At 34.8% G+C, this 57,110-nt stretch carries 66 protein-coding genes, 1 pseudogene and 3 other annotated features (1 of these 70 running past the window's edge); of the genes and pseudogenes, 54 read left to right on the top strand and 13 right to left on the bottom strand.

Annotated elements, in window-relative coordinates:
- Both B5P42_RS28435 and B5P42_RS28440 read left to right on the top strand, forming a co-directional pair.
- The coding region (locus B5P42_RS28435) for a 3D domain-containing protein (protein WP_258397557.1) at positions 1-564 on the top strand (564 nt) is incomplete at its 5' end.
- 499 nt (positions 565-1,063) lie between these two features.
- Positions 1,064-1,738, top strand: coding sequence for a hypothetical protein (locus B5P42_RS28440; protein WP_113735822.1), 675 nt, complete (start codon positions 1,064-1,066; stop codon positions 1,736-1,738).
- Between the two features lie 30 nt (positions 1,739-1,768).
- Here the strand turns inward: B5P42_RS28440 and B5P42_RS28445 are convergent, their stop codons facing one another.
- On the bottom strand, positions 1,769-2,272 hold the full coding sequence (locus B5P42_RS28445) for a kinase (protein WP_113735823.1): 504 nt from the start codon (positions 2,270-2,272) through the stop codon (positions 1,769-1,771).
- 220 nt (positions 2,273-2,492) lie between these two features.
- On the opposite strand from B5P42_RS28445, the gene B5P42_RS28450 reads away from it, so the two are divergent.
- Together B5P42_RS28450 and B5P42_RS28455 are read left to right on the top strand one after the other, a co-directional pair.
- Positions 2,493-3,032: a GNAT family N-acetyltransferase gene (locus B5P42_RS28450; RefSeq protein WP_113735824.1), complete on the top strand. Its 540-nt coding sequence runs from the start codon at positions 2,493-2,495 to the stop codon at positions 3,030-3,032.
- A gap of 42 nt (positions 3,033-3,074) precedes the next feature.
- Positions 3,075-3,599: pseudogene (locus tag B5P42_RS28455) on the top strand (cysteine hydrolase family protein).
- Between the two features lie 204 nt (positions 3,600-3,803).
- Here B5P42_RS28455 and B5P42_RS28465 read toward each other — a convergent pair.
- Positions 3,804-4,241, bottom strand: a complete 438-nt coding sequence (locus B5P42_RS28465) for a YndM family protein (RefSeq protein WP_002032800.1) — start codon at positions 4,239-4,241, stop codon at positions 3,804-3,806.
- 150 nt (positions 4,242-4,391) lie between these two features.
- Here B5P42_RS28465 and B5P42_RS28470 point away from each other — a divergent pair, with 150 nt between their 5' ends.
- The 16 genes from B5P42_RS28470 (at position 4,392) to B5P42_RS28550 (ending at position 25,491) form a co-directional block, all read left to right on the top strand.
- Complete coding sequence (locus B5P42_RS28470; protein ID WP_113735825.1) at positions 4,392-7,904, top strand: DUF4020 domain-containing protein; 3,513 nt, start codon at positions 4,392-4,394, stop codon at positions 7,902-7,904.
- A 108-nt stretch (positions 7,905-8,012) separates the two neighbouring features.
- Positions 8,013-8,249: a binding site (T-box leader), on the top strand.
- Between the two features lie 54 nt (positions 8,250-8,303).
- Positions 8,304-8,538, top strand: a binding site (T-box leader).
- 194 nt (positions 8,539-8,732) lie between these two features.
- On the top strand, positions 8,733-9,809 hold the full coding sequence (locus tag B5P42_RS28475; protein WP_113735826.1) for a bifunctional 3-deoxy-7-phosphoheptulonate synthase/chorismate mutase: 1,077 nt from the start codon (positions 8,733-8,735) through the stop codon (positions 9,807-9,809).
- Between the two features lie 9 nt (positions 9,810-9,818).
- Positions 9,819-10,038: a binding site (T-box leader), on the top strand.
- Positions 10,039-10,091: 53 nt separating this feature from the next.
- Positions 10,092-11,264: a chorismate synthase gene (gene aroC / locus B5P42_RS28480; RefSeq protein WP_113735827.1), complete on the top strand. Its 1,173-nt coding sequence runs from the start codon at positions 10,092-10,094 to the stop codon at positions 11,262-11,264.
- Between the two features lie 18 nt (positions 11,265-11,282).
- Entirely contained in the window at positions 11,283-12,383 is a 1,101-nt protein-coding gene (gene hisC / locus B5P42_RS28485) for a histidinol-phosphate transaminase (protein WP_113735828.1), read from the top strand.
- Positions 12,376-13,476 carry a prephenate dehydrogenase gene (tyrA, locus tag B5P42_RS28490; RefSeq protein WP_113735829.1) on the top strand — a complete coding sequence of 367 codons (1,101 nt, stop codon included), beginning with the start codon at positions 12,376-12,378 and terminating at the stop codon, positions 13,474-13,476. The genes hisC and tyrA overlap by 8 nt, the downstream gene beginning before the upstream one ends.
- 16 nt (positions 13,477-13,492) lie before the next feature.
- Complete coding sequence (aroA, locus tag B5P42_RS28495; protein ID WP_113735830.1) at positions 13,493-14,782, top strand: 3-phosphoshikimate 1-carboxyvinyltransferase; 1,290 nt, start codon at positions 13,493-13,495, stop codon at positions 14,780-14,782.
- A 17-nt stretch (positions 14,783-14,799) separates the two neighbouring features.
- Complete coding sequence (locus tag B5P42_RS28500; RefSeq protein ID WP_016101187.1) at positions 14,800-15,306, top strand: SpoIIAA family protein; 507 nt, start codon at positions 14,800-14,802, stop codon at positions 15,304-15,306.
- Between the two features lie 290 nt (positions 15,307-15,596).
- Complete coding sequence (locus tag B5P42_RS28505; protein ID WP_113735831.1) at positions 15,597-16,760, top strand: GNAT family N-acetyltransferase; 1,164 nt, start codon at positions 15,597-15,599, stop codon at positions 16,758-16,760.
- A gap of 110 nt (positions 16,761-16,870) precedes the next feature.
- A complete protein-coding gene (locus B5P42_RS28510; RefSeq protein ID WP_002127860.1) occupies positions 16,871-17,326 on the top strand; it encodes an NUDIX domain-containing protein in 456 nt (151 codons plus the stop codon).
- A gap of 126 nt (positions 17,327-17,452) precedes the next feature.
- Positions 17,453-18,019, top strand: coding sequence for a TetR/AcrR family transcriptional regulator (locus B5P42_RS28515; protein ID WP_002084903.1), 567 nt, complete (start codon positions 17,453-17,455; stop codon positions 18,017-18,019).
- A gap of 250 nt (positions 18,020-18,269) precedes the next feature.
- Entirely contained in the window at positions 18,270-21,386 is a 3,117-nt protein-coding gene (locus B5P42_RS28525) for an MMPL family transporter (RefSeq protein ID WP_113735832.1), read from the top strand.
- Between the two features lie 121 nt (positions 21,387-21,507).
- Positions 21,508-21,717 (top strand): hypothetical protein, encoded by a 210-nt coding sequence (locus B5P42_RS28530; RefSeq protein ID WP_113735833.1) that lies wholly within the window; start codon positions 21,508-21,510, stop codon positions 21,715-21,717.
- 140 nt (positions 21,718-21,857) lie between these two features.
- Entirely contained in the window at positions 21,858-22,727 is an 870-nt protein-coding gene (locus B5P42_RS28535; RefSeq protein ID WP_113735834.1) for a hypothetical protein, read from the top strand.
- Positions 22,728-22,763: 36 nt separating this feature from the next.
- Positions 22,764-23,636, top strand: coding sequence for a hypothetical protein (locus tag B5P42_RS28540; RefSeq protein ID WP_113735835.1), 873 nt, complete (start codon positions 22,764-22,766; stop codon positions 23,634-23,636).
- A gap of 314 nt (positions 23,637-23,950) precedes the next feature.
- Positions 23,951-24,286: a zinc-ribbon domain-containing protein gene (locus B5P42_RS28545; protein WP_113735836.1), complete on the top strand. Its 336-nt coding sequence runs from the start codon at positions 23,951-23,953 to the stop codon at positions 24,284-24,286.
- Positions 24,287-25,209: 923 nt separating this feature from the next.
- Positions 25,210-25,491, top strand: a complete 282-nt coding sequence (locus B5P42_RS28550) for a hypothetical protein (RefSeq protein WP_113735837.1) — start codon at positions 25,210-25,212, stop codon at positions 25,489-25,491.
- 399 nt (positions 25,492-25,890) lie between these two features.
- On the opposite strand, the gene B5P42_RS28555 is transcribed toward B5P42_RS28550, so the two are convergent.
- Complete coding sequence (locus B5P42_RS28555) at positions 25,891-26,385, bottom strand: tyrosine-type recombinase/integrase (protein ID WP_258397558.1); 495 nt, start codon at positions 26,383-26,385, stop codon at positions 25,891-25,893.
- 51 nt (positions 26,386-26,436) lie between these two features.
- Here B5P42_RS28555 and B5P42_RS28560 point away from each other — a divergent pair, with 51 nt between their 5' ends.
- The 10 genes from B5P42_RS28560 (at position 26,437) to ltaS (ending at position 34,221) form a co-directional block, all read left to right on the top strand.
- On the top strand, positions 26,437-26,877 hold the full coding sequence (locus tag B5P42_RS28560) for a hypothetical protein (protein WP_258397559.1): 441 nt from the start codon (positions 26,437-26,439) through the stop codon (positions 26,875-26,877).
- A gap of 23 nt (positions 26,878-26,900) precedes the next feature.
- A complete protein-coding gene (locus B5P42_RS28565; RefSeq protein ID WP_258397561.1) occupies positions 26,901-27,218 on the top strand; it encodes a hypothetical protein in 318 nt (105 codons plus the stop codon).
- Between the two features lie 55 nt (positions 27,219-27,273).
- A complete protein-coding gene (locus B5P42_RS28570; RefSeq protein ID WP_002185618.1) occupies positions 27,274-27,504 on the top strand; it encodes a hypothetical protein in 231 nt (76 codons plus the stop codon).
- Between the two features lie 43 nt (positions 27,505-27,547).
- Entirely contained in the window at positions 27,548-27,841 is a 294-nt protein-coding gene (locus B5P42_RS28575) for a hypothetical protein (protein ID WP_113735840.1), read from the top strand.
- The gene (locus B5P42_RS28580) at positions 27,838-28,260 is read left to right on the top strand and encodes a hypothetical protein (RefSeq protein ID WP_181458844.1); all 423 of its coding nucleotides are present in this window, start codon (positions 27,838-27,840) and stop codon (positions 28,258-28,260) included. Before B5P42_RS28575 ends, B5P42_RS28580 begins: the two co-directional genes overlap by 4 nt.
- Before the next feature lie 32 nt (positions 28,261-28,292).
- The gene (locus tag B5P42_RS28585) at positions 28,293-28,493 is read left to right on the top strand and encodes a hypothetical protein (RefSeq protein ID WP_002129884.1); all 201 of its coding nucleotides are present in this window, start codon (positions 28,293-28,295) and stop codon (positions 28,491-28,493) included.
- A 289-nt stretch (positions 28,494-28,782) separates the two neighbouring features.
- Complete coding sequence (locus B5P42_RS28590; protein ID WP_113735841.1) at positions 28,783-29,325, top strand: CopG family transcriptional regulator; 543 nt, start codon at positions 28,783-28,785, stop codon at positions 29,323-29,325.
- Positions 29,326-29,667: 342 nt separating this feature from the next.
- Complete coding sequence (locus tag B5P42_RS28595; RefSeq protein WP_002032778.1) at positions 29,668-31,293, top strand: ABC-F family ATP-binding cassette domain-containing protein; 1,626 nt, start codon at positions 29,668-29,670, stop codon at positions 31,291-31,293.
- Between the two features lie 160 nt (positions 31,294-31,453).
- Positions 31,454-31,807 (top strand): SRPBCC domain-containing protein, encoded by a 354-nt coding sequence (locus B5P42_RS28600; protein ID WP_258397560.1) that lies wholly within the window; start codon positions 31,454-31,456, stop codon positions 31,805-31,807.
- Positions 31,808-32,247: 440 nt separating this feature from the next.
- Complete coding sequence (gene ltaS / locus B5P42_RS28605; protein ID WP_113735842.1) at positions 32,248-34,221, top strand: lipoteichoic acid synthase; 1,974 nt, start codon at positions 32,248-32,250, stop codon at positions 34,219-34,221.
- A gap of 47 nt (positions 34,222-34,268) precedes the next feature.
- On the opposite strand, the gene B5P42_RS28610 is transcribed toward ltaS, so the two are convergent.
- A complete protein-coding gene (locus tag B5P42_RS28610; RefSeq protein ID WP_113735843.1) occupies positions 34,269-35,717 on the bottom strand; it encodes a DHA2 family efflux MFS transporter permease subunit in 1,449 nt (482 codons plus the stop codon).
- A 173-nt stretch (positions 35,718-35,890) separates the two neighbouring features.
- Here B5P42_RS28610 and B5P42_RS28615 point away from each other — a divergent pair, with 173 nt between their 5' ends.
- Positions 35,891-36,436 carry a TetR/AcrR family transcriptional regulator gene (locus tag B5P42_RS28615; protein ID WP_113735844.1) on the top strand — a complete coding sequence of 182 codons (546 nt, stop codon included), beginning with the start codon at positions 35,891-35,893 and terminating at the stop codon, positions 36,434-36,436.
- A gap of 108 nt (positions 36,437-36,544) precedes the next feature.
- On the top strand, positions 36,545-36,970 hold the full coding sequence (locus B5P42_RS28620; RefSeq protein ID WP_113735845.1) for a WapI family immunity protein: 426 nt from the start codon (positions 36,545-36,547) through the stop codon (positions 36,968-36,970).
- 44 nt (positions 36,971-37,014) lie between these two features.
- On the opposite strand, the gene B5P42_RS28625 is transcribed toward B5P42_RS28620, so the two are convergent.
- The gene (locus B5P42_RS28625; protein WP_113735846.1) at positions 37,015-37,842 is read right to left on the bottom strand and encodes a peptidoglycan-N-acetylglucosamine deacetylase; all 828 of its coding nucleotides are present in this window, start codon (positions 37,840-37,842) and stop codon (positions 37,015-37,017) included.
- Positions 37,843-38,060: 218 nt separating this feature from the next.
- On the opposite strand from B5P42_RS28625, the gene B5P42_RS28630 reads away from it, so the two are divergent.
- From B5P42_RS28630 to B5P42_RS32305, 15 genes are all read left to right on the top strand, one after another.
- A complete protein-coding gene (locus tag B5P42_RS28630; RefSeq protein ID WP_113735847.1) occupies positions 38,061-38,729 on the top strand; it encodes a hypothetical protein in 669 nt (222 codons plus the stop codon).
- 148 nt (positions 38,730-38,877) lie between these two features.
- Complete coding sequence (locus tag B5P42_RS28635; RefSeq protein ID WP_113735848.1) at positions 38,878-39,561, top strand: DNA alkylation repair protein; 684 nt, start codon at positions 38,878-38,880, stop codon at positions 39,559-39,561.
- Between the two features lie 16 nt (positions 39,562-39,577).
- Positions 39,578-40,279: a nucleotidyltransferase domain-containing protein gene (locus B5P42_RS28640; protein ID WP_113735849.1), complete on the top strand. Its 702-nt coding sequence runs from the start codon at positions 39,578-39,580 to the stop codon at positions 40,277-40,279.
- A gap of 15 nt (positions 40,280-40,294) precedes the next feature.
- Positions 40,295-40,840 (top strand): GNAT family N-acetyltransferase, encoded by a 546-nt coding sequence (locus tag B5P42_RS28645; RefSeq protein WP_113735850.1) that lies wholly within the window; start codon positions 40,295-40,297, stop codon positions 40,838-40,840.
- 32 nt (positions 40,841-40,872) lie between these two features.
- Entirely contained in the window at positions 40,873-41,373 is a 501-nt protein-coding gene (locus B5P42_RS28650; RefSeq protein ID WP_113735851.1) for a GNAT family N-acetyltransferase, read from the top strand.
- A gap of 86 nt (positions 41,374-41,459) precedes the next feature.
- Positions 41,460-42,398: a DMT family transporter gene (locus B5P42_RS28655; RefSeq protein ID WP_113735852.1), complete on the top strand. Its 939-nt coding sequence runs from the start codon at positions 41,460-41,462 to the stop codon at positions 42,396-42,398.
- A gap of 61 nt (positions 42,399-42,459) precedes the next feature.
- Positions 42,460-42,885, top strand: a complete 426-nt coding sequence (locus B5P42_RS28660) for a GNAT family N-acetyltransferase (protein ID WP_113735875.1) — start codon at positions 42,460-42,462, stop codon at positions 42,883-42,885.
- Between the two features lie 99 nt (positions 42,886-42,984).
- Positions 42,985-43,593 carry a hypothetical protein gene (locus B5P42_RS28665; RefSeq protein ID WP_113735853.1) on the top strand — a complete coding sequence of 203 codons (609 nt, stop codon included), beginning with the start codon at positions 42,985-42,987 and terminating at the stop codon, positions 43,591-43,593.
- A 20-nt stretch (positions 43,594-43,613) separates the two neighbouring features.
- Entirely contained in the window at positions 43,614-44,861 is a 1,248-nt protein-coding gene (locus B5P42_RS28670; RefSeq protein WP_113735854.1) for a glutathionylspermidine synthase family protein, read from the top strand.
- A 187-nt stretch (positions 44,862-45,048) separates the two neighbouring features.
- A complete protein-coding gene (locus tag B5P42_RS28675; RefSeq protein WP_181458846.1) occupies positions 45,049-45,849 on the top strand; it encodes an AAC(3) family N-acetyltransferase in 801 nt (266 codons plus the stop codon).
- A 12-nt stretch (positions 45,850-45,861) separates the two neighbouring features.
- Entirely contained in the window at positions 45,862-46,557 is a 696-nt protein-coding gene (locus tag B5P42_RS28680) for a phosphopantothenoylcysteine decarboxylase domain-containing protein (protein ID WP_113735856.1), read from the top strand.
- Positions 46,558-46,730: 173 nt separating this feature from the next.
- A complete protein-coding gene (locus B5P42_RS28685) occupies positions 46,731-47,204 on the top strand; it encodes a tetratricopeptide repeat protein (protein WP_113735857.1) in 474 nt (157 codons plus the stop codon).
- 12 nt (positions 47,205-47,216) lie between these two features.
- Positions 47,217-48,266 (top strand): hypothetical protein, encoded by a 1,050-nt coding sequence (locus tag B5P42_RS28690; protein WP_113735858.1) that lies wholly within the window; start codon positions 47,217-47,219, stop codon positions 48,264-48,266.
- Between the two features lie 231 nt (positions 48,267-48,497).
- The gene (locus B5P42_RS28695; RefSeq protein WP_002013419.1) at positions 48,498-49,025 is read left to right on the top strand and encodes a ribonuclease FAU-1 family protein; all 528 of its coding nucleotides are present in this window, start codon (positions 48,498-48,500) and stop codon (positions 49,023-49,025) included.
- A 140-nt stretch (positions 49,026-49,165) separates the two neighbouring features.
- The gene (locus B5P42_RS32305; protein ID WP_001289318.1) at positions 49,166-49,258 is read left to right on the top strand and encodes a putative holin-like toxin; all 93 of its coding nucleotides are present in this window, start codon (positions 49,166-49,168) and stop codon (positions 49,256-49,258) included.
- Between the two features lie 228 nt (positions 49,259-49,486).
- Here the strand turns inward: B5P42_RS32305 and B5P42_RS28700 are convergent, their stop codons facing one another.
- Entirely contained in the window at positions 49,487-50,308 is an 822-nt protein-coding gene (locus B5P42_RS28700) for an HNH endonuclease (RefSeq protein ID WP_000189680.1), read from the bottom strand.
- 149 nt (positions 50,309-50,457) lie between these two features.
- Between B5P42_RS28700 and B5P42_RS28705 the strand changes: the two genes are divergently transcribed.
- A complete protein-coding gene (locus tag B5P42_RS28705; RefSeq protein ID WP_044438278.1) occupies positions 50,458-51,543 on the top strand; it encodes an AI-2E family transporter in 1,086 nt (361 codons plus the stop codon).
- Positions 51,544-51,931: 388 nt separating this feature from the next.
- Here B5P42_RS28705 and B5P42_RS28710 read toward each other — a convergent pair whose 3' ends face one another.
- Genes B5P42_RS28710 through B5P42_RS28740 form a run of 7 tightly spaced genes read right to left on the bottom strand, consistent with a single transcriptional unit; the run spans position 51,932 to position 53,090 of the window.
- Positions 51,932-52,072 carry a YrzI family small protein gene (locus B5P42_RS28710; RefSeq protein ID WP_113735859.1) on the bottom strand — a complete coding sequence of 47 codons (141 nt, stop codon included), beginning with the start codon at positions 52,070-52,072 and terminating at the stop codon, positions 51,932-51,934.
- 27 nt (positions 52,073-52,099) lie between these two features.
- Positions 52,100-52,240 (bottom strand): YrzI family small protein, encoded by a 141-nt coding sequence (locus B5P42_RS28715; protein WP_000672237.1) that lies wholly within the window; start codon positions 52,238-52,240, stop codon positions 52,100-52,102.
- A 26-nt stretch (positions 52,241-52,266) separates the two neighbouring features.
- Entirely contained in the window at positions 52,267-52,410 is a 144-nt protein-coding gene (locus B5P42_RS28720; RefSeq protein WP_002120145.1) for a YrzI family small protein, read from the bottom strand.
- A 26-nt stretch (positions 52,411-52,436) separates the two neighbouring features.
- A complete protein-coding gene (locus B5P42_RS28725; RefSeq protein WP_002120145.1) occupies positions 52,437-52,580 on the bottom strand; it encodes a YrzI family small protein in 144 nt (47 codons plus the stop codon).
- Positions 52,581-52,606: 26 nt separating this feature from the next.
- Positions 52,607-52,750, bottom strand: coding sequence for a YrzI family small protein (locus B5P42_RS28730; protein ID WP_113735860.1), 144 nt, complete (start codon positions 52,748-52,750; stop codon positions 52,607-52,609).
- Positions 52,751-52,778: 28 nt separating this feature from the next.
- Entirely contained in the window at positions 52,779-52,922 is a 144-nt protein-coding gene (locus B5P42_RS28735) for a YrzI family small protein (protein ID WP_113735861.1), read from the bottom strand.
- Positions 52,923-52,949: 27 nt separating this feature from the next.
- Positions 52,950-53,090, bottom strand: a complete 141-nt coding sequence (locus tag B5P42_RS28740; protein WP_000156202.1) for a YrzI family small protein — start codon at positions 53,088-53,090, stop codon at positions 52,950-52,952.
- A gap of 441 nt (positions 53,091-53,531) precedes the next feature.
- On the opposite strand from B5P42_RS28740, the gene B5P42_RS28745 reads away from it, so the two are divergent.
- The 6 genes from B5P42_RS28745 to B5P42_RS28770 form a co-directional block, all read left to right on the top strand.
- Positions 53,532-54,125: a DUF4825 domain-containing protein gene (locus B5P42_RS28745; RefSeq protein ID WP_113735862.1), complete on the top strand. Its 594-nt coding sequence runs from the start codon at positions 53,532-53,534 to the stop codon at positions 54,123-54,125.
- Positions 54,126-54,295: 170 nt separating this feature from the next.
- Positions 54,296-54,676 carry a GntR family transcriptional regulator gene (locus B5P42_RS28750; RefSeq protein ID WP_000805181.1) on the top strand — a complete coding sequence of 127 codons (381 nt, stop codon included), beginning with the start codon at positions 54,296-54,298 and terminating at the stop codon, positions 54,674-54,676.
- Entirely contained in the window at positions 54,673-55,545 is an 873-nt protein-coding gene (locus tag B5P42_RS28755; RefSeq protein WP_113735863.1) for an ABC transporter ATP-binding protein, read from the top strand. Before B5P42_RS28750 ends, B5P42_RS28755 begins: the two co-directional genes overlap by 4 nt.
- Entirely contained in the window at positions 55,542-56,213 is a 672-nt protein-coding gene (locus B5P42_RS28760) for a DUF4052 family protein (protein ID WP_181458845.1), read from the top strand. Before B5P42_RS28755 ends, B5P42_RS28760 begins: the two co-directional genes overlap by 4 nt.
- Before the next feature lie 32 nt (positions 56,214-56,245).
- Positions 56,246-56,719, top strand: a complete 474-nt coding sequence (locus B5P42_RS28765) for a CcdC family protein (protein ID WP_113735865.1) — start codon at positions 56,246-56,248, stop codon at positions 56,717-56,719.
- Between the two features lie 117 nt (positions 56,720-56,836).
- Positions 56,837-57,110, top strand: partial view of a 2'-5' RNA ligase family protein gene (locus B5P42_RS28770; RefSeq protein WP_113735866.1) — the 5' portion only. 227 nt of this gene lie beyond the right edge of the window; the window shows 274 of its 501 coding nt (coding positions 1-274); it begins with the start codon at positions 56,837-56,839; its stop codon lies off the right edge, out of view.

Raw genomic sequence — 57,110 nt, forward strand, 5'->3', positions numbered from 1 at the left:
AGAGTAAAAGTTAAGGAAGAAACGAAAGCAGAAGAAATAGTAAAGACCAAGGAAGAAGCAAAAGTACAAGAAATAGAAAAAGTAAAAGAAGAAGCGAAAGCGCAAGAAATAGCAAGGGCTAAGGAAGAAGCAAGAGCGCAAGAAATAGCAAAGGCTAAGGAAGAAGCGCAAGCACGAGAAATAGAAAAAGCGAAAGAAGAAGCGAAAGCAAAAGAAGCAACAAAGACACAAGAAGTATCTAAAAATAACACACAGTCTGCTAAACGTGAATTAACGGTAGTAGCGACAGCATATACTGCTGATCCAAGTGAAAATGGTACATATGGTGGACGCGTTTTAACTGCGATGGGTCATGATTTAACGGCAAATCCTAATATGAGAATTATCGCAGTGGATCCGAAGGTAATCCCATTAGGATCTAAAGTATGGGTAGAAGGTTATGGAGAAGCCATTGCTGGTGATACTGGTAGTGCTATTAAAGGAAATCGTATTGATGTTTTAATGGGTTCAAAAAGTAAAGCTATGAACTGGGGAAGACAAACTGTTAAAGTAAAAGTTTTATAATAATGGTTATCCAAATAGAAGTCAGTTCTCTTTATTGAGACTGGCTTTTATTTTTTACCTTAATGCGATTCATTGGAAAAATTTGAAGGATATGTAAAAGGATAAAACCTTAATTTTGCTGCTGAGTACCGTGAGCAGTAAAAGTAACCCTATTGAATTATATAATCCTTATTTGTATTTCTGACAACCATATTGTTCTTCTATCACTATTAAAATACAATTAGATAAATAGGAGAAAAATATTCATAAAATAGTAATTGTTTTATTTAGTCTTATACTAGGGTTTATAACGTTCCAAATCCCTATAGTGTCAGAATGGATACAGAACTCAGTCTTCTTGTAAATTGTTATTATTTTATTATCGTATTCATACCAAAAAATAACGGTGATAAGAATGAGAAAAATTATGATTAGCAACAATAAAAAATGTTTTATGTACCGAAAGTTATTAAAAGATTAGTATCGAGGATTACCTTTATAAGCGAGAAGAGGTTAGAATATGACAATGGAATTATATGGCGAACATTGGGATGGAATAAAAGGGTATAGAGTAATGGAAGGGAAAGATTCATATAATCATTATTTCGGTGGTCAAGATTGTGAATTACCATTGTGTAAGTTATGCGGTGAGAAAATGCATCAAATTTTTTGTTTTGATTTGAAAGATGAGAAACTTGCTGAACTTAAAAATGATGAATTGATTGTATTACCATTCATCTCTTGCTTGAATTGTGCGATGGTGTGGGAGCCGCAATATTTTCAATTAAGTAATGGGGGCAAAACGGTACAAATAATAAAACAAGACAATACGGAAGAGTGGATTATGGAAGCTGAGTATAAGCTACCGGTCAATCTTCCAAAAACTAATGTAAAGCTAACGAATATGAAAAATGAAGATATACCTACAGATGAAGATAGTTATTGGGAAGCTTTTGACTTATTCGGATCGGAATATGTATGTAGATTGTTAGGAGCGCCCCTATACGATGATGTTCCAGAAGATTTAGGATGTCCAACTTGTTCGAAAGAGATGAAATATGTTGCTACAATTACACAAGATCTTGAAAAACGGGAACTTATTTCAGTAGTTGATTTTCAGTTCGGGGAAATGAATATATATTATTACTTATGTAAAGAGTGTTCCGTTATGAAAACTGAAATACAAAGTACATAATAAAAATAAGACTGACTCATTCTGTCAGTCTTATTTTTGTTGTGTAACCTCATTAAGAATCGCATGAAATATGTCTTTTTGTGTGAAATCATCTGTAAAAACAGTTTCTCTATCTACTTCAATTGTATCGTGAGGATTATACCATTTACTCAATAAATCCTCTCCAAACTCAAGTCGTTTTTCTCTAGTATTATGCCGTCTAATCGTTTCTTCGAGTGATAAATCGAAGTAATATGTATACGCGTTTCCTTCAAAATAATATATCAATTCTTTTAGCATATCTCCATATCTACGACTGTTTAATATACCTTCTAAAATGACAAATTCACATTTTCCTTTTCCGTACTTCGTAATCTCAAAAATTAAATCATGAGATAGGTTGCCCAATGTGTCGTGAACTTTTAGCATTTCCCTACGAACGACATCTTGAGAGACTAGAAGTGTCCCTTGGCCAAAATGCTCTTGCAGTTCTTTTGCGATTGTTGTTTTGCCACTTGCGGAGTTTCCTCGAAGAATAATTAATGTTGATTTCAAAGTCTCATCTCCAAATTGTTTTAGTTTTTTAGGTCTTGTTACAAAAGAACTTCATTATGGGAAACATTCTTTTAGTTAGTTAAGTAATAGTTTATGATACTCAGTATAAGTTGAACAGAATAATTTCTTATTGTGGGAGTATGCAAGTAAAGCTGTTTTAAAAATTTACTATCTGCATATAGAAAAGTTATTATAAGAGTAACTAATAAGGAGGGGACCTATGTTATTCCAAAATGGACAATTATTAGTTAGATATGTAACAAAAGATGATGCACCTATCATTTCAAAATGGTTAACAGACCCAGAAGTCCTGCAGTATTACGAAGGAAGAGATAATCCGCAATCTGTAGAAAAGGTACTCGATCATTTTATATATCATTCAAACAGTAATGAAAAAAGATGTTTAGTAGAATTTGATGAAATACCGATTGGTTACATACAAATGTACCCTGTTGATTCTGAATGGAAAGCTTTATATGGATATGAAGAATCACAAAATGTATGGGGCATGGACCAATTCATCGGTGAACCGATCTTTTGGGGAAAAGGAATTGGAACAAAACTCGTTCAAGCAGCGATTACATACATTATAGAGAGCTTAGGGGCAGAAGCGATAGCGATGGATCCTAAAGTAAATAATGAACGTGCGATAAGCTGTTATGAAAAATGCGGGTTTAAAAAGGTGAAAGTACTAGAGAAACATGAACTGCATGAAGGGAAATTAGAAGATTGTTGGATGGTAGAATATAAACAATTATAATAAATATGCAGGGGCTTATAAAAATAAAGGGAGCTGTGTGAAATGAAAAAGGCATTACTAGTTATTGATGTGCAAGCGGGTATGTATACAGCAGGAATCCCAGTACATAATGGGGGAAAGTTTTTAGAAACGTTGCAAGAGCTCATTGGGGAATGTCGTTCAAATGGTATTCCGGTTATTTATGTACAACATAACGGGCCATAAGATCATCCGTTAGAAAAAGGTACAGATGGCTGGAAAGTGCATGCGGCGATTGCTCCGCGAGAAGGGGAGCTTGTCGTTGAAAAGACGACTCCAGACTCATTTCATAAGACAAACTTAAACGAAGTGTTACAAGGAAAAGGGATTGAGCATGTTATTATTTCAGGAATGCAAACAGAGTACTGTGTTGATACGACAACGCGAAGAGCGTTTAGTGAAGGGTATAAAGTAACATTAGTAAGTGATGCACATAGCACATTTGACACAGATGTATTACGCGCTGAAGATATTGTAAAACATCATAATGTTGTATTTGGATCATTTGCAGATGTTATTACGTTAAAAGATTTAAAAGTAAAAGCGTAATTACAGAAGTTGCTGTCTCTTAATGGGGCAGCTTTTTTATTTGAAGATAGGCTATCAAACGTTGTCGATAAATCGATATTTCTTGTCGAATCGTTGATATAATTTCATTCACCGTATTGATAGTACAAAAAACAAAAAGGAGCGCCACATCGTCAAAAATTTGACTGATGAGACAGCTACTTTTTTGCACCAGTAATTATGGCTTTATTTCTTCTTATCTTTATCCAACACATTCTGTTCTTCAGCAAACTCCGTGCCATATGCAAACCGGCGATTAATTCGAATGTTATCATTGCTGTGCCTTGTGTGGGAATTAGAAAAGCGATGGACGATTACTTCTGATAATGTAAAGACGATGGCAGAAAGGATACTGCCCCATGCAATTTGCATGTAGTTGTCTAATAAAATATTACCGAAAATCCAAACACTTAAATACGTAAGTAAGAAATCCGTCATAATGGCAGCGGAATTGCCAATTCGATTTAAAATAATTTTATCAACAAACATATAAGAAACGATTGTGACGAAGAGACTAAAAGAAATGATTTGGACGAGCGTTGCTGGGAAAAATAGAGCTAGTCCGATACTAAAAGCGATGATGCATGATATAAATTTGATAAGTATTACAGTAATATCACTCAATATTTACACCTCCCATTTATACATAGTTTTACAATAAATTCAGGAGTTCATACATTGGAACTATTTAATTTATATAAAACTTTATCACGTCGAAATTTTGTCTAAATATTAAAAAAACGATTGAAAAATGTTATAGTGAAATGAGAGCGTATGACATTTTTAGGTAAGGGGGAATCCGGGATGTGGATAACTTCAGAAGTAGAAATTCCAGATGAGTTAATCGATCACCTTGAACAAGGTAAGTTAGTATTATTCGTTGGAGCAGGAGTTTCTATGAAGGGGAAATCAAACTTACCGAATTTCGATGATTTAGTTGATGAAATTTCGAAAGCTTTATATGTCGAAAGGCGTGAGATGACAGAACCCCACGATTATTATCTCGGTAAAATTGCGAAAACGAAAGATGTGCATCAAGTTGCAAGAGACCTCGTTAATATAGAAAAATCAAAACCAAATCCATTACACTATGCGATTCCAAGGCTGTTTCCGTTAGATACGGATGTTCGAATTGTAACGACAAACTTTGATCAACATTTTACGTCTGTAATTACAGAAATGAATAGAGAGCTGAATATTTATTATGCACCTGCTTTACCGACAGGGAGAGCGTTTAAAGGGTTGGCTTACATACATGGGAATGTAGAACAAGAGAAAGAAGCTTTAATTTTAACGGATGGTGATTTTGGAAGGGCTTACTTAACAGAAGGATGGGCGAGACGATTTTTAGTTGATTTATTCTCAAATTACACTGTTTTATTCGTTGGGTATAGTCATAATGATCCTGTAATGAAATATTTAGCAACAGGCTTACCACCGAGTACAAGGCGTTATGCTTTCGTCGCACAAGGTGATAATACATATCATTGGGAGCATTTAGGGATAAGACCGATTGTGTATCCGAATAAAGCAAATAATCATCAGGCGCTTGTGAAAGCGGTGAAGCGGTGGGCGGAATTAATGGGGGATAATTATATTACGAAAAGAATGCGTATTCGTGATATTGTAACCGTTCCTCCATCAGTAGAGCAGGAGCAATTATCCTATATAAAACAGTCAATAAAAAAAATTGAAACCGTTCGGTACTTCGTTGAATTTGCTCGTGATTATGAATGGGTGGAATGGCTTGAAGCAGAAGGGAAACTAAGAAATTTATTTCTGCTTACAGCAAATTATGATGAAGTAGATGAATTGCTTGCGGAATGGTTAGTGGAGCAATTTTTATTTAGTCATCAAAAAGAACTATTTCAATTGATTTTTAAAAATCATTCTAAAATATCCCCGTTATGGTGGCGAATAATTTGTACTTACTTGAACGATACGAAAGAAACGATGGATCCTTTGTTGTTTGCAAAATGGACATTGCTTATATTAGAAACGGCAGAAAAAGATAGTAGCTCTATTGAAATGATTTCATACTTACTGCAAAAATGTTCTTTCCCTGAGCATAAAGAAATTGGCTTGTTGCTATTAACGTTTATTTTAGACGGGAAACTTAAATTGAAGCGTGTAAGAAGATGGGGAAATGATACGCAAGAGTCGATTGAACTCGAGGAATCGAGTCGTATACCGATGCCTATTTTTTCTCATGTGGAGCGAATTTGGAAAGAGAAAATGAGACCACATATTACTTACTACGCAAATCCGATTATGGTTACGGGGTTAGAAAAGATACAACTATTGTCATTAAGACAAAATGCACTGAAAAGAAGAGATAGAGAAATTTCAGAGCAGGAGTTACAGCAAAATGATTTTACATTTTTAATTCAAATTGTAAAAGAGTGTCTTACATATTTATGTGAAAACAATGAGAAAAAAGCAAATCATTATATTACAGAAATGATAGAAACTGATAGTGTACTTCAAAAGCGAATTGCAATTGAAGCAATGATTAATAATGTATTCGTTACAGCGGATGACAAACTGAAGTGGTTGTTACATGTAGATGTTCTGTTAGATTTCACATGTAAACATGAAGTGTTTCAACTTTTAAAGAATTATTACGCAGATGCTTTAGAGGAAACGAAAGAAGAAGTAATTCAACATGTATTAGAGTATCTTGCAGAAGAGAGGGCGTTTGATGCTTGTCTTGTATTAGACTTACTATTCACGTGTGATTCGAATAGTAAGTGTACGGCGGAAGGATACGAGCTAATGAAACAGAAACACCCCCATTTTTCTTCAGATCTATACAGTGTTCCAAAGAAAGAGGCAAATGAACAACGTATTACATGCAATGTAACAGCTGATGGATTACTGCAGCTGAAAGACGATGAAATAATGGAGCAAGTTCGGCAATTTTCAAGAGACGGTGTTTTTGAACAACGCCATTTTTTAGAGATGTTATCAAAAGCGTGTAAATTGAATGTAGAGTGGAGTATTTCGTTTGCTTATCAACTAGTAGGCGTGCACGAAATTAGTAATGAAGTATGGTTTGTATGTATTAGAGAGTGGCGAAATAACCGGAATTTGGCGAATGAACAAATTCAAAAAATCATTCCGTTATTGCAGAAATTTATTAGAAATACTGCTTTTCATTGGTTAATTAGTAGTTTTCTATATGAAATTAGTAATCGATTAGAAGAGTTAGATGAAAATAGTATAAGGATTGTAAAACGCTTTGCTTTTTCTGTACTTCCACAAGTTATGAGAGGAGAATCGGATTTTAAGATTGGAAAACAAGAGTTTTACAATGAATCTATTCAGCATCCTGTTGGGAAGATGACAGCTGTATTACTAAAACTGCTAGCATATGATCATTTATACGATCGCAACGTGTATGAATATTTATTTTTATTTGAGGAGCAGGTAAGAGTTACTTCGGAAAGAACGAACTTCATGTTTGCGCGTTTAACAGCAGATATTACGTTTTTATACCATATTGAGAAGCAATGGTGTCGGAAAAATGTACTACCTTACTTAGATTTAAAGAAAGAAAGTGAGCTTACGAAATATGCGTGGGCGGGATTATGTTATACGCAAATTAATCTACCTTTGTTTACAGAAATAAGACGATATATTAAGTATGCAGTAGAACATTTAGATGCACTACATCCATATACGAGAGAAGCATTTTTAAAATGGCTTAGCTTTGTATTTATTAAATGCGTATTATATTGGGAGCAAAAAACAGATTGGTTATATCCACTTTTGATGCAAGAAAACGAAGAGAATAAAATTAAATTTATGCAGTATTTATGCTACTACGTAAAAACGTTAAGTGGTAAGGAACAACAAAAATTTTGGACAGCGTGGCTTAGTGTGTTTTTAAGAGAACGTCCGAAAATGGGCGTAATAACAACGAGAGAATATATGATGCTTTTACGTATTGTTTTATGCATGGATGAGGTTTTAGAAAAAGGATTAAATATTATTTCTAGTAAATTTCAAGGTGTGGAAGGACAATCTAATCAAGAAGAAATGAAACAGTTGTTTATAGAGATACTTGAAAAGAAAGAGCGTATGAAAGCGTATAAAGAATTGTATGCAAATGTGTTTTTCACTTTACTGCAGACGTGTCAAGAAGCCGATTTACTTGAAAGTGAGATCATACAAGTAAAAGAACTATTAACCAGGTATGAAGTAGAAAGACATGTATTAAATTTAATAGAAAATGAAATAATTCGCATCGGAATCGTAACGGAGAATTTACAAGAGGAATCATAGGGCGGAAGTGGAATTTTAAAAAAATATATAAAAAGTTATTGACAGTGTTTTGAAAAGCGTTCTATAATACGAATCATACTTATTCAATTTCAAAAACATTTGAATAAACAAAGTGCAATGAAGAGATCACAGTAGTGGTTAGTCTTACTGTAACAGAGAGCTGGTGGTTGGTGTGAACCAGTACAGGGATAATCATGAATTACAGTCTTGGAGCATCTTTTTCGTAGTAAAGATACGATTGTCTTTATGAAGAAAGAGCGGTCAATTGATCGTTAACAGTGAAGAGAGGTAGACGGAAAGTTAGTCTACAACTAGGGTGGTACCGCGATAAATATCGTCCCTACTGATTTATTCAGTAGGGACTTTTTGTATTTTAGTGGTCCAACTTGAAAATAAAATAGTCATGCGTTGAAAGGAAAAGCAGTAGTTGTTGTTTCCCTGTAACAGAGAGCTGGTGGTTGGTGTGAACCAGTACAAAAACAAGAGCGAATTACAGTCCTGGAGCATCTTTTTCGTAGTAAAGATATGTATCTTTATGAAGGGAAAGACGGTCACATTGATCGTTAACAATGAAGAGAGGTAGACGAAATAAGTCTACAACTAGGGTGGTACCGCGATAAATATCGTCCCTACTGATTGAATCAGTAGGGCTTTTTTGTACAAAAAAGTGGCTTATTAACTAGTAGTTAGTGTCTTTATGGTAATTATTAGTTTAAAATAAGAAGAGGTATCGATTCCACTTTAAATTTGTATAATTAACCAGTTCAGAAAATAGAGAATTTTTTATTCTCTTACTATACTTTTAAAACATTAGAGGAGGATTTCCAAATGGCAAATCACGAATTAGATCAATTACGTAAACAGGTAGATGAAATTAACTTACAACTATTACACTTATTAAACAAACGCGGTGAAATCGTTCAAAAAATTGGGGAACAAAAGCAAGTACAAGGTACGAAACGTTTTGATCCAGTACGTGAGCGTGAAGTACTTGATATGATCGCAGAGCATAACGAAGGACCATTCGAAACGTCAACGATTCAACATATTTTCAAAACGATTTTCAAAGCAAGCTTAGAATTACAAGAAGATGATAACCGTAAAGCATTACTAGTATCACGTAAAAAGAAAAAAGAAAATACAATTGTTAATGTTAAAGGTGAATTGATTGGAAACGGAACACAAACGTTCATCATGGGACCTTGTGCGGTAGAAAGTTTAGAGCAAGTTCGCCAAGTAGGGCAAGCTATGAAAGACCAAGGCTTAAAATTAATGCGCGGTGGTGCTTTCAAACCGAGAACATCTCCATACGATTTCCAAGGTTTAGGAGTAGAAGGTTTACAAATTTTACGCCAAGTAGCAGATGAGTTCGACTTAGCGATTATTAGTGAAATTTTAAATCCGAACGATGTAGAAATGGCGCTAGACTACGTTGATGTAATTCAAGTTGGAGCACGTAACATGCAAAACTTCGATTTACTACGAGCTGTAGGTAAAGTTAATAAGCCAGTATTACTAAAACGTGGATTAGCAGCAACAATTGATGAGTTCATTAACGCAGCGGAGTACATTATTGCGCAAGGTAACGACCAAATTATTCTTTGTGAGCGCGGTATCCGCACATACGAAAGAGCGACACGTAACACATTAGACATTTCAGCAGTACCGATTTTAAAGAAAGAAACACATTTACCAGTTATCGTTGACGTAACGCATTCAACTGGACGTAGAGATTTATTATTACCAACAGCGAAAGCGGCACTTGCAATTGGAGCAGATGCAGTAATGGCTGAAGTTCATCCAGATCCAGCTGTTGCATTATCAGATTCTGCACAACAAATGGATATTCCAGAATTCCATAGATTCATGGATGAGTTAAAAGGTTTCAAAAATAAATTATCTTAATTCCATATCATATATGCGCTGAAGAGGAAACAGTAGTGCTTACCTCACTGTTAAAGAGAGCTGATGGCCGGTGTGAATCAGTACAAAGGTAAGCATGAATTACAGCCTTGGAGCATCTTTCCCGCCAACTTTTGGAGAGAAAGACGGTCAAACGATCGTTAAAGAAGAAGAGAGGTAGACGAAAGAAGTCTACAACTAGGGTGGTACCGCGATAAACATCGTCCCTACTGAGCGCTCAGTAGGGACTTTTTTGTACAAAAAAATAGTAAAGGGGCAAGAGAAATGAGATACATTACAGCTGGAGAATCACATGGGCCGCAGTTAACAGTTATTTTAGAAGGTGTACCAGCAGGTTTAACATTAACAGCGGAACATATTAATAAAGAATTATTAAGAAGACAAAAAGGGCATGGGCGCGGAAGACGCATGCAAATTGAAACAGATACAGTTGAAATTGCAAGTGGTGTACGTCACGGAATGACACTTGGTTCACCAATTACGTTAATCGTAAAAAATGATGATTTCAAACATTGGACGAAAGTAATGGGTGCTGAACCAATTTCGGAGCAAGAAAGTAAAGAAATGAAACGTACTATAACGAAACCACGTCCAGGACACGCGGATTTAAACGGGGCAATTAAATACGGCCATCGTGATATAAGAAACGTATTAGAGCGCTCTTCTGCAAGAGAAACGACAGTTCGTGTTGCTGCTGGTGCAGTTGCGAAACAAATTTTGAAAGAACTAGGTGTGGAAATTGCAGGGCATGTTCTTGAAATTGGTGGGGTACAAGCGAAGCGTATTTCAAACTTACCAATTGAAGAAATTCAAACGATTACTGAAAATTCACCAGTTCGATGTTTAGATAAAGAAGTAGAAAAAGAGATGATGAATGCGATTGATGATGCGAAAAGTAGCGGAGATTCTATAGGCGGTATTGTCGAAGTCATTGCAGAAGGAATGCCAATTGGAGTTGGTAGCTACGTTCATTACGACCGCAAATTAGATGCAAAACTTGCCGGTGCTATTATGAGCGTGAATGCGTTTAAAGGTGCTGAGATCGGAATTGGTTTTGAAGCGGCAAGACAGCCGGGAAGTAAAGTGCACGATGAAATTTTATGGGATGAAGAAAAAGGATACACGAGAAATACGAATAATGCCGGCGGTTTAGAAGGCGGTATGACAACAGGTATGCCAATTGTCGTAAGAGGCGTAATGAAGCCAATTCCTACATTATATAAACCGTTAGCAAGCGTAGATATTGATACGAAAGAAGCGTTCCAAGCGAGTATTGAGAGATCTGATAGCTGTGCAGTACCAGCAGCAGGTGTTGTAGCTGAAGCTGTCGTTGCATGGGAACTTGCCGGTGCACTAGTCGAGCAATTCGGAAAAGATCGCATGGAATTACTAAAACAAAATATTTCGCAACATAACAAATACGCAAAAGAATTTTAATGAAAAGGTGGATTTAACATGCGAGTAAAAGATCAACTATCATCATTACAACCGTATAAACCAGGTAAATCACCAGAGCAAATGAAAGAAGTATACGGGAATCATTCATTTGTTAAGTTAGCATCAAATGAAAATCCATTTGGCTGTTCACCTCGTGTTTTAGATGAGTTGCAAAAATCGTGGTTGGAACATGCCTTATATCCTGACGGAGGTGCTACAATGCTCCGTCAAACAATTGCAGATAAGTTACATGTACAAATGGAACAAGTACTTTGTGGTAGTGGTTTAGATGAAGTCATTCAAATGATAAGCCGTGCAGTACTCAAAGCAGGAGATAACATCGTAACTGCTGGCGCGACATTCCCTCAGTACCGTCATCATGCAATTATTGAAGGCTGTGAAGTGAAAGAAATTGCTTTAAAGAACGGTGTATATGATCTAGATGAAATTTCTTCAGCAGTTGATGAACATACAAAAATCGTATGGATTTGTAATCCGAACAACCCGACAGGCACATATGTGAATGAGCGAAAATTGACTCAATTCATTGAAAGCATTAGTGAAAATACGTTAATTGTCATTGATGAAGCGTACTATGAATACGTAACAGCAAAAGATTTCCCTGAGACATTACCGCTTCTAGAAAAACATAAAAACATTCTTGTACTTAGAACGTTTTCTAAAGCGTACGGATTAGCTTCTTTCCGAGTTGGTTATGCGATTGGACAGGAAGAGTTAATCGAGAAATTAAATGTCGTACGTTTGCCATTTAACGTATCTTCATTAGCGCAAAATGCAGCGACGATTGCTTTTAACGATGAAGCGTTTATTGAAGAAATAGTTCGTGTTAATACAGATGGATTACAACAATACGAGAGTTTTTGTACGGAAAATGAAATTCCATTTTATCCGTCGCAAACGAACTTTATCTTCTTGCCGGTAGATGATGCTGGGGAAATTTATGAAGCTTGTGCGCATGCAGGGTTTATTATTCGTCCGTTCCCAAATGGTGTCCGTATTACAATCGGAACTAGGGAACAAAATGAAGGAGTGATTTCAGTGTTAAAACAACACTTTGAAAATAAAAAAGGTAAGTCTCGAGATGAGGCAAATGTGTAAAAAGGTAGTATTAATCGGTACTGGATTAATAGGAGGCTCTCTTGCATTAGCGATTAAAAAAGAGCACGATGTAACGATTATCGGTTATGACATATTTAAAGAGCAAGTAGAGCGCGCAAAAGAATTACATGTAGTTGATGAAGTAGCAGTAGATTTACAGCGTACATGTGAGGAGGCAAATTTAATTGTATTTGCCTCTCCAGTTGAAGAAACGAAAAAGTTGTTACACAAACTTGCATCATTTCATTTACGAGAAGATGTCATTGTTACCGATGTAGGAAGTACGAAAGGGACAATCATGAATGAAGCGGAAGCTTTATTAACAAAGAAAGTTTCATTTATCGGCGGTCATCCGATGGCAGGTTCTCACAAAACAGGAGTTGAAAGTGCAAAGGCACACCTTTTTGAAAACGCATTTTACATTTTAACGCCAATGAATCACGTGCAAGCGGATCAAGTAGACGAGCTAAAAGAATGGTTAAAAGGAACAGGCTCTCATTTTCTTGTATTAAATACAAAAGAACATGATTATGTAACAGGAATAGTTAGTCATTTCCCACATTTAATTGCAGCAGGATTAGTAAAACAAGTTGAGAAACATGCTGGTGATAATCCGCTTATTCATCAACTAGCGGCAGGCGGATTTAAAGATATAACACGTATTGCATCAAGTAGTCCGAAAATGTGGAGTGATATCGTAAAGCAAAATCGCGGGCATTTATTGGAACTATTAGAAGAATGGATTTCAGAAATGGAAGAGCTATATAAGACGGTTTCTAAAGGAGATGCAGGAGAAATACAAAGTTATTTTGCAGATGCGAAAGAATATCGTGACTCTTTACCAGTTCGAAAAAGAGGGGCGATTCCTGCCTATCACGACTTATACGTCGACGTTTTAGATAAAGTAGGGGCATTAGCCCATATCACAAGCATTCTAGCAGAAGAAGAAATTAGTATTACGAACTTGCAAATATTAGAAGCGCGAGAAGGATTGCTCGGAGTTTTACGAATTAGTTTCCAAAGAGAAGAGGATCGAACGCAGGCAAAAATTGCGCTCGGAAAAGAAGAATACCAAACGTATGAAACAATTTAATGAGGAGGGTGACAACGTGAAAGAAAAAACAGTACAAACTGTAAATAACGGATTGAATGGCACAATTACAATCCCTGGAGATAAATCAATTTCCCATCGCGCTGTCATGTTTGGCGCAATCGCGGAAGGTAAAACAACAATTAAAGGATTTCTTCCTGGTGCGGATTGTTTAAGTACTATTTCTTGTTTTAAAGAAATGGGAGTAGAGATTACACAAAATAGAGACGAAGTTACGGTAATTGGAACAGGATTAGAAGGTTTACAAGAGCCAAAAGCTGTATTAGATGTTGGTAATTCTGGTACAACGATTCGATTAATGTCAGGAATACTTGCAAACACACCATTCTTTTCTTGCGTGCAAGGTGATGCTTCAATTGCGAAGAGACCGATGCAACGTGTAACAAATCCACTAAAGCAAATGGGTGCAAAAATTGATGGCCGAAAAGAAGGAACGTTTACGCCGCTCACAATACGAGGCGGGAATTTAAAGGCGATTGAATATACTTCACCGGTAGCAAGTGCGCAAGTGAAATCAGCTATTTTACTTGCGGGCCTTCGCGCAGAAGGTGTAACAACTGTTACAGAACCTCATATTTCCCGCGATCATACAGAAAGAATGCTTGAGGCGTTTGGCGTTACAGTAACTCGCGTGGGGAAAACAGTGAAACTAGCAGGAGGACAGAAGTTAACCGCAACAGATGTTCAAGTGCCAGGTGATGTATCATCAGCGGCATTTTTCTTAGAAGCAGGTGCAATTATTCCAAATAGTAAACTACTATTACAAAATGTGGGAATGAATCCGACTCGTACAGGTATTATTGATGTTCTTGAGAAAATGGGCGCTACGTTTACTGTAGAGCAGATTAACGAAGGAGCATCAGAACCTGCTGCAAATATTACAATTGAAACATCGCCGCTGAAAGGAATCGAAATCGGTGGAGATATCATTCCACGACTGATTGATGAAATCCCAATTATCGCTTTAGCGGCAACACAAGCAGATGGAATTACAGTCATTAAAGATGCACACGAGCTAAAAGTGAAAGAAACGAATCGTATCGATACAGTCGTTGCTGAACTAACGAAACTAGGAGCTCGTATTGAAGCGACCGACGACGGAATGATTATTTACGGTAAATGTAAGCTAAAAGGAAATACAGTACATAGTCACGGTGATCACCGCATTGGAATGATGCTTGCGATTGCCGGCTGTATAGCTGAAGGAGAAACAACAATTGAAGATGCAGAAGCAGTAGGTGTATCGTATCCTACATTTTTTGAAGAACTGCAAACGTTAGCTAAATAAAGTGATGAGAAGCAGATATGCAATGTATCTGCTTTTTTATGTTGGCTTTTTTCGTAAATAATGTTGCTTTATTGCGTAAGAATTTTATCCTTATTGATTTTATGAGATTTTTACGCATAATTGTAACTAAGGGAGATGGTTCCAAGTTGAGTAAACAGAATATCAGCACAACAGTTTCAGGGGATTTAATTGTTACCCATCTAATTGGCAAGATTAATACAGCTGATGTTTATGAATGGTTTAATGGCTTCGAGCAGGTTTGTCAGCAATTCATTTCCGAGGGTCGGAAATACAAATTGTTGGTGGATAGAAAAGGATACACGCCAGATCATTTTTCTGTTCAAAAAGCATGGAAAGATAAGTTCTTCAATGAAACCATTTTGAATCACAGTAAGGCAATTGCGTTTCTCCTTGAAGAAGGGGAGATAATGAATTATTTACAACAATCCAATACAAAAGAATCCGTGAAATTTTTCGATGATTATGAACAAGCATTAATTTGGTTGAATGAATATCCAATATAAAACCTTTATTGAACCAGTTTCTCTCAATCAACTGGTTTTTTTTATGCCCGTAATGTTGCCGTTGTCATAAGTTTCATCACTTTCAATGGGACCTCTTAGCTTCGCAAACCCAAGAGAACGCAAGGCTTTTAATATTCTTATGCCCCCAATAGAAAGCAGTTGAAAAGAGCCTTTATGTTAGATTGTTTCTAAATCGATATCTTTTGTTGAAACATCCTCGTAATTTCACTTACCGAACTATAATAGTTTGAATTATGATATAATTCAAACGAGGAATGGAGGAGAAATATATGAACGTTATACAATTAAAAGAAGATAAGTTTAGAGAAGCATTACGTTTATCAGAATATGCTTTTCAATATAAAGCAAATGAAGAATGGATAGAGCAGAAAATTGCAAGAATGAAGGAAAGCCATCAAATATACGGTATTATGGAAGGAGAAGAGTTAGCTGCAAAGTTGCACTTAATTCCTTTTCATATTTACATAGGAAAAGAAAAGTTTAAAATGGGCGGCGTTGCGGGGGTAGCGACGTATCCGGAATATAGAAGAAGTGGATATGTAAAAGAGTTACTTCAGCATTCACTGCAAACTATGAAAAGAGATGGATATAGTGTATCGATGTTACATCCATTTGCCGTTTCATTTTATCGTAAATACGGCTGGGAACTTTGTGCGAATCGAATCGTATGTCAGATGACAAAGAGCGATTTAATAATTAAAAAACAAGTGAATGGTACAGTGAAACGTTTTAGTAAAGATAATCATCCAGACGAAGTAGAGAATCTATATGAAACATTTGCAGAACGATTTTCTGGTATGTTAGTTCGCGGACGTAAATGGTGGCTACAAGCGGTGTATCATGATTTAACATTGGCAGTTTACTATGATGAAAATAAAACGGCGGCTGGTTACATTTTATACAAAATAGAGAATTCTAAAATGAAAGTAGAAGAATTTGTCCCATTACATAATGAAGCAAGAATTGGTCTTTGGAACTTCATCTGCCAACATGATTCTATGATTAAAGATCTAGAAATGATACTAAGTGAGACAGAACCACTTCTTTACACATTACAAGAACCACGAGTAAAAGCAGAAGTAACTCCATATTTCATGGGAAGAATTGTAGATGTAGAACAGTTTTTCAAACAATATGAATGGAACTGGAACAACGAAGAGCAAGAAGTAATTTTACATATTACAGATTCATTTGCACCGTGGAATAACGTAACGGTTCAACTTAAAAATAATGAAATAACAATCGTTAAAGAAGAAACAGCAAAAGAAAATGGAATTCAAATCGATATTAATGCGTTATCTACTATTATGTTTGGTTACAAGCGACCGCTAGAATTAAATGAAATAGACTTAATAATCGGTAGCGAAGAGGAGATATGTGCATTTGAGAATGTAGTGCCGGTGCGTAAGCCGTTTATGTATGATTTCTTTTAATTAATGTCATGTGCTATGTATGAGTAACAAAGTACTATAATGATAAACTTTTTATTATAGTACTTTTCTATTTAATAGAGTGAAATCATTGTTTTAGGAGGAAAAGTAAAATGATTAGGCAAGCCGTAGGTGCGGTCGTATTCCAACACAGTGAATTTTTATTGGTACATAAGGTGAAAATTAGCGACATAGATGGAGAATATGCTATGTCAAAGGGGGAATGGGATTTTCCTAAAGGTGGAGTGAAACATACAGATAATGATTTAGAGAGTGCTATTTTGAGAGAGCTGGAAGAAGAAACTGGATCTACAAAGTTTAAAGTTATAAAACAATTTGAAGATAAAATTTGCTTTGGCTTTCCTGAAGAACTCAAAATGAAAATTGGATATGAAGAGCAAGAAACTACTATGTTTTATGTAGAATATATAGGTGACAGAATAGATTTGCATCCAAAAGATAATGAAATAAGTCAAGTTCAATTTTTTAAGATACAAGATGTATTGAGGGTTTTAAGTCATGATGATACAAAGAAATTTTTTGATGGGATAACGCAAAAAATGTATTAATATCTTAATTGAGTGTGTTATTTGATAAATGTTTCAATAGCGTATTTACACACTTGACTTTTAATTCATGTAATTTATAATTAAAAACGGAATGAATTTTCATTCCTGGAAATTGAGGTGAGAAAAATGGCTAAAAATAAACAAGAAGACATTTTTGAAGCGGCTATACAATTATTCGCAGAGCGTGGTTACGATGGTACGACAATTCCGATGATCGCTGAAAAAGCAAAAGTTGGCGCGGGTACTATTTATCGCTATTTTGAAAATAAAGAGGCACTCGTTAACTCATTATTTACCAAAAGTATGCTACAGCTATCTGAAACAATAAAAACTGATTTTCCTGTTGAAGCAAATATTCGTGAACAGTTTAGTCATACGTATAACCGTTTATTTGAATTTGCGAGAAACAATGTGAATGCTTTTCTTTTTACAAATTCTCACTGTGATAGTTATTTTCTTGATGAACAGAGTAAGAAAATATTTGATGATTTTATAGGCTTCTTTATGAATATTATTGAAGATGGAATCGAAAAAGGTTTTCTTCGTCCATTGCCTATAATTGCTTTAATTATTATTGTATATCAACCACTTGAAAAATTAATAAAAGTAATGGCGACAGGGCAGTTAGAATACTCAAAAGAATTAGTAAAAGAATTGGAAGAAAGCTCTTGGAATGCTATTAGAATCATTTGATTCTATAGCTTTATAAGGACAGGAATGAACATTCATTCCTAAATAAATATAAAAAACGATTACAGGAGTTGATATAACTGCACAATTTAAGGAATGAATATTCATTCCGCGGGTAGTGATTTGATAGAGTTGAAAAAAATTAATAGGATAATAGGAATGAACGTTCATTCCGAAATGATATTTTCAAAAACAGGGAATGAATGTTCATTCTCTATGCACCATGAAACTCTAATAACAGGAGATGATTCAAATGAGCAAGCTAAAAAGTTGGAGAAGTTTATCTTTTCTATTATGGATAGTTATTACTATTGCAATGGTCGTAACGATGCCTAATATGGATCAGTTAGTGAAGGAAAAAGGGCAAATCACGATTCCAAAAACAGAACAAAGCAGTATTGCTGACAAGATGATAAAGGAGATGGATAAAGAAGGGGCTGAAAAGTATGAAATTATAGCTGTCTTTAATAGTGGAAGTAAGAAGGCTTTAACAAATGAGCAAAAAGAGGAAATAACGAAAACGATCAACGTCCTGCAAAATGAAAAAGAGCAATTAGGAATTAAGGAAGTCGTTTCACATTTAGATAATAAAGAACTGCAGAAACAATTAGTTTCTAAAGATAATACGACTATTTTAACGCAAATATCGGTAGATAAAAAACATGGTAAAATATCAAAAATTGCAAATAATCTTCATAAAAAAGTACAAACGAAAGGAGTTACAACGTACTTAACAGGAAGTGATTTAATAGCGGGTGATTTTCTTACATCCTCTCAAGAGGGCGTGAAAAAGACAGAAGTTATTTCGATCATTTTCATTCTTGTAGTATTAATCATTGTATTCCGTTCACCAGTTGTTCCGATTATTTCTCTTCTTACAGTTGGTGTTTCGTATTTAATTTCAATGGGGATTATTGCCCATCTTGTAGATCAATTTCATTTTCCGTTTTCAAACTTTACGCAAGTGTTTGTAGTAGTCGTCCTGTTTGGAGTGGGAACAGACTATAACATTTTATTATATACAAGATTTAAAGAAGAATTAAGTAAACAAGAAAATGCATTTTTGGCTACGAAAGAAACGTTTAAATCGGCAGGTAAAACCGTTTTATATAGCGGGATAGCAGTACTAATTGGCTTTACATCTCTTGCTTTAGCGAGTTTTAAATTATATCAATCTACTTCAGCGGTAGCAATTGGTGTTGCAGTATTACTACTCGTATTAACTACTTTAAATCCATTTTTCATGGTGCTATTAGGAAAAAGGATGTTTTATCCAGTTAAAACATTTAAAGGACATGAGGATAGTCGTTTATGGGGATTCTTTGCGAAAAATTCAGTAGCAAGACCATTTATCGCTTTAATTATCGTATTCGTGATATCGATTCCATTCGTATTAAAATATTCTAACACGCTTAATTACAATGATTTATTTGAAGTGGATAATAAATATGAATCAAAAATGGGGATTAACGTAATAGAAGAGCATTTTCCGCCTGGTTTTTCTTCACCAAGTACGTTAGTCATTCAATCGGATAAAAAGTTAGATGAGGCGACTTCTTTACAAACTTTAGATGAACTTACTGATAAAATCTCGAAAGTTAAAGGAGTCTCAGAAGTATATTCACCGACGCGTCCAACTGGAGATAAGATTAAAGAATTATATATAAATAAACAAGCCGGAGAATTGAATACAGGCTTAGGAGATGCAAATGGTGGCATAAAAGAAATTAATGAAGGATTAACTGATGCGAAAGATAAAATGGGTAGTAATGACTCAAATAGTCTTGCAAATGTTCAAAAGTTAATTGATGGAACAAATGAAGCGAAAAATGGCGTATCAGCATTAGGGACAGCTTTAAATCAATTATCGAATGGAATAAACAATGGAGCACAAGGAGCGAAGCAAATAGAGGATGGGCTAGCATCATTAAACGGAAATATCAATGCCCTGTCAAATGCAACTTCACAGCTTCATGCTGGTTATGCTCAGTTAGAAAAAGGTTTAAGTTCGTACGATCAATATTTCGGAAGTATTTCTCAAGCGATTGATGGTGCGAAAAAAGGATATGAACAAATTGAAACGTTAATGAACAATTTCATTCAAACAAAACCAGAATTAGCAAATGATCCTAATGTGCAGCAAACATTAGGAATTGCAAAAGAAGCTCAGAAGCAATTGAGTGTTCTTTCAAATGAATTAAATCAATTAGCGACGCAGCACAAAGCAGCAATGAGTTCATTTAAAGAAGCAAATCAATCATTATTAAAAGTAGATAATGGTTTAAAGGAAATGAACAATGGAGTAACGCAACTACAAAAAGGAGCTGCTGAACTGAAAAATGGATTGAACGAAGGAGCTACAGGTTCAAAACAAATTTCGAACAAATCGGCGGACTTACAATCTGGATTAACGAAAATAAACGATGGGCAAGGACAGTTATTAACTGGACTGAAAGATTTGCAAGAAAAGATGGGGCAATTACAATCAGGCTTATCTAAAAGTACAGAAGGGCTTGGAAAAGTAAGTAATGGCCTAGGGGATGCTCAAAAATATTTAGGAGAGCTAAATGAGTCGAAAAGCTCTGAGAAATTTTATATTCCGAAAGAAGTTTTAGAAGGAGAAGATTTCCAAAAAGCATTGAATACGTACATGTCACATGATAGAAAGACTGCTAAAATGACAATTATTTTAGACGTAAACCCGTATTCAAAAGAAGCGATGCCTATCATTCAAGAAATTAATAAAACGATAGATGGTACGTTAAAGGGAACAGAACTAAATGATGCGAAAAAAGCAATTGGCGGGACAACAGCTAGAAACGTTGATTTAAAAGAAGTAACCGGGCAAGATTTCCTACGTACTGCTACGATTATGTTATTAGGGATTTCGCTTGTATTAATCGTGATTACACGCTCATTCTTAAACTCAATCTTTATTATTGGGTCGTTAATTTTAGCGTACTTTGCATCACTTGGTATAAGTGAACAAATTAGTGCACATGTATTAAACGTAGAGTCATTAAGCTGGAATGTTCCATTCTTTAGCTTCATTATGATTGTCGCTTTAGGAGTGGATTATAGCATCTTCGTTATGATGCGATACAATGAGCTAGAAGGGGATTCAGTAACGAAAATTGTAAATGCATCTCGTCACATAGGAGGAGTCGTATTATCAGCGGCACTTATTTTAGGAGGGACATTTGCAGCGTTAATTCCTTCAGGAGTATTGACACTTATACAAGTAGCATCCGTTGTTGGCGTTGCTCTTTTACTATTAGCTTTAATTGTAATGCCGATATTGTTACCTGCTTTAATAGGATTGACGAGTAAATTGAAGAGTTATAAAGAGAAAATAATAAATACGAAATAAGAAAAACCTGTAGGGAATGTTTTCTCTACAGGTTTTTTGTATATGAAATATGAAATGAAAAAATGATTCAATGTATTACAGAATGAGAAGCGAATAGGGATATTAGAAAGGAGGATATTGCATGAAGATAAAAATTAAAATAAAAAAGGGGCGGAAACCTTCCGCAATTCTGTTAATAGTTACGTTCGTACTTTTGATAGTTACGAAGATAATAGGGAATGTCATTATAGGAGGGCTGGCGGTAGTGTTTGCAATGGCGGTAGCTGCATCGATTGTTACTGCTAGGGTTGGCGAGTTTATACGCAAGAGGAAAGAAGAAGAGGACGTATAAAGGTTTGATTTAAGAAAAATCGTGGCGGAATAATACATAAAGGGCAATATCGAAGTGCGTTACGTATGTGAAGTTGAGTGCTCTTTATGAAATTAACATAGATTGATTAATAGGCATTAAACAACACTGGGGGAATTACTATGAAGTCATTGAAGAAAGTAGTTTTATTAGGGGTGGCTACAACGTCAATCTTTAGCGCTTGCTCTACGAAAGAACAAGCAAACTACGAGCCGTATAAGAAACACGACTCTGTTGAAACTGAGAAAGGAGAAGAGGAAACGTCCAACCCGACTAAGGTCGAAAAGGTTGACGAAGAACCTGCGAAGGACGCGAAGCCGCAACAAGTGGAGGAATCCACGAAGGAAGATTCGGAGGTTAACGACAGACGTCCGTATTATAAAGATGCGAATAACGATGCACCAACCGTGTCACTAGAACAGTATGACGGCATCAAGGTCGGAATGTCTGCGAACAAAGTCAAAGAGATAGCGGGAACGCCTAGATTCATCGAGAAATATAAGTCGTTCTCTATCTACGGATATCTAGGGTATGGTGGAGAAGGTTCGATGACTATAACGTTTAATCCTGATGGAAGTGTAACGAAGAAAGCGCAAGACGGTCTTAGAAATACTGCGGTTAAAGATGCGAAAGCTAACGAAGACCGTGCAACAGGTAATCCTAAACCTGCTACGAAATCTAGTACTAAAATTCCGAACGATTATTGCGGACACGGACACGGACACGATGAAACGAAGGAACTAGCGCACGACTGCGAAAAGATTATTGATAAAGAGGCTCATAGAAGACATCTGGAGCAACAGGAAAGAGAATATGAAGAACAACAACGTGAGGAGGCGAAGAAATACCAATCTGAAATGACGGAAGAAGATAAGGCGAGAATTCTACGTCAAGAAAAGCGCTGGAATACACCTAGCGGTGGTATTGGCGGCACATGGCAAGATGAAATGAAGGAAATGGAAGAGCAAGAAGCGAAGAAGGGTGCGCATTAAGGTTCGATTCAGTAAAGAAGGCGGAGGGATTGTACTATGAAATTTAGCACGAAGTCATTTAAGAAATTATTTTTATTAGGTACGGTTTCCGTATCGATTTTTGGCGTGGTCGGGTGCGGTAATGATTCTATAAAGAATACTGAAAGAGATACAAAGGACAATACGAAACAAGTAACGAAGAACGATGAATTAAAAGAGAAGGTCAAAGCCGATGCTGATAAGGTGGCGGAGGAGAAGGGAGAGAAAAGCAAAGAAACTAACGACAATACACCGTACTATAAAGAAACGAATGACGACGGGATTCCTGTTTATATGGAAGAGTACGAGAAAATAGGGGTTGGAATGCCTGCGAATAAGGTGAAAGAACTAATCGGAAAACCTAGCGATATTGAAAAATATAAATCGTATTCGCTATATCGTTACGGAGGCTGGGATAGCGAAGGTGCAATGGTTGTTTACTTCGATACAAACGGCACTGTTACGAAAAAGGAGCAAAAGGGGCTTCGTTATCAGCCAGACGATTTTGAACGTAATTATGGCGTTAAGCGTGAAGATGTACAAGCAACAAGTAAGAAGGCTGAGCGCGAAGTCTCCGAAGAAGAGCAACGCAAAGAAATCAAACAAGACGACTATTCACCGTATAACACAGATGTCAATGAGCAATCGCATTTAGTTTCGCTAGATATGTTCGAATCTATAAAGGTTGGAATGACAGCCGACCAAGTAACGGAGATCGTCGGAACATCTCCGCGTACCATAGAAGACTATAAGAAAGAAATTGTATTCGGCTATACAGGTAACGGAAACGGAGCTGAGTCTTATATGTTACTCACGTTCGATTTGAATTATAAGCTTATTAAGAAGGACGCGAAAGGACTCGTATATCCAGCGGTTAAATCGCATGATTGAGATCGTACGCTAATTACATATTAAGGTCTGTACCCATGAAAAAACAGAAAGACAAGCGCTAAGGTGAGCGCATCCTTCCGTTTCACGAAAAAGCCGTTTATTGAGAGAGTACATTAGAATAGGGCGAGAATGTGGGATATTAAAGCGTACTATATGGGGTACCGTCAGGAAATGCAGATCTATAAGGGTAAGCCCATCAAGGTAATCTCGCCAACAAAACATTGTTATCATTAAATTTTATACATTGCTCATAAACATAATAAAAATAAGACTTAGATCGATTAGAATGTAATGGCATGAGAGGGGCACATTTTATGAAATATTGTACTAAATGCGGAAATGAAAATAATGATAACGATAGGTTTTGTGGACATTGTGGAGAGGCTCTTAGTCATGAAATGGTTAAGGAAAATGTTATGAGTAATTCAAATAATGGTATTGAAATTTTCTCTTTAGTTGGTTTTATAGCTGGATTAATATGTTGGTTTATTAACTTGTGGGGGATTATTGGAATTATAGCTAGTGTATTTTCAATATTGGGTTTAAATAAAAAAGTGATAGGTACTAGTAAAGTATTTGCTATTATCGGGATGGTTTCTGGAATAATCAATGTTTTACTTAATTTTATAATAATTTGTTTTATCAAGTAGGATCACATTGAAAACGCTAGCGATGTTGCTAGAAGATTAGCGAAGAAAACGGGACGCAGCTTTGATAGTGCTAAGGGAGCGGTGCGTTCATTTTTGAGACGTAAAAGGCTAGCTTGATACAAAGTTTATCATGGAAATTTAAAGTTGAAAGTTAACCTAAAGTGAACGTCAAATGGGTGAGAGAGGTGGTTACTAAGAGTAAACTTTTCTTGTAACTTGACTCGTGGTTAAGTTATAATGTCTCTATAAGAGACGTTTTTGATACAAAATTTATCACGTATGACCCTGATAGTGGAGGGTTTGGAAAACGCATCTATGGATAAAAGTTAACTGAAAGTGAACCTTTTTAATCTTTATGTTGCCTTAGGGGCAACTCTACACTAAAAGTTGTCAAAATGACAAATTCGTATGCTTAATGAGTGAACTACAGGTTTACAAGTAATATTCTGCATCAAATGTGGAATACTATATAAAGAAAAAGTCTTTCAAGTGCTACCAACACTGAAAGACTTTAGATAAAACTATTACTTCTTTCCTTTGCTCATGTTAATCATTCCCATAACAACCATGAGTAAAGAGCAAACCGCAGTAACGGTGATTGCATCAATATGTATTCACCACCTTACGAAGCTTGTCGTACTACCAATACGACGGGCTTTTTTCGTATATTCGTATTATAACCTATCTTGGTTATAGATTCCAAAAGTTATTTTCTATACATATATCTTGTGTTTTATTTTGAAACTATTAAGGATAAATCTAAAGTAATCATGACTTACTATGTTTTGAAGTGTGCGAAATGATTGATACGTATGAGAGCTTACGTTTATCTAAGTTTATCGTGTAATTGTTAATTCTTATGCAACAAAAAATAATTATTGTTTACTCCTTAAAATGGTAAAATCATATTTGGAGGTATAATTATGAAAAAATTTAGTATATTGTCAATAGTTTTGATTTTCATAGGACTATTATTATTCGGATTAAATTGGATAATAGATGGCTATTCTGAACCGATTGTCCTTTTTAGTTTTATTTCTTTTTTAGTTGGAATTGTACTAAGTTTTATAGCAGTTGCTAAACGGGAAAAAGGAACATTAAAATTCATATCACTTATTTCTTTCTTCGTTGTGATGTTTTTAATTACTTGGTTTGAACCATTTCAGGTACTTCGAATTATTACTTGGCTAAAAAATGTTTCTTAACAGCGAAAAAGTCGAAAGTATAAAAACGGGAAACCCAAATATAAGGGTTTCCCTCTAATTTACTCAATTATCAATATTAAAATTTAACAGAGCCTATTTATAAACTATATCGTATAATTCGAATGTAAGTATTGATGTAAACTCTTGTAATATTTCCGATGAAACGGCGAATCCCTTGCGGCTCTAAGGGTTTACAATGATTAATATGTAACTAAGTAGGTTACATCTGTTTGCGTATACGGGAATTAACCGAGGGATATGCGTATGAATTACGATAGGCCTACGTTAAGTTATCGCCTTTATACTAGCTGGAAAGGCCGTGAGAAAGACCGATCTCCTAAACCAATGGGTCGCACGATAAATAAAAAGATCGACCAAAAGCGGCCGATCCTTCACGCATTATAATACGAATTCGTTTAAACTGTTTTCGATTTCTTCGCTAGTAATTCCGATATATGTCAATGTAACTTGCGGGTGTGAATGGTTTAATATCGTTTGAAGTTTCGCAACGTCCTTCGTTTGCTTATAGAACCAATAACCGAACGTTTTTCTCATCATATGGGTTCCAATGCTTTCTACTTCTGCGAAGTCTGCGGCTTTTTGTAACTGTAGATATGCCTGCGTTGTCGTGATCGGCTTATCACCTTTTCTTGACGGAAATAACCATTCACTATCGTTAGATTTCGCATAGGCTTGTACTTCTTCGTATATGTTTAATAGATTAACTTCACGGACTTTCTTTGTTTTTCCCTCTGAAACTTTTACGATCTTTTTACGAATAACATCCGATGTTTTCAACTTCAAAAGATCTCCGACACGTAATCCTATATTAATACCGATAAGGAATAATATGTAATCTCTTTCAGAACAATGACGTTTCAAAGCCCACTTCATATCCTCTATTTGTTCTTTACTGAGGATCTTATCCAACTTCGCGGAAATATTATGTTTGGTGCGACACCAGAACGATCTGCGGAAAACCTGGTGAAATTAGTCGAAAAGGCGTCAGTACATCCGAACCTAGCGAAGCAAGTGCAAGAAGAATACCTTTCATTAGGCGCAGCGATCGCGCAACGTGTAGGCAATACCGAACAAGGCTTTAAATTACGCCACTCTTTACTAAATGGCCATAACAATCTAAACAAGGCAACAAAGTCAGACGGATACGAAGAAGCAAACCAAATCCTGGCGGCTATTTCCGAAGCGGAAAAAGCGCAGTTTTTCAGCGGTGCAAAGTATGATCAAGTATTCTCGGAGATCAGCGGCGATACTATCTTAAAACAATTCGCAAATGATAGCGAAAGATATTTCGATGTGCATCGCGAAAGAGTGTTACGAGTACAGATGCAGAACTCAGACATGCAGAACGCGGCAATCACTGAATGATAGCGTTAATATATTTGTGTCACGTGCTGGCGGTGGCGGCTTTTATCGCTGCTGCTGCGCTTGATCACGTAGAACATAAACATGCAGAACAAAACCGCACAAAGTCAAAACAGGCGATCAAAAAACAAGGGAAATCAAAGGGGAAATCGATACATAATGTAGTAGCGGCCGCACGCGTAAGGTTTGGCGGCAATTATCTTGTAATGAATACGCAAACGTACAACGATCCGCACTGGAAAGCGATCTATAACACGGCGAAAGGCGACGCGGGCATGTCTTCACACGAACGAAGAAAACAAGCGCCACAAAGTCTATCAGAAGGCGGGAAAAATCTAATGTAAAAATAATTTCACATATCAGATTATAAAACAAAATAAAGAAAAGGAAGCGATAACTATGAACGGAGTAAAGAAAACGTTTTTAAGTTTAGAGAATGCGGTGATTGTCGAGGAAATCGGCCGTAAATTATTTAATAATGAAGAGATAATGCCAAATGATTATTCAAAGTTGGCGAGGATCACAGAAGATGACGAAGGGGCAACGATTACTGAAACGGCACTATTAAATGCGGTTTGGAATGCGCGAGAACTACAAAAAGAGATTTCGAGACTGAAAGGCGATGCTTAACGGTGTCGCTCTTTTTATTTAATTAACGAAGGAGTTGCGACATATGCAACTTAGATATCACGGCCAACACGTAACGATCACGGGTGACGAAGATATATTACAACGCGCAGGAGTCGAAATAGGAGCGACACCACTACGAAAAGGTGAAATGCCGACAACATACGAAGAATTGCGCTATTTCTATGAACAGGCATATCGGAAATCAACAAGAAATCACGCAATTCTGTACGCTATTGCACGGGTGAATTATATTGTGCAGAACGATTACAGGGATAAAACGAAGATAGATAAGCAAGAAACGAAAACAAATAACTGGAGAAAGGAAGCGAAAGCATGAGAAACGATAATATGAAAGATACACATAGTATCGAAGCAGCGAACGCTCATATCGATGCCTACGTGATCAGCAACGAGGACTGGCACGACGCGGACGACGCGAAAAAGATTCGTTTGATGAATGCAGCAGGGCGAACGCTATCGACAAAATTCAAGGGCGTAACGATCCCCAATAATGCTATTTATGAATTTTCTGCGTATCTCGCTATTGTATACAACGACACGAATCGAATGCAGCAGCAGGGAATCGCATCTTTCAGCATTACGGGCGTCGGCTCATTCACATTCAAAGAAAATAACGTTTCTAGTGCGATTGGGCAACCGTTATCGGAACTTATCCCCGACAGTGTGTTACAATTAATCGAAGCGGAAAGCGAGGATCTCCAATTGACTGGACGTGTGATCGGTTGGACAGTTTAAGAGGGTTGTATAAAAAGGGAGATGGCGCAAAGATGGTGAGATCAAAAGAGAATGATTTAACGGAGAAATTGGCAGAAGGTCACCGAGAATATGGTGACGGCAACTTTACAGTACAGAACATCGGTGATGAAACTAACCCGAATTGGACTGTCGTAAAAAATGTGAGGAAGGGATCGGCGGGCATCCGTGAAGGCGAAGATATATTTAGCCTGCGATCAAAATATATAAAATAGTGCGGAGATGGGCGGGCATCACTTCGCCTGTCTTTATTTTTATAGACTATATGCGAAAAGTACGATACCGAGAGACGCAACTCTAGACGATTAGATTTAATGTGATGAACAGTTATATAGTTAAATGTATTTTAGTTCGTTTTAAGTTGATTAAGAGAAGAGCAAAAGTGAGGTTGTGGCAGATTCGCTACACCTTTTTATTTTTATGTGCTATATTTAAAAAGAAACATCCATTTATTGTAATAATAGGATTATTTAGCAAGCTGCGTAATTGAAGGAGGTATAAATTATGAAGATTGAAGAGTTAATAAAATTACTCAAAGGAAATACCGCTAAAGTAGTTGGAAAAGAGATTGGCATATGTGATAAAAGGTTGCTAAGGGGGTTAAAAAACGCGGGGTATGAGTATAGTAAAAAAAGTGATATAGGTTGGCATTTTGCAGGACAAGGAGAAGCTCCTTTAAAAAAGGATATTCGAGAATTTATAGCGATTGCGGATAATGCGAAGGTAGCAACTACAGATGATGTACTTACGAAAAAAGACGTAAGTGAATTACGGAAAATACAAAGCGAATGGGTTTCGATTAAAAGCGCAGTTAATACGCTTATGCAAGAAAAGGAAAAGAGTTCGTCGCCGAAGAATACTAGTCCGATTCATTCGTTACAGGAGCGTATTAGGGAAAGTGGGTCGAAAGAAAAGGTTAGCAGGACGGTGTATCTCGACAAAGAGACATGTACGGAATTAGGTACCTTCGAAGATGTGCATCGATTAAATCGTGATGATATTATAGAGGCTGCGCTTCGTGAATTTTTCAAGAAACATAAGGTGTAATAGCGGTGAGAGGGGCGTGGATTTTGGATCTACGTCTTTTTCGGCTATAATTGTGGAAAGGTACGTCGAGAAATTACGTTGTTAGAGACTTTAATGGTAACAATTCTTGTGATTATATTGCTAGGTGTTTAGTGGATTAAATTGTTAATGGATTTTAGGGGAGATTTTTAAATATTTCTTTAAAAAAGCAATAAAATTACTTATATCATAATTATAAGTTGTAATGATTAGCATGTTCTAGTAGAATTGTTTACAGATGAAAATAAAGGAATCGTAAATTATGGATTTCTGTTAAAATTGGAGAAGGGTTGAGAAACCCTAGGTATTAGTAGGAGGACACAAATGATTACAGTAAGTAACGTTAGTTTGCGTTTCGCGGATCGCAAATTATTTGAAGATGTTAACATAAAATTCACGCCAGGTAATTGCTACGGTTTAATTGGAGCAAACGGTGCTGGTAAATCAACATTTCTAAAGATTTTATCTGGAGAAATTGACCAATCAACGGGTGACATACATATTACGCCAGGTGAGCGTCTAGCAGTATTAAAACAGAATCACTTCGAATATGAAGAGTTCCCTGCACTAGAAACAGTAATGATGGGTCACACACGTCTTTATAAAGTAATGCAAGAGAAAAATGCAATTTACATGAAAGAAGACTTTAGTGATGAAGATGGCATGCGTGCTGCAGAACTTGAAGGTGAGTTCGCTGAGCTAAACGGTTGGGAAGCTGAGTCAGAAGCTGCAATCCTTCTAAAAGGGTTAGGTATTGGTGAAGATATTCATGATAAAAAGATGTCTGAATTAACAGGGGCAGAGAAAGTAAAAGTATTACTTGCTCAAGCTTTATTCGGTCAACCTGACATTCTATTACTAGATGAGCCCACCAACCATTTGGACTTAAAAGCGATTCAATGGTTAGAAAACTTCTTAATGAACTTTGAAAATACAGTTATCGTTGTATCCCATGACCGTCACTTCTTAAATAAAGTATGTACGCACATGGCTGACCTTGATTTCGGTAAAATTCAATTATACGTTGGTAACTATGACTTCTGGTACGAATCAAGCCAATTAGCATTAAAACTAACGCAAGATTCTAACAAGAAAAAAGAAGAAAAAGTAAAAGAGTTACAAAACTTTATTGCACGCTTTAGCTCAAATGCATCTAAAGCGAAACAGGCAACTTCTCGTAAAAAATTGTTAGATAAAATTACATTAGATGATATTAGACCATCATCACGTCGTTATCCGTTCGTTGGTTTCACACCAGAACGTGAAGTAGGAAATGACCTATTAACAGTTGAAGGTATTTCGAAAACGATTGATGGCGAAAAAATATTAGATAATGTGAACTTCACTTTAAATAAAGGTGATAAAGTTGCATTTATCGGACGTAACGATATTGCGATGACAACATTATTTAAAATTCTTATGGGTGAAATGGAGCCAGATAGCGGTTCATTCAAATGGGGTGTAACAACATCTCAAGCTCATTTCCCAAGAGATAACTCTGAGTACTTCGAGAACAGTGATTACACTTTAATTGATTGGTTACGTCAGTTCTCTCCACAAGATGAATCAGAAAGTTTCTTACGTGGTTTCTTAGGCCGTATGCTATTCTCTGGTGAAGAAGTAAAGAAAAACGTTTCTGTTTTATCTGGAGGAGAAAAAGTTCGCTGTATGTTATCTAAAATGATGTTAAGCGGTGCAAACGTATTAACACTTGATGATCCGACGAACCATTTAGACCTTGAGTCTATTACAGCTTTAAACAACGGTTTAATCACATTTAAAGGAACATTACTATTCACTTCTCATGACCATCAGTTCGTACAAACAATTGCAAACCGTATTATCGAAGTAACGCCAAACGGTGTAGTTGATAAGGTAGCAACGTATGATGAGTTCTTAGAAAGTCAAGAACTTCAAAAACAAGTTGATGCAATGTACAAAGGTCAATAATAAATGATTAAAACCCTCGCTTTCTTTTATGAGAGCGGGGGTTTTTTAAGTAAATAAATATTCGTTTTAATATAAAGTGGGGGGAGGATTAAAATGAATAATTATTCAAAAATAACATTAGCGATGGTAAGAAATTTTTGAAGCGTGGATAAACCCTGAAATGATGAAGAAATGGTTTTTTACATTGGAAGGGACGGATAAAGTAACGGAAAATACTCCTGAAGTAGGAGGGAGTTGGGAAATTATTGATCATCGTGGCGGAAAAGATTATCGAGCAATTGGGGAATATATCGAAATGAATCGTCCTAAAAAAAAATTAGTATTTACATTAAAAACGCCGCAGTTTAGTGAATTATTAGATAAAAACACAGTTGAAATAAAAGAGAAACAACAAGGATCTGAAATGATATTTTCACAAAATATAATCGTTGCTCATGAAGAAGATTTGACAAAATATGATGTTGAAAAAGCTTTAAAGGGGTGTCATGATGGCTCTGAACATAGTTGGAATTAATATTCATGGGACTGAAAGAATTGTTTAAAAGAAGAGGGAATAGCTACAAAGGATGATAAACGGTAGTAGAAAAAGTGTAGTTTGAGCAAATTGCCCAAACTACACTTTTTATTTTATGAAATTGGGTAGTTTACATGAATGTACCAAAATTGGAGATAGATTAGTTTGCAAATGAGGAAATAAAGGATTATAGTTTGTGGAGTCATAATTAGTGGATGAGCCCCTGGGAGAAAACAGGAAATGTTACAAATGTGTTTTGTTAAATAGAAACCAAGGTCAAAATGTTTAAAAAGAAATAGTTGAATAAATAAAAGCTACAAATTATAATTACTAATATTCTTCATATAGTTAAACAAATAAAATCTATTTGAAGAAGAAAAATTGAATAGAGAGACAGACTTATATAAAATAAGCCTTGGATGATCAAAAGAGGTGGAGAGATGCAACAATTTTTATTGAAGAGTAAACGAGTATTAAGTAATCATTTTGGATTTTTCGTATCTGCCGTTATTTTACTTTGGTTAAAAACATATGCCGCATATGTGACAGAATTTAATTTAGGGATATCGAACACAATCCAAAAGTTCTTACTGTTTTTCAACCCGTTAAGCTCAGCAGTTCTATTTTTAGGGCTCGCATTATTCGCAAAAGGGAAACGAGCTTACATTTGGTTAATTATTATTAATTTGCTAATGTCTATACTTTTATACGCAAACGTAGTATATTATCGCTTTTTCAGCGACTTTATTACGTTCCCGACATTAACACAATCGAATAACTTTGGAGATTTAGGTGGTAGTATTTTTGCATTGCTACACTTATATGATCCACTATATTTCTTAGATACAATCATTTTAATTGTTTTAGTCGCAACGAAATTTGTAAATCCTAAACCAATCCGTGTTGCGAAGCATAAATTATCTCTAGTATTTGTAGCAGGTATTTTATTCTTTAGCGCTAACTTAGGTCTGGCAGAATCTGACCGTCCTGAGTTATTAACTAGAACATTTGACCGCAATTATATCGTGAAATATTTAGGGGCGTACAACTTTACGATTTATGATGGTATTCAAAGTGCGAAAGCATCAACAGAACGAGCATTAGCGGATGGAGATAATATGACAGAAGTTAGAAACTATCTTACATCAACTTATGCAAGTCCAAATCCTGAGTATTTCGGTAAAGGAAAAGGAATGAACGTAATTTATATTCATTTAGAGTCATTCCAAAACTTTTTACTAAACTATAAACTAAATGGTCAAGAGGTTACACCATTCTTAAACTCATTTACAAAAGATGCGAATACGTTATACTTTGATAACTTCTTCCATCAAACAGGACAGGGTAAAACATCTGATGCGGAGTTCATGTTAGAGAACTCAATGTTTGGATTACCACAAGGATCTGTTTTTACAAATAAAGCTCATAACACGTATCAATCAGCACCAGCTATTTTAGGTCAACAAGGATACACATCAGCAGTGTTCCACGGTAACTACAAAACATTCTGGAACCGTGATGAAATTTATAAATCATTTGGTTTTAATAAATTCTTTGATGCGTCATACTACGATATGAATGAAAAAGATGTAGTAAACTATGGCTTAAAAGATAAACCGTTCTTTAATGAATCAATTCCGTTATTACAAACGTTGAAACAACCGTTCTATACGAAGTTCATTACGTTATCGAACCATTTCCCTTATCCGATTGATAAAGCGGAAGCAACGATTGAACCAGCTAAAACAGGTGATTCATCAGTAGATACGTACTTCCAAACAGCACGCTATTTAGATGAATCTGTAAAAGGATTCATTGATTACTTGAAACAATCTGGTTTATACGATAACTCAATTATCGTTATGTACGGTGATCATTACGGTATTTCAGATAATCATAGTGCAGCAATGTCTCAAATAATGGGTAAAGAAATGAACGCATTTGAAAATGCTCAATTACAACGTGTACCATTAATCATTCGCGTACCAGGAATGGAAGGCGGCGTACAACATCAATACGGCGGAGAAATTGACGTTCTTCCAACGTTATTACACTTACTAGGTACAGATACGAAAAATTATGTCCAATTCGGATCAGATTTATTATCACCAGAGCATAAACAAGTCGTTCCGTTCCGTAACGGTAACTACGTAAGCCCAACAGTTACTGCACTTAACGGCAAATACTATGATACAGCGACTGGGAAACCAGTAGAATTTACAGATGAAATAAAACAAAATGAACAAATGGTTCAAAAATCACTAAAATACTCCGACCAAGTTGTTAACGGTGACTTATTACGATTCTACACACCAGAAGGATTTACACCGGTAGAACCTTCTAAATATAACTATAACAATCGTGATAAAGATAAAACGAAGGTGAAGACGACTGAAGACGGGGAAACGAAATAAATAATAAAAAATCCTACTCGTATAGAAAACGAGTAGGATTTTTTGTTTTAAGATTTACTTTCGGATTTTTGGAGTGCTACTTTTTTAGGCATAAAACATGCAAATATAAGTGCTACAAAAGAAAAGACTAACATAAATACGTAGGCATCACTTGAGCTGAAGATAGAAGCTAATTTCGTTACTTGCATAGCTGATATGCTTCCGTTCTCACTAGATAACTGTGAAGTATGTGAAGTGGATTGAATTGTATACACAGTGATAATGACTGCTGTTCCTATAGCACCTGCTAATTGACGTACGGTATTATTCACTGCGGAACCATGTGAACCCAGTTCTCTTGGTAAAGCGTTTAAACCTGCTGTATTTAAAGGCATCGAAATGAAACTTAGTCCAATGCGTAGAATAATGGTACGAACCATTAAATACATATAAGTGGTGGATTCGGTCAAATCAATTACACCCCATATCGATATAATGATACATATTAAACCTATAATAAAGAGTGGTTTTGCCCCATATTTATCAAACATTTTACCCGTTATAGGTGATAAGAATGCATTAATTACAGCTCCAGGTAATAGAAGTAAACCTGATTCAAAAGCAGTAAAACCTCGTCCGTTTTGCAAGTAAATCGGTAAAAGAATTAAATCAGCATACATAATCATCGTAATGAGTACGTTAATGACTGATGTAAGAGTGAAAATTTTATACTTAAATACGGATAAATTTAATAGTGGATCGCTAGACTTTATTTGACGTAAACAGAATAGAGTTGTAACAATTATTCCGATGATAATTGTAGTAATAACAACTGGATGATCCCATCCTTTACTTCCTGCACTACTAAATCCGAATATAATACAACCAAAGCCAATCGTTGATAAAATGACACTTACGATATCTAATTTTGCTTTTGTTGTCTCAGCGACATTCATTAAATATTTTAGCGCGAGAATAATAACGATTAATACAAATGGAGCGAATCCAATAAATAACCATCTCCATGATACATATTCAATAATAAAGCCAGATAATGTTGGAGCGATGGCTGGCGCAAAAATTATGGCGAAACCGATGGTTCCCATAATACTGCCACGCTTTTCACTAGGGTATAAATATAAAATAACTGTCATCATTAGTGGCATAATAATTCCTGCCCCAACTGCTTGAATCATTCTTCCTGTTAACAAAATGCCAAAATTCATGGCACATGCACAAAGAACAGTCCCAATTAACAAGGAGAGCATTGAGCTAATAAACAGCTGCCTTGTTGTAAATCGTTTCATTAAAAATGCAGTAATTGGCACTAGAACGCCATTTATGAGCATAAAGCCTGTTGATAGCCATTGTACGGTTGCAGCTGTAACATCAAATACTTCCATTAAATTACTCATCGCTACATTTAATAGCGTCTGATTTAATGTTGATAAAAAACAACCGGAAATGAGCACAATTAATATAATTTTTTTATTTCTTTCTGATATTTCCTTTTGCATTGGTAAACTCCTTCATTGTTGTCTTGATTTATCGACATTGTGTCGATAAAATTAATGGTAACAAAATAAATTTTCTTTGACCATGAACAGTTTTGTTGAAAATGTTCACTACTCGACATAGAAGGTATGCACTGTCGATAAAGTAAAGAGAAAATCTATAAAGGAGTTTCAAAATGTCTACACCTAAAAAAGAAGATCCTCGTACAGTTCGTTCAAGAGAAATGTTTAAAAATGCTGTTATTTCACTCTTATGTGAGAATTCTAGTATTTCAAGTTTAACGATTCAGAAAGTCGCAACAAAAGCAGGATTAAATCGAACAACATTTTACTTACACTATCAAGATATTCAAGATTTACTAGAACAAATTACGAATGAGATTTTAAATGAGCTGTCTAATAAAATTGTTGATTTAATGCATGCAAAAGATTTATCAGAAAAACAAAAGCTAACACAATTACTTGATTATTTATATCTCCACCGAAATTATTTATTTATATTATTTAAAACGAATCAATTTGAGGAGCAACTATTTTTATTTTTAAAAGAGTTAATAGAAACGAGAAGAGAGAATACGAAAAAGGATTTGCCAGATGATTATGTTGCGGTTGATATTAAAACAGCTTCATTGGTAGGTATTATCATGTGGTGGATAAGGAATGGACTTCACTTTAGTTCAGATTATATTGCAAATCAAATTTATTTTATGTACAAAGGGTAATAAATTTAAACCATTCATCCGTATTAAAAAACAATTAGTATAATTTTAAGTATCGGGATTAATAAAACTTTATAAAACAAAAGATCCAGAGATAGAAGGGGGATATTCATGAATTTTCAAAATGAAAAAATATCATTACATTTAGAGGTTGTAAATTACCAATATGCAGATGCAAAAGACGAGTGTGATAGAAATTGGTTAAGAGTAAAAGCGAGACTGTCAGAAGAAAATAAAGTTTTTGAAACGATGGATCCATTTTTACAAACTTTCGACTTACAGTACATGATAAAATGGTTTGAATCTTTACCAAACCCTACATATAACGAACTAGATTTCATCGAACCAAATTTAGCGTTTGAATTTATGGGAGAAAAAGAAGGGGAGTTTCATATTGTTATTCGCTTATCGCTGGAACTTAATCCTTCATGGTGTGAGGAAGAGGAGTACGAATTTTCTATCAGTATCACTCAAGATGATAGGGAGAATATTCTTCGTTCTATTGAAGAGCAGCGAAAGAAATTTCCAAAACGATAATAAAAAGACTTGATAACCTACTAGAGGAAATCAAGTCTTTTTTATTAAATACGATTATCATGCCAGAAGTTTAATGGGAAGTGTTCGTTCTCATGATAGCTTTCTAATTCATATCCTCTTTCTTTCAGCCCTTTAATAATTCCAGGTACTGCTTTAACTGATTGTGGATGAATATCGTGCATAAGGATAACTTCTGTTGGGTTTGTAGCACCATGTAGAACGTTTTCTACGATTTTAGCAGATGCAGCGTCTACTGGCATTTTGTTGTATTTCCAGTCTAATGAATCAATTGTCCAATCCCAAACTTTTAAACCATTTTCAACAGCTTTGTTGCGAAGCGCTTCATTTAACCCTGGCATTGAGCCGTAAGCTGGACGAGTTAATACTGGTGATTTGCCTAGAACGCCGGCGATTAAGCCTTGGTCTTCTTTCATTTCATCAACGTAATGACCTTCTGTGTAAAGCTTCTTGTAGTTATGAGTCATACTGTGCATCCCAACATAGTGGCCTTCAGCATCTTCACGTTTTACAAGATCAGGGAAAGCTTTTACGTTTGAACCAATTAGGAAGAATGTTGCTTTTGCATTTTCACTCTTTAACATATCTAAAAGCTCAGCTGTGTATTTTCCAGGACCATCGTCAAATGTTAAGTAAGCGACTTTTCTAACTTGCCCGTTATAGTGCTTTGGAGCTTCTTTCGGAGCAAGGGACGTTTGAATTTCACTTACAAGTTGAACAGATTTCGCTTCATCCTCTGTACTTGCTAGAGCGATATGTGTTGATCCGTAAGCAGCTTCGTATGTAAATAATACCCCAGCGCAAATCAACAGAGCCCTTTTCACTAAAGTTGTCATCCGAATTCCATTGTGCATAATTTTCCTACTCTCTATAAAAGTTCTACTCTACTATATTAGCAATTTTAGAGGGGGAAATGCAAAAAAACTTTTTTACAAGCGCAAAAAAGTTTGTTAAAAAGTATGTAAGATTTCACTGTTTTGCAGGTTTGAAAAAATGAAACAAGAATTAAATGAATGGAACTGTATGTAAAATGGTTTATTCATGTTTTTTGCTTTAGAAAGGAAGGATAAGTATGGAAAAACTAGCTTGTTTACATGCTCATCATTCAAACATTGAATACATTGACCGAGCATTGCAATCTTTTGGAATCGAAATACTCCATTTTGTAGATCCCATCTTATCATGCATATTAAAAAAAGATTGTGATTTTGAAAAAGAACAAGCACGAAATAATTTAAAAGATATTATAAAGTATATAGCCAAAAGTGATGTAGATACACTTTTATTAACTTGTACAGATTATATTACGCTATTAGATGAGAATTTCAAAATAGACATACCTATATTGAAAATTGATGAACCATTCTTTGAAATGATTTGTCAGGTTGAAGAGCCACAGACAATACTATTTACAAATAACCGTACTGTTTCAGGAACGATGGAACGTTTAAGACTATACGCTCAGCAGAATAATAAATCCATACAAGTAAAAGTAGAAGTGATAGAAGGGATATTTGAGTTAATTATGCAAGGTCGTAAAGAAGAGCATGATGCTAAATTAGAAAAGTATTTATATGAAATTATGAAAGATAGAAACGAAATGCTTTCAGTTGCACAATTATCTATGGTAGACGCTGCTACAAGGGTAGAAAATATAATAGGAAGGAACATAATAAACCCGTTGAATGCGTTAGAGGAGTATTGTATACAGAGCGTGAATGAACAACCGTGTGAAAAATAAGGAAGAGGATGTTTGTTGTTTTAAAATACATCAATAAAAATTTCACATACCGTATTAAAAAAATAAATATAGGAAAACCAAAAAGTAATGTAGAATATATCGTACATACATATATGAAGTCAACATAAAACATAAAAGAGGTGGATATATGTTACTTGAAGAAGTAATGCAGCAACTAGAGGAATATGGAACAGAGCAAAATCGTAAAACGTATAAAAACCATGGGGCGAAAGAGCCACTATTCGGAGTTAGTTTTGCAAATTTAAAATTGTTAAAAAAGAATATAAAAAAAGATCATGATTTAGCAATTTCATTATGGGAAACGAAAAATATGGATGCAATGACTTTAGCAACAATGATTTTAGATCCGAAGAAACTAACGTCAGATCAGCTAAATGAATGGGTTGGAGAAGTCGATTATTATTGTTTAATGGACGTTCTTATGACAGCTATATGTACGTCGCCAATCGCGATAGAAAGAATGGAAGAATGGACGAAGTCTGATGATGAATGGATTGGAAGAGCAGGTTGGTCATTATTAGCGAATATCGCTATAAAAAATAAAACGTTAGACGATGACTTTTTCTTACCGTATTTAGAAGAGATTAAAGTTCATATACATAATGAAAAAAATCGAAAAAGAGAAGCGATGAATAGAGCTTTAATTGCGATAGGGATTCGAAATGAAGCTTTAGAACAACAAGCAATTGAAATTGCACGCGAAATTGGAAAAGTAGAAGTTGATCATGGTGCGACGTCATGTAAAACACCAGATGCAGAATCCTATATGAAAAAGACAAGAGAAAGAGCTGAAAAAAAGAAAGTGAAATAAGAAAAGAGGAAAGGCTATGAAACCAATTGAAGCGGCACAAAGCATAATCACATCACAATTTCCGAATTGTGATGTTGCTTTACTAGGGGGAAGTGTTGCTAGAGGAGAGGCTACGAAAACATCTGACCTTGATATTGTAATATTCGACCAAAGTTTGTCATCTTGTTATAGAGAATCTTTCTATAGTAATGGGTGGCCTGTTGAAGTATTTGTACATAATTTTGAAACGTATAAAACCTTCTTTAAAAGTGATTGTGAGCGCGGGCGACCTTCATTACCTCAATTAGTTTCAGAAGGTATTGTGCTAAAAGGAAAAGATGAAATTGTAGAAATACTCAAAAGAGAAGCGAATGATTTATTAAATAAAGGACCAAAAAAATGGACAGAAGAAACGATGAAGCAGAAGCGTTATTTTATTACGGATACTTTGGATGACTTCATTGGTGCAACAAAGAGAGAAGAGGAATTGTTCATCGCGAATTTATTAGCTGATTTAGTACATGAATATGTTTTAAGGATAAATGGCCAATGGCTTGGAAATTCAAAATGGTTTATTAGAGTGTTAAGAAGGTATGACGAGCAATATGCAGAACATTTTGTAGCGGCTTTTGATCATTTTTATAAAACAGAGAAGAAAAATGAATTAATTAGTTTTATAGAAAATACGTTAGAGCAGTATGGAGGAAGAGTTTTTGAAGGGTTTTCTATCGGGAAATGAAAAGGGGATAGCAAAATGAATGTACCATTCGTTCAATTAAGAGAATTGACACAAGACGATGTAGAAGATCGATATAAATGGTCATTAGATACAGAAGTAACAAAGCATTTAGTTGTACCAGATCAATATCCACCGTTCACTCGTGAAGATACGAGAAGGTGGATTGAAATGTGTATAAGTCGAGAGAATGGTTATGAACAACGAGCTATCGTTACAAAGGAAGGTATACACATTGGATGGATAGACCTAAAAAACTTTGATAATACAAATAAAAATGCTGAACTAGGAATTGCAATTGGAAATAAAGAATATTGGGGTAAAGGGTATGGAATGGCAGCTCTATACAGTATGTTACAAATTGGCTTTTCTGAATTCGAATTAGAAAAAACTTGGCTACGAGTAGACGAAGATAATTTACAAGCTAGAAAGAGTTATGAAAAAGCTGGATTTGTTTGCGAAGGACTAATGAGAAATGATCGATTACGTCAAGGTAAGTTCATACATCGCTATCGTTATAGTATGTTAAGAGAAGAATATCAATCTTTATTTAATAGTCTATAAAAATATTATGTAAACTTAAAGGGGTAGGGAAAATGATTCGATTACTTTCTAAAGTAGATGCGGAGCAATATTGGGAGTTACGTTTACAGGCATTGCAAGTAAATCCAGAGGCATTTATAACAACTTATGAAGAAGCGGTGAGCCAGGAGAATCCTCTTGAGCGAGTTGCTAGTAATTTATCATCTAATAGTAGTTGTACATTTGGTGCTTTTAATGAAGAAAATCAATTAATTGGAGTTGTTACTTTATTAACGGAAGAGAAGCAGGCGTATAAACATAAAGGACATATTGTTGCAATGTATGTAGATGCACAAAACAGACGTAACGGACTGGCACGTGAGTTAATTGCAAATGCAATTCAAAGAGCGAGAGTAATAGAACTAGAGCAATTGAACTTAGGTGTTGTATCCACAAACGAACCAGCAAAAAAATTATACGAATCAATGGGCTTTAAAACTTATGGAATTGAAAAAAGAGCTATAAAGATAAATGGTGTGTATAGTGATGATGAATATATGGTGTTGTTTCTTTAAAGACTACATGTATAATGAAAATTAAGAATTTTAATTATATTCATTGTGTTATATAGTAGAAGAAAAATTATACAAGGGGTTTTACGATGAAAGCTATTGCAATAGGGATATTGGCATCGTTTTTCTTTGCCTTTACCTTTGTGTTAAACCGATCGATGGACTTAGAAGGCGGAAGTTGGATTTGGAGTGCATCATTACGGTATTACTTTATGGTTCCCATGCTATTACTAATTGTCATGTATAGAGGGAATTTAAAACAACTCTTTCAATACATGAAAAAAAATCCGAAAGAATGGTTGTTATGGAGTATTGTTGGATTTGGTCTCTTTTATGCACCGCTTAGTTTCGCAGGTGCGTTTGGGCCCGGGTGGCTTGTCGCTTCAACTTGGCAAATTACGATAGTTGCAGGGATTTTGTTAACACCATTTTTCGCGGTTGACCCATTACATAAAAAACTTCCAATGAAGGAATTAGTAATGTCAGGCATTATTTTATTCGGTGTTGTTCTCATGCAAGTAGAACACGCTTCTTCTTTAGGGATTCGTGAAACCGTTTTATGTGTAGTTCCTGTACTCATTGCAGCGTTTGCGTATCCACTTGGAAATAGAAAGATGATGCAAGTATGTAAGGGCGAATTAGATGTCTTCCAACGAGTTCTCGGTATGACATTAGCAAGTTTACCATTTTGGTTTTTACTATCTGGTTACGAAGTAGCTACTAACGGATTACCGTCAAGTAGCCAAGTTATCCAATGTTTTATCGTAGCAATTAGTTCTGGATTAATTGCGACAGTATTATTTTTCTTTGCGACAGATCTTGTAAAAGACGATCCGCAAAAACTAGCAACCGTTGAAGCGACACAGTCTGGTGAAGTTTTATTTGCATTAGTAGGAGAGCTCATCTGGCTATCTGCCCCAATTCCGTCATCATTATCTTGGGTTGGAATGAGTCTCGTTATTGTCGGCATGATATTGCATAGTTATGTAGCTGTAGTTGTAAAAAAAGCGGAAAAAATAACGGCGTAAAAAGATTAGCTCTTTTTCATAAAGAGCTAATCTTTTTTCATAGAAAGGATATGGAAGTATGATGTTACAGCGTGTAGAGCATTTAGAAATAGATCCAATTAAGAGGGTATTAAAGTATGCGACCGGTCCGAGTGAAGTAAGCTTAATTAAAGCAGTTTTATTGTATGAAAACGATCATGCAGTACTATATAAATATGGGAATATGGGGTGCATAGGTATTGTATTAATTGATACAAATAGAGCGAGAATGTGTCACATAGCTGTTGATGAAATATATCGTCATCAAGGAATTGCACTTCAAATGATAAGAGAAATAATTAGGAAGTATGAGTTGACATATATAGAGGCAGAGACAGACGAAGAGGCAGTCGAATTTTATAAAAAGTGTAGGTTTAAGATTAAAAGTCTGGGAGAAAAATATCCGGGGGTGGAAAGATTTCATTGCTATCTCGAGAATGAACAGTTTAAAAGTATGCGAAATATGTAATTTTACATATTTAGTTTAGTTTGAAAAAAATGATGATTACATTATATAATAAAGGTAATTGGTAAAATATAGATAAACAAGAAATTAGGTGTATAACACATGAGAATGGATAAAAGCAAATTTGTGAAAATTGCAGCTTCAATAGGAGTGTCATCTTTTTTATTAACAGGATGTGCTGATAATGATGAAGAGAGCGCACAAAAAGAAAGTAGTGCGGTAAAAACAGATGGTACGAAGCAAGAAAGCAAACAAGAAGCATTAAATTGTGATGATAAAGCGCCAACGATAGAAAATATAGAAAAAGAAGAATTATGCAGAGATAATAATTCACCTGCTTCATTTAATAATGAGAGCTCCCATCTGCCAATACTTCCGTTCGTTGCTGGCTATTTACTAGCAAGTAAGACGTCGAATATGTATAGTAATGCGAAACCAAATCTTATAAAGAAACCATATGCAAATAATATTATTCCATACCGTGAAAAAGATGAACGGAGAACTGGTGGCAGCGGTGGTGGTGGGTATTACGGCGGAACTAGTAGCAACAATGATTCTTCAAAAAAAGTAGATTTAAATAAAGAACAACCGAATAGTTCAAATAAAGTAACAACAGATTCAAACACGTCAAAATCATCTACTACGCAAACGCCGAAAGTGAATTCTGGTTCAAGTGGAATTGGAAACGCAAAAGCACCAGCTGGATCCTAATTTGAAAGGATAATGGAGAAATGTATACAGAACAAGAACAGGAAGCGTATATGAAAGTATGGTTTTCTCTTGCAGAAGAGGCTAGTAGAAATGGATTTACGTGGCCAAGTCTTTTAGAGAATGAAGAATGGAATCAATATATGGCAACTGGTATGTACCGGATGCCAGTACGTACATATACTGCAATTTCTAAAGCGACGGAAGAAATTATGTATGTGTTATATAGAACGTATCAATATATTGTAAATACGACTGAAGATTTTCAAAAACTTGGATTCCCGCCTGAAACGTGGGAAATTGCGAGAATGAAACATACTGGTTTATTTTCATATTTTACAAGGTTTGACTTTATCGTAAATGGTGATGATATTAAATTAATAGAAGCAAATTGTGATACACCAACAGGTTATTTAGAACCGTCTGTCGCAAATGAAGTGTTGTGCCGTTATCACGATGTGAATCATCCGAATCACATTGAGGAGCATATTGTGCAGGCATGGGAACAAATTAAACATGATTACAAAATAAGTCCTGACGAAACGATTTATTTTACAAGCTACGATTGGCATGATGAAGATCATCAAACAGTTCAATTTTTAAGAAGTTATTGCTTAGATCAGTCCACGGAATATGTTGGCATACAAGATATCGTCGTTGCAGATGATGGTATATATACGCCAAGTGGTGAGCGAATCCATTATTTATATCGACTGTATCCAATTGAATATTTAGTTTCAGATATTGATAAAAATGGAAAAAGAATTGGTCTGCAATTTTTAAATCATATAGCGCAAGGAAGAGTGCGAATTATCAATCCACCGGCTGCTTTTGTTATGCAAAACAAAAGTGTACTCGCATTAATTTGGAAGCTTTATGAAGAAGTGGTTTTCTTTGAAGAAGAAGAGCGTAATATTATTAATAAATACTTCCTACCAACATATTTTACAAATAAGCCATTTTTAGAAAGAAATGAATCATATGTTTCTAAACCTTTATATGGCCGTGAAGGTGGAGGAGTATCTATATACGAAAATGATGAACTATTAGCTGAAGATCAAACAGAGTATTATTTTGAACAACGAAAAATATATCAGCAATACGTAGATATGCCTGATTATACAATTGATACATGGGATGGACCGTATACTGGTAAACTTCTTATCGGTTCTCATTGTATTAGCGGAAGAGCAGCAGGACTGTTTTTACGAGTAGGAGAAAGAATAACCGGGAATTTATCAATGTTTACTGGGGTTACGATTGAAGGGTAGCAACAGTTGAATTAAAAAGTAATTAACAAAGAGCCCATCATTTGTGAGGGGCTCTTTCATATGAGTATAAAGTTTAAATTAAGAGTGTAGGTGTATAGTAATCTAAATGATTATGTTAAAAATTAAGAAAAATATGATAATATATTTATGTATTAGTTTAAAGCAAAATGGGGGAACCATCGTGAAAATGAATGAAATAGTGGCGAGTACACAATTTCCAAATACAATTGAAACAATTACAAACGATTTAAAAGCATTAGGAGTAGAAAAAGGAATGACAATTATTGTTCATTCATCATTAAGTTCTCTCGGTTGGATATCCGGTGGGTCGGTGGCCGTAGTAGAGGCATTAATGAAGGTTGTTACGGAAGAGGGAACAATAATTATGCCAACACAATCTTCGGATTTATCCGATCCGAAACATTGGGGAAGACCACCTGTACCAGAAGAATGGTGGCAAGTTATTAGAGATAGCGTTCCGGCATTCAACCCAAATACAACACCAACAAGGGCAATGGGGAAAATAGTTGAGTGTTTTCGTACATATCCGAATGTATCGCGCAGCAATCATCCGCTAGGAAGTTTTGCCGCATGGGGGAAACATGCAGAGGAAATTACAATGAATCACTCGCTATCAATGAGCTTGGGAGAAGAATCACCATTAAGAAAAATATATGATTTAAATGGATACATATTATTAATTGGAGTCGGATATGATTCCAATACGTCTATGCACCTATCTGAAGTACGTACAGGTGCACGGGAATTAATAAAAGTAGGTGCACCTATTATAGAAAATGGTGTAAGAGTATGGAAAGAGTTTGTTGAAATGGACTACGAGTCTGATACGTTTGTAGAAATTGGAGTAGAGTTCGAACGGAAAGGAACTGTTACTCTTGGGAAGATAGGAAATGCAACGTGCCGCTTTATGAAGCAACGTGATGTAGTTGATTTTGGTGTAGAGTGGTTTCGTACGAAAAATCAGTAAGGGATGGTTATGATGAAGGGGAAAAAGATATTAATTACGAGTGGTGGCTGCCTAGAAAAATGGGATCAAGTACGCGGACATACAAATTTAGCAAAAGGTACGATTGGGAGAATTATGGCGGAAGAGCTTATGGCAAAAGGAGCACATGTTATATATTTACACGGTTATTTTGCGGAGAAGCCAAGTGATGTAAATAACCAATTAGAATTGCACCCATTTGAGGGGATTATTGATTTACAAGATAAGATGAAAAGTATTATCACACATGAAAAAGTAGATGCAGTTATTATGGCTGCTGCTGGTTCAGATTGGGTTGTCGAAAAGATTTGTGACCAAGATGGAACTGTTCTTAATATGAACGGAAAGATTTCAAGTGATATCGCACCGATTATTCATTTTCAAAAAGCACCAAAAGTATTAAAACAAATAAAGAATTGGGATCCAGAAACGATACTCGTCGGCTTTAAACTTGAAAGTGATGTAAATGAAGCAGAACTTATTGAAAGAGCAAGCAAAAGGATGGAAGATGCAAAAGCAAGTGTAATGGTAGCGAACTCACCGCATTCTTTATATTCTCGCGGGGCTGTGCATCACGTTATTGGACAAGATGGTACTGTGAAGTTATGTAATGGGAAAGATGAAACTGCAAAAGAAATTGTCAATATGTTAGAGCATTTATGCAATCTTATTACTGCTATGGAAATTTAAGCTTTTAGAAAGAGCTGTAGTCGCATAGTATATAATGGAGTTAATATTAAATTAGTGGGGGAACGTATCCCTCACTAATTATTAAATTGAATCAATAGAATAGGCCATTAGCTGCTCGTAAATGTGTAATACATGATATATACATAATGAACAATTTGTGAGGAGTGGATCCTATGGAACATTTATTAAAGCAAGCTATTAAACTTAGAAATGAAAAGAAATATGCGCAATCAAGAGATATACTAATTGGACTAACAAACTTTACGAGGGATGCAGAAGTGCTATATCAATGCGCTTGGATACATGATGCCATGGGTCTTGAAATGGAGGCGGTTCCGTATTATGAACAGGCAATTGCGAACGGACTTGATGGTGAATCCCTTCGCGGTGCGTATATCGGTCTTGGCAGTACGTATCGTTGTATAGGGGAATATGATAAAGCGATTACTGTATTAGAAGCAGGGATAAAGAAGTTCCCGGAAAATGATGTGATGAAAGTGTTTTTATCACTAGCAAAATACAATGTGAAAAATCATGAAGAAGCGATGAAATTATTGCTTGAAACGGTCGTAAAAATAGATGAGGTAAAAGAATTTGAACGTGCTATCTCATTTTATAAAGATAATTTAAATGAGGTCTTTAAATAAAGGAGAGAAGGAATGAATTCTTCAATTTCACGAAGGCGAAAAGGTGTGTGGATAGGGCTCGTAGCTGTAATTATGTTGTCGAATTATTTAGTATATTCTCTTCCGATTACACCAGCTGTACCAGAGGAAGTAGCGCTCGGTTCATTATTGGATTTTCTGTTTGTAATTCCGGTTATTACATATTTTCTAATTATCCGAAAGAGATATTCGTTAACGTACATCTTTCCTGTCGTAATTGCTGGATACATATTCGCAAGATTTATAATTCCTAGTGATTATTTACAAGCTTTTTCATTTGTTTCGTATGTAATAGTTGCTGGAGAAATTGTGTTCGTATGTTTTGAACTGTTTCTTATATATAAAATTATAAGAGTACTTCCTAAAATAATAAAACGATATAAAGAATATAGAAGTGGGTATTCTTCATTTTCTTATGCGATTGATGCAGCGTTTGATGCTAATATGAAGAGAAGTAAGACAGTAAATATCATTCTAACAGAGTGTAAATTACTCTATTATGCTTTTTTATCGTGGCGTGTAAAAGTACTAGAAAATGAATTCATATATTCATATCATAAAAAGACCGGTGCAATAGGTGTTTATATCATGATTATTCATGCAACATTAATTGAAAGTATCGGTTTTCATTATTTACTTCATCAATGGAATCCAGTTATAGCTTGGATTTTACTCATCTTGAACATATATGCGATGTTTTATTTTTTAGCCGAAATCCAAGCAATGCGTAAAAATCCAATTATCGTTGCGGAAGAAAAAGTGATTATTCAAATTGGATTAGGAAAGAAAATCGTTATATCATTTACACAAATTGATAACATTGCGTTTTATAAAGGCGAACCTTTAAAGAAAGAAGAAGAAAAAGAGGTTCTTGACGCAACTGTTATGGAATTTATAAAGGAACCTCCAACTTTTGAAATAACGTTAAAAGAGCCAATTAAAGCGCAGTTGTTATATGGATTTTCTAAAACAGTAAGTCGTGTCCATTTAAATGTTGATAATGAACGGGAATTTTATGCTGCGGTTATGGAGAAGTTGAAATAGGAGTAAAATGCTAAAGTATCACCGTGCGTTTGGTGTATATGGAGTTTGTATTGAAAAAAATAAAAGACCATATATGAATTGTGGTTAATAAAATAGTAGTAGTTCATTAACTCCTTCCATTATAGAAGGAGTTTTTATGATGCGGAATACGGTATATGGTATACTTTCTTAATCAGGAGCGTAAAGGATATAATTAAAAACGGACTATATGATAAAAGGGGTAACTAAAAAATGAATTGTTTACGTACATCAAGGATTGAAATTATAGAAAGAAAAATACGTTATGATTCTACAACTGTAGATCACGTTTGTTTATTAGTAGAAGCACAACCGAAGAGAATCGTACTATTTCATGAGGTACAGTACCCTTTTACTATGACAGCAAACGAAATAAAATTAACTATTCCTAAAGGTAGTTATACAACCGCATATTATTGGGAAGATCGTCCGTATAACCTATACATATGGAGAGATGATGCTGGGCATTATTTAGGGTCATATTTTAATATCATAAAAAACACACATGTAGGAAATGAGTTAGTAACATTTGAAGATTTAATCATTGATATTATGGTTCTTCCTAATGGTGAGTATTTCATATTAGATGAAGTCGAATTACCTGAGTCATTAGATCAATTTGAAAATGGTTATGTGAAAGAAGCTCTTAACGTATTAACGGATACAATTCATGTCTTCTTACCTCAAATGATTTTAGAAACGGAGACTATATTTAAACAGAAAGAGATTTTTTCTACATGAAAAATAAAAAACTCGCAGCTTACTAGCTTGCGAGTTTTCGTCGTAAACAATTAAAAAATATGATAAAATTAAGAGGTAACTTATGGTAAGGTTGGTTGTTCAATTATCACTTCTCCAAAGTAGGAGGGGGGTGATAATAAGTGAGTGAAATTGCGTTGTTATTGCAAGGTGGACTGTTTCTCATTGCATTGTTAACGTTTATTGTCGTCTTAATTGACAAGCTCAAAAAATAACAACCCACCTATGCCTATAGAATGTGGGTTGTTGTGTTTGTACGAAACAAATAGGATAAATGAACAATCCAATCTGCTAAGTTACGTGGACTAGTGTGTAGCCGCACACTAGTCTTTTTTATTTATATACAGGTTTTAATTGTTTTATGTGATTGTATTGTTCTTTTCACACTCATTATAACACAGTGTCTTTTCATGAAGAAAGGAGACCGTATGTTCCTATATGGATTAAATAGAACGTGTAGTTTCTTTAAATAGCCCATCCATATACTGTTTTAAACTTTCCACAAAAAATCCTTTTTTGTCTACATTATTTACGCCGACAATTGGTGATGGAAGATTGTATCTTTTTTCTGATAAATGAACAACAACATCAAAAATATCAAATAGGCGAATGAAGCAGAATAGCCCGTCTTTATCACTAAGTAAAATAAAGTAATGGTTTTCGCTCGTTGTATTTAATGTATTCCATAAAGAGCTTTTGCTTAAGTCACGAACGATACTCTTTTCCTTTAATTCCATGAAATCGGCATTTAATAGAATGGTAGAAATATCAATCGCATCTGGATCGTCAAAGTAGCCATCAATTGTTTGTACAGCAAAAGTATAAGCCATTTTTAATACACTCATTTTATATTTACGGTTATCTAAAAGCAATTCACGTTGAATAGAACTAGCTACTTTTGTTACGCGCTCTTCTTTCCAAATTTCATTATGTAATGAAATATCGTGCTTTTTACATAGTTTCATAATTAATGCATTGGAATAAAGTATCTCATCACTTACTTCGACTACATCTGTCTCAGCGGCTGCTAGCTCCTCACCATGTTCATTCGTATAGAGAGGGGAATCGATTTGTTTTTTCATTTGCTCAATCTTATATTGACTTAATTTATGTCTAATTAAAGGACGATCAATATTTGTTGTCATATGTTCATGACATGAATCACAAATTGAGTTTATGAAATAATATCCACATAATATCTCTGGAATGACATATTGTTCACTAAGTTCTTTCGTATCTTTTCTGCAAATGATGCATTGTGTCATATTTATCACCTTTACCTGCAAATTTGTCTGTAATCTCATTGTAGTGTATTTAATGGGATTTTGGAATATTGTAAAGGAAAATATTATGTGAAATCTAAGTTTAATTTGGTACAATGAAGAGAAGTGCTAGTTTAAAGGAGGACGTTTTTTTGAAATCGAAAGTGCACTTTTGGACATTAGAAGTGCTGATGGTTGTAGGAATTATATTTATTTGCACAAAAATATCGTTTCTATTTCAACCGATTGGTATCTTCATATCAACATTATTTTTCCCAATTTTAATCGCGTTATTTTTATACTTCATATTTAACCCATTGTTAGTCTTTTTGGAGAATAAAAAAGTACCTAGAGGTTTAGCGATTTTACTACTGTATCTTTTTATCATCACATTAACTGGAGTTGCTATTGGAGTAGTTGTTCCAACCATCTCACAACAGCTAATGGATTTAGTGAAAAATATGCCGACTTATATAAAAGAGGGAAAAGTATACATACAAGATCTATCCCATCATAGGTTATTTGAATGGTTATCTACACAAAACTACGTTTCCATTGAAACAATTGAGAAAAATGCGATTGAATACTTAAAGGGTATACCAAACACAATTACGTCGAGTGCAACGGCTTTATTTGGTATTATCACGAACGTGGCGTTAGTTATCTTTACAGTACCGTTCATTTTATTTTATATGTTTAAAGATGGACATGCATTTCCAGGAAAAGCTGTTAGTGTATTACCAGAGTCTTACCGTGAAGAAGGACTTCGTATCATAAAGGAAACGAACGAAACATTATCTGCATATATTCAAGGTCAAGCGCTCGTTTGTATGTTTATTGGTGCCTTTACATTTACTGGTTATTTAATCATCGGTTTACCGTATGCTTTCGTTTTAGGAATTATCGCAGCATTTACAAATATAATTCCGAACTTAGGTCCATTTATCGGAGCAGCACCAGCTGTCATTATAGGTCTGTTCGTATCTCCGATGCAAGCTCTGTACGTAATTATTATAGTAACAATCGTACAACAGTTTGAAAGTAACATCATTTCACCGCGTATTATGAGTTCAAAATTAAATATCCATCCGTTGACAATTATCATCCTTATTTTAGGGGTAGGTAATTTCGCGGGAATTATCGGAATGATTTTAGCAGTACCAGCTTATGCGGTAACAAAAACAGTTGTTTCGAACTTAGTGAGATTATTTAAGACGAAACGAAGTAAACGGAAATAGAATATGTTGAGAAAGATACACCGCTTAATAAAAAGGGGTGTATCTTTTATTTTTTTAGTGTATGAAATACATATTATTATATATTTTTACACATCAAATCAGGCGGTGAATTTTTGTTAAATAAACTTTATCCCGCTATTTGTGGGCAGTAAAACTCCCACCTCAAAATTCAGGTGAAGAAAAAAAGAAGTTAGGTGGGAGATCAACTGCGCGTAAACGCCCGATTGGTGAGAGCTAATAATCAGTGGGGGATGAACAAAACCCCCACTGATTAAAGTTTCACTTTATAAACTATGTGGAATCCCTCTGAACTATCCAAATCATTTCTTTACACCGCGTTATTAACATCATAATCGACTCCTTTCATTTCTAATATAAGTTCAAACAATTATAGGTGAGTGTAGTACTTGCTTCTACGATCACGAATTTCATCTATAATCTTTTTATACTGTTCCTCTTGTTTTACTTCATTTGCAGATATAGTTTCTTTTTGAATCGTAATGGTTAAAAAGAAAATGTGAAACCTCATACATGAATTCCTCCTTTCGAATAGGAATTACAGGTGACTACAATAATGACTTTGTCGTTCTTTTACGTTGTACATAGCCTGCTCAATTTGTCGGTCATGAAGCATATCAGACTCAGACAGTTTATTTTTTTGAATGGTAATCGTTAAAAATAATACTCTGAATTTCATTGGATTTTTACCCCTTTATAATGTATTTAGTAAAGACGATTGTAATAAGAGGACTGGCGCTCTTTCACATCATCCATAATGTTTTTAATTTGTTGTTCACGTGAAATTTCATCTCTTGAAAGTTTACGCTTTTGAATGGTAATCGTTAAAAAGAAAGCTTTAAATTTCATTAGGAAATTACCCCTTTATAATGTATTTAGTAAAGACGATTGTAATAAGAGGACTGGCGCTCTTTCACATCATCCATAATGTTTTTAATTTGTTGTTCACGTGAAATTTCATCTCTTGAAAGTTTGCGTTTTTGAATGGTAATCGTTAAAAAGAAAGCCTTAAATTTCATTAGGAAATTACCCCTTTATAATTTATTTAGTAAAGGCGATTGTAATAAGAGGACTGACGCTCTTTTACTTCGTCCATAATAATTTTAATTTGTTGTTCACGTAAGATTTCAGCTTTTGAAGATTTACGTTTTTTAATGGTGATAGTTAAAAAGAAAGCTTTGAATTTCATTAGGATATTGCCCCTTTTAAAAATATTTTTAGTACATTTGTGTATAATACGAATTTTTAATGTCCGTTATTTTATCCATAGTTTGTTTTAATTGTTGTTTACGAAAGATTTCAGCTTCAGATAACGTTTTTTTCTGAAGTGCTGTCGTAAAAAAGAAAATATGAAAAGTCATAGACGAATTCCTCCTTTCGAAAAGGAATTACAGGTGATCGCAATAAAGCACTTGGCGCTCCTTAACATCATTCATAGCTTTTGTAATTTGCTCATTATGAAGAATTTCAGCTTTGGAAAGTGTATTTCTTTGAATCGTAATACTTAAAAACAATACGCTAATAGTCATCGAATGTTGCTCCTTTCTTTAAAAAATAATGTATGAGACTAAAAAATCGCACAAAAAAGCCACAGGAAGATATCGTTTTCCTATGGCTGGGCGTGAAAAAGCCACAGGAAAGTATACGACCTCCTGTGGCGAATTTATGAATTAAAAGAAATAAAGTACGATTTTTAATTCTCCATTAGGGTGGTCGAATTCATATTTAATTGTCCGAAAAACACAGATGCAGTTAACGCTAAAGTTAAAGCATGTAATTGTAATTTCATCATTTCCTTCGACCTCCTTTTAGAATATTTTTCTTACGTTAGTAATTATATACAATTAATGGATAATTGTAAACATAAAAAGTGAAAATTTTTAATTTTGATTAAAATGCGTATATTTAAAAGGGCTTTTTAAAGGATACATTGTATGGATTGGATAATAAATAGAACGTGGGGGTGTCTAATGAAGTATATGAATAGAATAGCAGGTGTTATGCTAACAATTTTATTAGTTGTTACTGCTTGTTCTAATGGGGAGCAAATAAAAGAAATAGCACATATTGAACCTGGGGCTTTTAAAAAATATACGGGGACATACGTTGGAAATAATTCCGACGTTATTGCGATTGTTACAAACTTACCTGGTGGTGAAACAGTTCAAAGTTTAAATTTAGAAAATGAAAATATTAAAGTGGAATATGGTGCAAAAGAGAATGGAAATCTTACAGAAGAAATGATTGAGACGTATTGGTTTGATGGGAAGGATACGATGAAGAAGAATTTACTCTTTAATGCTATTTATCTTGCAGTTTTAGTACCGAATGCGAAAGGGTATGAGTTTCAGATTGAAAATCAAAGTTTTGCATTAAAAAGAGAAGAACTTTTACCCATACTGTATAAAGAATTTAATGATTTGCCAAAGGATGATCTTATATGGAATAAGGGAATCTTAATGAATTTCTTTTACGGTAATCAAGAAAAAATAGAAAAGCTAGTTAATAATAAAGATTTTCGAAAGCAATTTTTTAATGAACATCCTGTGCGGGAATCTAAGTGATATGGAGGAAGATGTGGTTATTTTACGATTGAAAATACGGACATTTTTTAAAGGGAGTCATTCAGTATCGAATGATTCTTTTTTTTGATGAAAATTATGGGAAAAAATATAACGTTGTGCTATGGTTAATTACATAAGTAATGAACCTATGAACCTAAGGTGGTGAAATCGTGAAACCTACTCTAGAACAAAATAAGTTAATATACATACAAATTGCAGAAACAATTGAATCTGATATTTTAAAAGACATATTACTTGAAGAAGAACAAGTTCCGTCGACAAATCAATTTGCGAAGATGTTACAAATTAACCCGGCTACAGCTGCAAAAGGAGTAAATCTACTAGTAGATGAGGGGATTTTATATAAAAAGAGAGGGATCGGGATGTTTGTTACAAAGGGAGCAAAAGAAGTCGTACTAAAAAAAAGACAGCATGTTTTTATGACCGAGTATTTACCTAAAGTGTGGGAAGAAGCAAAAGTACTAGAAATATCAAAAGACGAATTGATGGACATGATACACAAAATTACGAAGGAGGGGAAAGAGGGATGATTGCACTTGAAACGAAAAACTTGTCTAAAAAATATAAAAAGAAATTAGCTGTTAACGAAGTAACTATTTCATTGGAAGAACATAAAATATATGGTTTGCTTGGAAGAAACGGAGCGGGGAAAACGACATTATTAAACATACTTGCTGGTCAAATTATTTCAAGTAGTGGAAGCGTAGCTGTATTTGGTGAAAATGTTTTTGAAAATAGTAAAGCGATGCAAAATATTTGTTTCGTTAGAGTGAAAGAAGAAGCTCATTTAAGTTATAAAGTAAAAGAAATCTTTAAGATGTGTAGCATGTTTTATAAAAATTGGGATGGAAAGTATGCTAAAGAACTTGCAGATAAATTTCAGCTTAATATGACAGAGAAATACCATAAGCTATCACATGGCATGCAAACAGTCGTAGGAATTATTCAAGGATTAGCAAGTAGGGCACCAATTACAATTTTTGATGAACCAACTACTGGTTTAGACGCAGCACATCGTGAGTTATTTTATAGTTTACTATTAGAAGATTACGGTGAGTATCCTCGAACAATTATATTATCAACACATTTAGTAGAAGAAGTAACCCATGTTATTGAAGATGTAATTATCATAAAAGAAGGAAGACTAGTTGTTCAATCATCGGTGGAAGATTTATTACAACAGGGGCATATTATTTCAGGGCATAAAGATAAGGTTACAAAATTTTCAATAGAAAAAAATGTTATAAAACGAGAGTTTTATGGAAATAAAGAGATTTCTACCATATGGGAAAAACTTTCTACTAAAGATTATCAGTTGATTGAAACGGAAGGGTTAGAAATGTCCAGGGTAACACTACAAAAACTATTTATTTATATAACAGATAAAGAGGGGGAATGACAATGCTTTTAAAACAATTGAAGTTACATATAAAATATCATTATAAGGCCGTTTTTATCTTTTGGATAGTAGCATTTCTTATAAAATGTACAATGACTGCAACTGATTTAAAGGGGATAAAGGTAGCATTTTTACATGATATCTTCAATAATTCATCAATTGCAATTGTGATGTTTATTGTAGTAAGTGTGTTTCTTATTCAACTTGATATTTTTCCTACAGTTGTCTCATTTGGTGTTACTAGGTTGCAATTTTTTATTGGCTCAGTATGTTTTATTTTATTGCAATCAGCATTTTTTTCATGTCTTCAAGTTTTATTTTTACAAGGTACATTTTATGAAACAGAACATGCAAATTTAGGAACACATACAATTGAACTATTCTTTGCACAGTTCGTATTTTATAGTACATTAGCTTGTTTATTCCAATTAACAACTATTTTTCAGAAAAGATTTAATTGGTTAGGATTTGCCTTTAGTGTGATATTTTTATTCGGATTGGCGAGTACAATGTATGCTGGGATAGGGATAAAAGAATTGGTGTTTATTGATAGTAAAGTGTTACTAGAAATACCTAATTTTATATCAGTTTCGATAGTACTTATTTTAATATATATTGTAATTAGTGCCCTGTTTATTCGTAAAGTTTCGTTTGAAGATACGATTTAAATACAATTACTTTAAGAGAGAAGGAAGACTGTATGGGAGATACTTCTTCACTAATAACCGTCTTTTTATGCGTAGCACTGTTAATATTTTGGCGTCGCTACCGCTCTATGTATAAACCGATAAAGGGAAAACGTATTTTGTGGCCATTACTATTTTTAACACCAGGTATTTTATTGTTTTTTGGTCCAGTACATCCAGCTATATTACAAGTGACTATAGCAGCATCCATTGGGGTGATTTTCGCAATCCCACTTATATTTCTAACAAACTATGAGCGAAGAGAAGACGGAAACATTTATACGAAAAAAAGTGCTGCCTTTTTAATTACTTTTATCGGAATTGTTATTTTAAGATATGGTTCAAGACAATATATTGTTGACTTAGATCAGCAAACAATAGGTTTATTATTTTACGTAGTTGCAGTATCGTATATTATTCCGTGGAGAATTGCTTGTTATATAAAATTCAGGAAAGTTTGGCGGGAAAATAATAATCATGCTATATGAAAACTTCTCATTTGAGAAGTTTTTTATTTTTCTATGTAAGTGAAATAACTTGTTGAAGTGCAAGCTACCATGCAATATGATAAATATAAAAAATTGAGGAGAGTGGGGGATATAAAAATGCGTACAATTTTACTTTTTCTAAATAACATGTCTACTGATGAGATAGAAAGTATTCGAGAAATACACGATCCTTTATTTGGTTTAATTCCTCCCCACATAACAATTGTATTTCCTTTTGAAGGTAATATTTCAAATGATGAATTGAAATCGCATATTTCGAATCTGGCAAAAGGGATAGGTACAATTGAGATTAAGTTTGCAAGTGGTGTAACTAGTATAGGAGACTATTTATTTTTAGAAATTGAGCAAGGAAAAGAACAAATAGAAAAAC

The sequence above is a fragment of the Bacillus sp. SRB_331 genome (assembly GCF_003264175.1).
In the GTDB taxonomy this organism is placed as follows: domain Bacteria; phylum Bacillota; class Bacilli; order Bacillales; family Bacillaceae_G; genus Bacillus_A; species Bacillus_A mycoides.

Coding starts and splice junctions, on each gene's coding strand:
- B5P42_RS28440 (WP_113735822.1), top strand. CDS start 1,064: ATGACAATGGAATTATATGGCGAACATTGGGATGGAATAAAAGGGTAT.
- B5P42_RS28450 (WP_113735824.1), top strand. CDS start 2,493: ATGTTATTCCAAAATGGACAATTATTAGTTAGATATGTAACAAAAGAT.
- B5P42_RS28470 (WP_113735825.1), top strand. CDS start 4,392: ATGACATTTTTAGGTAAGGGGGAATCCGGGATGTGGATAACTTCAGAA.
- B5P42_RS28475 (WP_113735826.1), top strand. CDS start 8,733: ATGGCAAATCACGAATTAGATCAATTACGTAAACAGGTAGATGAAATT.
- aroC (WP_113735827.1), top strand. CDS start 10,092: ATGAGATACATTACAGCTGGAGAATCACATGGGCCGCAGTTAACAGTT.
- hisC (WP_113735828.1), top strand. CDS start 11,283: ATGCGAGTAAAAGATCAACTATCATCATTACAACCGTATAAACCAGGT.
- tyrA (WP_113735829.1), top strand. CDS start 12,376: ATGTGTAAAAAGGTAGTATTAATCGGTACTGGATTAATAGGAGGCTCT.
- B5P42_RS28500 (WP_016101187.1), top strand. CDS start 14,800: ATGCAATGTATCTGCTTTTTTATGTTGGCTTTTTTCGTAAATAATGTT.
- B5P42_RS28505 (WP_113735831.1), top strand. CDS start 15,597: ATGAACGTTATACAATTAAAAGAAGATAAGTTTAGAGAAGCATTACGT.
- B5P42_RS28510 (WP_002127860.1), top strand. CDS start 16,871: ATGATTAGGCAAGCCGTAGGTGCGGTCGTATTCCAACACAGTGAATTT.
- B5P42_RS28515 (WP_002084903.1), top strand. CDS start 17,453: ATGGCTAAAAATAAACAAGAAGACATTTTTGAAGCGGCTATACAATTA.
- B5P42_RS28525 (WP_113735832.1), top strand. CDS start 18,270: ATGAGCAAGCTAAAAAGTTGGAGAAGTTTATCTTTTCTATTATGGATA.
- B5P42_RS28530 (WP_113735833.1), top strand. CDS start 21,508: ATGAAGATAAAAATTAAAATAAAAAAGGGGCGGAAACCTTCCGCAATT.
- B5P42_RS28535 (WP_113735834.1), top strand. CDS start 21,858: ATGAAGTCATTGAAGAAAGTAGTTTTATTAGGGGTGGCTACAACGTCA.
- B5P42_RS28540 (WP_113735835.1), top strand. CDS start 22,764: ATGAAATTTAGCACGAAGTCATTTAAGAAATTATTTTTATTAGGTACG.
- B5P42_RS28545 (WP_113735836.1), top strand. CDS start 23,951: ATGAAATATTGTACTAAATGCGGAAATGAAAATAATGATAACGATAGG.
- B5P42_RS28550 (WP_113735837.1), top strand. CDS start 25,210: ATGAAAAAATTTAGTATATTGTCAATAGTTTTGATTTTCATAGGACTA.
- B5P42_RS28555 (WP_258397558.1), bottom strand. CDS start 26,385: ATGAAGTGGGCTTTGAAACGTCATTGTTCTGAAAGAGATTACATATTA.
- B5P42_RS28560 (WP_258397559.1), top strand. CDS start 26,437: ATGTTTGGTGCGACACCAGAACGATCTGCGGAAAACCTGGTGAAATTA.
- B5P42_RS28570 (WP_002185618.1), top strand. CDS start 27,274: ATGAACGGAGTAAAGAAAACGTTTTTAAGTTTAGAGAATGCGGTGATT.
- B5P42_RS28575 (WP_113735840.1), top strand. CDS start 27,548: ATGCAACTTAGATATCACGGCCAACACGTAACGATCACGGGTGACGAA.
- B5P42_RS28580 (WP_181458844.1), top strand. CDS start 27,838: ATGAGAAACGATAATATGAAAGATACACATAGTATCGAAGCAGCGAAC.
- B5P42_RS28585 (WP_002129884.1), top strand. CDS start 28,293: ATGGTGAGATCAAAAGAGAATGATTTAACGGAGAAATTGGCAGAAGGT.
- B5P42_RS28590 (WP_113735841.1), top strand. CDS start 28,783: ATGAAGATTGAAGAGTTAATAAAATTACTCAAAGGAAATACCGCTAAA.
- B5P42_RS28595 (WP_002032778.1), top strand. CDS start 29,668: ATGATTACAGTAAGTAACGTTAGTTTGCGTTTCGCGGATCGCAAATTA.
- B5P42_RS28600 (WP_258397560.1), top strand. CDS start 31,454: ATGATGAAGAAATGGTTTTTTACATTGGAAGGGACGGATAAAGTAACG.
- ltaS (WP_113735842.1), top strand. CDS start 32,248: ATGCAACAATTTTTATTGAAGAGTAAACGAGTATTAAGTAATCATTTT.
- B5P42_RS28610 (WP_113735843.1), bottom strand. CDS start 35,717: ATGCAAAAGGAAATATCAGAAAGAAATAAAAAAATTATATTAATTGTG.
- B5P42_RS28615 (WP_113735844.1), top strand. CDS start 35,891: ATGTCTACACCTAAAAAAGAAGATCCTCGTACAGTTCGTTCAAGAGAA.
- B5P42_RS28620 (WP_113735845.1), top strand. CDS start 36,545: ATGAATTTTCAAAATGAAAAAATATCATTACATTTAGAGGTTGTAAAT.
- B5P42_RS28625 (WP_113735846.1), bottom strand. CDS start 37,842: ATGCACAATGGAATTCGGATGACAACTTTAGTGAAAAGGGCTCTGTTG.
- B5P42_RS28630 (WP_113735847.1), top strand. CDS start 38,061: ATGGAAAAACTAGCTTGTTTACATGCTCATCATTCAAACATTGAATAC.
- B5P42_RS28635 (WP_113735848.1), top strand. CDS start 38,878: ATGTTACTTGAAGAAGTAATGCAGCAACTAGAGGAATATGGAACAGAG.
- B5P42_RS28640 (WP_113735849.1), top strand. CDS start 39,578: ATGAAACCAATTGAAGCGGCACAAAGCATAATCACATCACAATTTCCG.
- B5P42_RS28645 (WP_113735850.1), top strand. CDS start 40,295: ATGAATGTACCATTCGTTCAATTAAGAGAATTGACACAAGACGATGTA.
- B5P42_RS28650 (WP_113735851.1), top strand. CDS start 40,873: ATGATTCGATTACTTTCTAAAGTAGATGCGGAGCAATATTGGGAGTTA.
- B5P42_RS28655 (WP_113735852.1), top strand. CDS start 41,460: ATGAAAGCTATTGCAATAGGGATATTGGCATCGTTTTTCTTTGCCTTT.
- B5P42_RS28660 (WP_113735875.1), top strand. CDS start 42,460: ATGTTACAGCGTGTAGAGCATTTAGAAATAGATCCAATTAAGAGGGTA.
- B5P42_RS28665 (WP_113735853.1), top strand. CDS start 42,985: ATGAGAATGGATAAAAGCAAATTTGTGAAAATTGCAGCTTCAATAGGA.
- B5P42_RS28670 (WP_113735854.1), top strand. CDS start 43,614: ATGTATACAGAACAAGAACAGGAAGCGTATATGAAAGTATGGTTTTCT.
- B5P42_RS28675 (WP_181458846.1), top strand. CDS start 45,049: ATGAATGAAATAGTGGCGAGTACACAATTTCCAAATACAATTGAAACA.
- B5P42_RS28680 (WP_113735856.1), top strand. CDS start 45,862: ATGAAGGGGAAAAAGATATTAATTACGAGTGGTGGCTGCCTAGAAAAA.
- B5P42_RS28685 (WP_113735857.1), top strand. CDS start 46,731: ATGGAACATTTATTAAAGCAAGCTATTAAACTTAGAAATGAAAAGAAA.
- B5P42_RS28690 (WP_113735858.1), top strand. CDS start 47,217: ATGAATTCTTCAATTTCACGAAGGCGAAAAGGTGTGTGGATAGGGCTC.
- B5P42_RS28695 (WP_002013419.1), top strand. CDS start 48,498: ATGAATTGTTTACGTACATCAAGGATTGAAATTATAGAAAGAAAAATA.
- B5P42_RS28700 (WP_000189680.1), bottom strand. CDS start 50,308: ATGACACAATGCATCATTTGCAGAAAAGATACGAAAGAACTTAGTGAA.
- B5P42_RS28710 (WP_113735859.1), bottom strand. CDS start 52,072: ATGAGGTTTCACATTTTCTTTTTAACCATTACGATTCAAAAAGAAACT.
- B5P42_RS28715 (WP_000672237.1), bottom strand. CDS start 52,240: ATGAAATTCAGAGTATTATTTTTAACGATTACCATTCAAAAAAATAAA.
- B5P42_RS28720 (WP_002120145.1), bottom strand. CDS start 52,410: ATGAAATTTAAAGCTTTCTTTTTAACGATTACCATTCAAAAGCGTAAA.
- B5P42_RS28725 (WP_002120145.1), bottom strand. CDS start 52,580: ATGAAATTTAAGGCTTTCTTTTTAACGATTACCATTCAAAAACGCAAA.
- B5P42_RS28730 (WP_113735860.1), bottom strand. CDS start 52,750: ATGAAATTCAAAGCTTTCTTTTTAACTATCACCATTAAAAAACGTAAA.
- B5P42_RS28735 (WP_113735861.1), bottom strand. CDS start 52,922: ATGACTTTTCATATTTTCTTTTTTACGACAGCACTTCAGAAAAAAACG.
- B5P42_RS28740 (WP_000156202.1), bottom strand. CDS start 53,090: ATGACTATTAGCGTATTGTTTTTAAGTATTACGATTCAAAGAAATACA.
- B5P42_RS28745 (WP_113735862.1), top strand. CDS start 53,532: ATGAAGTATATGAATAGAATAGCAGGTGTTATGCTAACAATTTTATTA.
- B5P42_RS28755 (WP_113735863.1), top strand. CDS start 54,673: ATGATTGCACTTGAAACGAAAAACTTGTCTAAAAAATATAAAAAGAAA.
- B5P42_RS28760 (WP_181458845.1), top strand. CDS start 55,542: ATGACAATGCTTTTAAAACAATTGAAGTTACATATAAAATATCATTAT.
- B5P42_RS28765 (WP_113735865.1), top strand. CDS start 56,246: ATGGGAGATACTTCTTCACTAATAACCGTCTTTTTATGCGTAGCACTG.